Here is a 56355-nt window from a genome sequence, read left to right as displayed (position 1 = left end):
ATCCCCTTATATTCCCGGTACTAACAAAAAAAAGACCCCCGGGTTTTAAAAAACGAAGGGCTTGCGCTAAGCCTTTTTGAGGGTTCGGAAGGTGCTCAAACACATCAAAAAGACAGACAATATCAAATCGACCATGCCAAGGCGTGGGGTCATCACCCAAAAAATGGCCAATGATTTTTATTTGGTTGGATCGTGCCGTCAAGCAAGACTCTCTTGAAGCTTCAATTCCGTGCCTTTTCCAGGAAACAGGTAACCCTGCCAGGAAAAGTCCCTCATTGCATCCAATGTCGAGCACAAAAGGTTGATCATTTTCACCCCAGATTCGGACGAGGTACTCACGTGTTCTTCGCCAGGCTTCATTCGTCTGGAAAATATAGTTCATCTGGCCTGAAGGCATCCTTTTATAGATTGCCTCAAGTTGGCCCTCCGTAAAACAAGGGATACGCAACCCTACTCCACATTGTTGACACCTCCATAGAGAACCTGGGTTTATCCCGGCTTTGATTTCTTTGGGAAAAAACTCGACTACAGAAGAAGGAATAGGAGGACAACATCCCAATAATTGGAGTTTTTTACTTGAACAAACCCTGCATTTTCTACATGCGTCCATGAATTGAACCATAGGACCTTAACACATCAAGATTATCACCAATTCAACTTGCCATCTCAGCGATTTAACACCGAAAGTAAGTGGCCACGAAAACTTTCAGCAAAGCTCTGTTTTGTATATTTGTTTTCAACAAAAGAAACAATTGCTTCAGCCTCTTCTTGCAATGTTTTCGGGTCAACGTCTGCGGCTTGTTGTATAATTCGGCGAATTCCGTCAAGGCTACATTCTTGAATTAAAAAGCTATGCCCTCGGGTTTCCATACCTGATTCAATAGTTAATACTGGTATTAATCCTGCTTTCATCGAATTGATTACAGCACCGGGCATTCCGTCTGATGCGGAAGGAAAAACATGATAAGCACAACGCGCAGTCAGTTCCTCAAATTTTTTGCTAGTGACGTCAACCCACCCAACATGGTGAATATTGGGTGTATGATTTAATTCCTCATCATAGATGGCTACAAAATCTGACTCCCTACTCACATTCCCGCAAATCCAGAGATGATACTCCGGCAAGTCGGAAAAAACCTCCAAAAGCAAATCAAGCCCCCGATGAACAGCTCCAAAGCTTGCAAGCCAAAGAAAATGCCTTCGTGCCACCTTGTAATCTTTTCGCTCGGTCGTATTCGAAACACCAGTCACAACCGAATTTGGAAGTTTATAGATCGGAGATTGAGATATCTGCTTATATGTTTCTACCACCCAGTCGCTACCAATTACAAAAATGGCATCTGAAAACAAAGGTCCGAGGTCTCTCTCGGTTCGATAACGACGGGTAAGTTTTTTACCTTTGCGTTGGTAAAGATTTTCAATCCGTAACTCTTCTCCTGCGATTGCTTGGTCAAAAAAAGCCCCTGTTCCTAAATAAATTTTCGTACATCCCTTTGCCTTTTTTTTACAGCTACTTGTGTATGCCCGCCCAAGGCCAATCACAAGGTCGTAGTTCTTGGCATGAGGAGACCACCAGTTTCGCCAGTCCGTAACATCAACTGTAAACCCTAATGATTTAATAATTTCTGCAATTGCAAGTGTCCGCCATTGGTTGCAGTGAACGCTTCTTTGTGAGTTATCATAATTGGACAGATGAGGCTCCAACACATAACACAGAAGAGCTTTTCCTGAAGTGCCACCACCCACCCTAATTACAGGATAACTGGTATATTTTTTAAAAAAGCTCTTTATCGCGGTTCGCCCAAGAACAATCCACCGACCCCAAGCGTGCCATAGAAGGGCGCGTAAAATTCTTGCCGGAGGCTTAATCAAAATGTCCATAAATACCTCCAACACCGATTTTCGCGTTGCTTTAACCGTCATAGGAATATAACATTTGGAGCCCTCTACTTGAAGACCAAATTGAGTTTTACACCCCCGAATCCCGGTATTGCTTTTGGAAGGTTATCCCACGGTACTGCCCGAAGTATGGGATTGTGAGCACGCCGAGGATACGTAACCGTGACCTCTCCGTTGCATACTTGTACTGTTCCGCTTGTACGGACAAAATGGCGATATATCTCGGGGGCGTCGCAAGACTCAAAACCACGGAGTTTTTTGGCCAGCATACAATACAAGGTGTCGGCGATCATTGTCATGATTACATCGAATTGAACCTTGATAAGGATTGGCGAAGAGAGAGCATTCAGGTGGAAGAATTTCACTGCTTCGGCAATACCGTTTTCAACTCGCCACCTGCGTGCGTAGTTGCCCACCAAGAGTTCAACCGGAGTATCGTGGTCGTTCGAGACAAGGAAGGTAGGCTTCTCGTGGCCGTTGCCGCGGATCACCACCTGCCGGATTTTACCTTCATAACCACGAAGGATTATCAAAGAATCATGTACCAGGGGGTTGGGATATTTTCGTTTGGCATGGGGTATGGTGATCCGTTTCCATGGTGACAGTCGCTCCACTTGGTCAAGAAGCTTTTTCCCCCGACGTCGCAGGGTGATGAAATTGATCCCCAGGATGTCAAGCTCTGTGAGATGGGTATAGGTGGTGAATTTTGAGTCGAAAACAAAAGTGGGTTCCACTCCCCGGTGAATATCTCGCCAGAATGCCAGGAAATGGAGAACCTGATCATCGGTCTCGTCTTTCTTGATGTCGGCACTTGTATAGAGGATAAGCTTGGATTCAGCGTCCTGGGCAAACAGGGTCAGCGCCCCTTTCATCGTTTTATTCCGTGCCCCGGCCCAATGCTTTTCAAGCACGGACTCGTCGCCGAAATGGGGGACGGTGTGGAAGTCGAGATTAATAATGTCTCCCTTGTAAAGACCAAGGTCCGACGCCTTTTTGACAAATGCTTGTTGGAGGCGCAGGAGATGGACTCCATCCAAGGAGTATGCATACGTCGAGAGAGCCGTACACTTCGGCAACACATTGAGACCGGCGAACAACCCGAGACCCGGATCAAAGGCGTGGTCGCTCACATGAGCGTACCGCTCAGTGCCAAGAAGTTTTAGGGCCAGAAACGAGAGCAGGTAGTTCTGGGCCGGGATATACTTTGTTCCGGGAAGACCGGCACTCCGGATAATTTTATCGATATCGAATTGAGCCAGGAAGGGGGCAAAAAGAAAAACACCGGCACCGGAGGATTCCCATAGATCACCTTCAACACCGGCAGGAGATATGGTTTCGGAACGTTGCGGCACCTCAGCCTTTTTGACGGTAAGGCCTATTTTCAACCGGGTTCGCCGGGGAAGCTTTGGAAAGCCTTCTTCCGCCAACACTCGCTCAACCGTGCGGATTGAGATTTCCACGCCATCTTCATTGAGCAGTTCGGTGATGTCACCGGCGGACAAACGTTGCTTGCGCCAATCGACGATCTTTTTGCGAACCTCCTCAGAGATGCGCCGGCGCTTGGTCTTCCCTTCCGGTACAGGTTCCGAGAAATCAATCTTGCCGGTTCGGAACTGGTGACAGAGCAAACGAAAATATCCGGGTGAGTAATCAAAGCGTTCAGCCACAATTTTGGCAGGCAGACGTTCAACAAAGAAGGCCCGAAGTGCCTCATACCGTTTCTGCCAGTCAAGAGCAGGGTTTATAAAAAAGGAAGCATCACGCATGCAAACGTTATATATCGTGACGATTAAAAAGTCAACAAATAATAAGTTAAAACATGGCAAGTGGCGATAACGGTTAATATTGGTTTCGCGCCCAATCGCCTTGAAGTTGTTGACAGCAGAGGCAATAATCAAAAAACAGAGAGGGGGTGATGCGCCTACCCGAATTTGTTTTAAGGTTTGCCATTAATAATTTTAATCGCCATAAGATATAACAAAAAGAGGCGAAATGTAATTGATGTACGCAAACAAATCATGAAAATTCAACTGGTTATGCATGTGTGAGCGGATGGTGGCAGTTTGGGAATATCGTTCCGCGAAAATCGGTGATCATAAGATGTATATCATTAAATTGTGGGCGGCTATCCAGATAATTGTCTTCAAGGGCTGCATTGAATGCTCTTAACAGTTTTCATAAAATAATCATTAGACCATAAATCAAGCGCCGCCTTTTCCCTGTCGTTCAAAAAAGGGGCGATATCCATTTTAGCCTTTTCAATATCAACTTCTTGAAATTTCCGGGAGAGCATTGCCTGAAAAATATCTATTGTCAGTGGTCCGTTAAAGTGACCACTCTGCAGAAGCCTTGCTTCAAGATGCTTGAGGTTAAGCGCAGATTTCCTGCCAAGATACCAGAGGTAATCATAATAATCCCTGCCCTTTACTCTTGTTTGCCATTTCCTGGCAAGAATCGCGTGTATCTTGCCGGCAAACAGATCGGCAAGCGGCATGGTCTTTACCTGGAAGGGAATCGGCCTGAAGATATCCTTCACTTCAACCCCATGATTGCCGGGCGGATCAAGGTCAACTTCAATCTTGATTTTCAAAATCTGATTACTGTGTAATCGCGCCAGGAGTCTGTCCGGTACTTTAATCTTGATAAAATTGATTCTTGTTCCAGCCTTGATAAAGGCAGAGTCTATTTGAGAATCAACAGTCCTGTTTTTTGTTTTTATTTCCACCTCAAAGCCAAAACCTTCCAGCTCCGCCACGATGGCCGCATAATATTTCGAAAGATCAAAGTCAAGATTTGTTCTCAACAGAGAAAAATCCAGGTCTTCTGAAAATCTGGGGAGGCCGTATAAAATCCGTAGGCAACTGCCGCCATAGAACAAGGCGTGTTCATAAAACTTCACCCGCCAGAGACCAAGCAGGGCAATTTCCTGCATTATCTCTTTTAAAGCGTTTTCATAGTCAGAAGCGCTTTGACAACCATACTCATCAAGCATCTGTAATATTGCACTATCCATCCGTGACCTTTTTGATGAACTTTCGAATCACCCTTGACCGGTAAAATTCACCATACCGTATCAACAAATCAGTTCTCAGCCGGGCAAATTCATCATGATCAATTCGAATATCTTCATTCAATAGTTGAGCAAGGTGGGTATCAGAATCAATTCGTCGCACCCGCAGGGCAATATAATCAAGCAATGCTTTTTCAGGGCCGGCAAGGAGATAGTTTTCAGTCTGATTAATAACGTGAAGATTCACTCCTGTTGCATACGCCCCTTTGTAAAGATGGACATATTCAAAAGAACCAACCGGAGTTTTAAACATCTTGTTTTTTTTAAATGTCACCGAGGTGACAGTTTCAACCCGCTCAGGAATCAGGCCGTGAAAAGAAAGAGCGGATTCAAGAGAGATATAGGAAGGCCCGTAGATCAAGTTGGCCAGTATCTCTTTTGAATATCCCTCGGAATCCAGCTGTTCCCCCCAGACATAAAGGCCTTTCTTAACCCTGACGATATAGCCTTTCTTGATAAGTCGGCCTATAAATCGACGCTCGTTAGCCTGGCCGACAATAGCTGTCTTGAGATTCTGAAAGTCAAAATATTTAGCTGTTATGCTCTTTTTTAATTCTATAATATCCATTTTCGATCCAGTATGTATCACATACGGTAACATACTAAATCAATTGTTTCCAACAAAAAGTAGAATTTGGTGCTTAGCGACTTCGGGGTCCGCGCTTACCTGCAGTAATTTTTTTTGTGAGAAATCCGGACCAGACGACCAGAAGCTTTCTGGAAAAACGAAGAATCTCCTCGGGACTGAAAACCCCGCGAATGCCTTTGGGATGAAGCCTGGTAAAGGAGTGCCGGGTTTCTCCCGGCGGGTTGGGGCGTCGGCCGGGGCTGAGATTGCCTGTCAAGGACAAGGCAGGGAGGGGCAAGGCTAACTCAAAATCTGTTGCGCCTTGATCAGGATGGTTTCTTCGATCTCTGCCTTGAACGGCAGGGCGAGAAAGGGGATCGACCCTTCCAGGACCACCTGGGCCGGCTGCACCGCCAGGGTCCCCTTGACCGCAAAACCCATCATCCTGAAGGAAAAGAAGCCGGTGCTGTTGCTCCATGATTCGTTCAGGTCGCTGATCTTGTCACCGTGCTGTTCCTTCAGCTCGTCCCATAGACCCTTGATCCGGTCTTCAGCCTCATCAGGGACAAGATTATGGGGCAGGGACATCTTGAGACTGGGCATACTCTTCCTCAATAAAACAGTCAGGGTTCAAGGCCGGGGGTAAGGGATCAGACCGCCTCGTTGGTGCAGGTGGTCTTATCGTAGAAATCAGTGATCTCTTCCTGGTGATCCGACTCCATATGGGCCATGGCGGTGCGGGGATGCTGGTTCAGCACCCCGGTCACCATGTAGGGCACTGAATAGCCCCAGTCGATCTTCCTGGCCCAGGGGAAGATCTGCTTTTCGATGCACTGAATCACCGGCCGCACGTTGAACTTGGGGTTTTTCAAAAAGGAGAGCAGCAGTTCCAGGGTGCAGTTGCCAGCGCCGCGGCCGATGCCGTACAGGGTGCCGTCGAGAAAATTGATCCCGGCAATGATGCCGGCAATGGTATTGGCAAAGGCCAGTTGCTGGTTGTTGTGGCAATGGATGCCGATGGTCTTGCCGGGCAGCCGCTCAAAATACTTGGCCGCCAGGGTCTCGATATCCTCGCAGTAAAAGGCACCAAAGCTGTCCACCAGGTAGATGATCGGCACCCGGCTCCTGGACAGGTCGTCCAGGGCCTCGTTCAGGTCGCGCAGGCCCACGGTGGAAACCGCCATCAGGTTGATGGTCGCCTCATAGCCCTTGTCCAGGCAATGGTGGGCCAGGGCTATGGCCGTGTCCACCTGGTGGACGTAACAGGCCACCCGGACCATATCCAGGGAGCTTTCCGCGGCCGGCGGGATATCGCCGTAATCGATCCGGCCGATGTCGGCCATGGCCGAAAGTTTGATCTTCTTCTCGCCATCGCCGATGATTCGTTGCAGGTCCTCCTCGGCGCAGAAGCGCCAGGGGCCGTACTCCTTCCGGTCAAAGGCGCTTTCCGAGCTGAGATAACCGATCTCCATGTAGTCCACCCCGGCCGCGCACAGGGCCTGGTAGACGTCACGGACAAAGTCGTCCTTGAACTGCCATTTATTCATCAGTCCGCCGTCGCGGACCGTACAGTCAATTACCTTGATCTCCGGTCTGAACATGACTCCCTCTCTGAAAATGACTTGCCGCCGCTGGTGGGCGGCCCACCCAGGTCGCCGAAGTAAACAACCATCGTCTGAAGACGGTGGGTTAACTTAACGACTGAAAGTCGGGATACGGGTCCAAGACCCGTTTTTGACGTGCTCGTGCTCGTGCTCGTGAACGTACTCGTACACGAACATAAGTGCTTTTGGCGAACGACAAGTCCATTTATCGAGCAACTCTCCTTGATAATCCATCCTGCTTGCTCGCAACATATTTATTTTTTTCTTGTCTCGATCACGTTTACGTTCACGAGCACGTTCACGAGCACGAAGTAAAAAAACTCTTCCCTTCCAACCGGATTCCATTGGAAGTGATAAATCTACCCGCCTGAAGGCGGGGGCTTTAACCTTAACTGGGACCAGTAAACGTCCACAGCGTCGGGGTGATCCGCCGGCCTACCGGGTCGGCTCGATTCACCGGCCTCCTCCGCGCCAGGCTGATTTTTATACCGCATCTCAACCTGTTTGACAACGCCTGAGAAATTTTTTCAGGTTTGCCACCGCCAGGTCGATATCCCCGTCAACCAGGGCCTTTTTGCCGAACAGCGATGCGCCCACCCCCACGGCCCGGGCCCCGGCGGCCAGATAAGCGGGCGCCGTATCATGGGAAACCCCGCCCACCGGCAGCAGCGGAATCCGGTCAAAGGGACCGCGCAGGTCGCGGATATACCCGGCCCCGCCCATGGCGCCGCAAGGGAAGACCTTGACCATGGCCGCGCCGGCGGCCCAGGCCCCATAGACCTCGGTGGGGGTCAGGGCGCCAACAATCACCGGCACCTGTTGGGACCTGCCGTACTCGATCACCGCCGGGTCCAGGTTGGGGGTCACCAGAAACATCGCCCCGCCGGCCACCGCCTGTTCGGCCTCCGCCAGGTTGCGGATGGTGCCGATGCCCAGATATTTGCCGGCCGGGACCCCGGGCCGGCAGCCGGCGACCATCTCCAGCGCGCCCGGGGTATTCAGGGTCACCTCCATGGCATCAAGTCCGGCGGCAAAGGCCCGGGGCAGCAGCGCGGCAAAAAGATCCGCCTTCACCCCGCGCAGGATGGCGACCACCGGCTGCTGCAACTCAAGCCCGGAATGCCGGTTCATCTCGCTCATGCGCGATGGGCCTCGATAACCCCGGCCAGCTGCCGCAGGTGCTGGAGCAGATGCTGGAGCTGGGACAATCCCTCCACCTCCACCACCACCAGATAGGCGGCCAGATTGTCCGGCCGGGTCTTGACCTCAAGCTCGAGGATATTGGCATCCTCCTTGCTGATCAGGGCGCTGACCCCGGCCAACATCCCCTTGCGGTTCTCGGTCACCAGCCGGATCTGGGCCCGGTGCACGGTCTGTTCCTTGGCCGACCAGGCCACCTCCACCCGCCGGAGGGGATCAGTGGCCAGCAGGTTGACGCAGCCCTGCTTATGGATGGAGATCCCCCGGCCGGTGGTGATGAACCCCATGATCTGGTCACCGGGCACCGGCAGACAGCACTGACTGATATGCACCAGCATGTCATCCATCCCCTGAACCACGATCGCGCTCTGGCCGTCGCTCTGCTGCGCCCGCGCGGCCGGGATCTGGAGATCATCCGCCCGTTTCTCCGCCGCAACCCTTATCTCCGGTGGCTGCATCTGCTGGATCAGGGTCTTGACCGTGATCCCGCCCGAACCGACCTTGGCCAGGAGATCCTCCAGGGAGTTGCAGCGCAGCCCCTTGAGCAGCTCCTTGATATGACCGGTGCGAATGATCTTCTTCAGGGTGGTGTTGTACTTGCGCAACTCCCGCTCGCAGATCTCCCGGCCGACGTTGATCGACCTTTCCCTTTCCTCCTGCCGGAGCCAGTGACGGATCCGGGACTTGGCCCGGCTGGTCCGGACGATCGACAGCCAGCCCCGGCGCGGCTTCTGCTTGGCCGAGGTGATTATCTCCACCTTGTCGCCGTTCTGGAGCCGGTACTTGAGCGGCACGATCCGGTTGTTCACCTTGGCGCCGCTGCAGTGGTCGCCGACCTCGGTATGGATCAGGTAGGCGAAGTCGATCGGGGTGCTGCCCAGGGGCAGTTCCTTGACCTCGCCCATGGGGGTCAGACAGTAGACATCCGGCTCAAAAAGCTCGTCCCGCACCGAATCGAGAAACTCCCTGGGGTCTTTCAACTCCTGCAGCCAGTGGACCAGCTGTTTCAAGCTCTTGAACACCTTGGCGTCCCGGGCGCTGACCGCCTGCCCTTCCTTGTAGGCCCAGTGGGCGGCAATCCCCTCCTGGGCCACCCGGTCCATATCCCTGGTGCGGATCTGCACCTCCATGAACTCTTTGCGCGGCCCGAGCACGGTGGTGTGCATCGACTGGTAGTTGTTGGCCTTGGGGCTGCTGATGAAATCCTTGATCCGGCCCGGTACCGGGGCCCAGTTTTCATGGACCACCCCCAGGGCCTGGTAGCACTCCTTGACCGTGTTGACGATGATCCGGAAGGCCACCTTGTCGTAGACCTTTTCCAGGGGAATCTTCTGGGCGATGATCTTCTTGTAGATGGAGTAAAGATGCTTGGGCCGGCCGATGATCTCGCAGTCAACAACATTGTTCTCGGCCAACTTGCGGCGAAGGATACCGATCACCTCTTCCACATAGGTCTCACGGTCGGCGGTGGAACTTGCCACCCGTTGCCGCAGATCCTGGTACTCGTCGGGCTGCAGGAAGCTGAAGGCCAGGTCCTCCAGCTCCCGCTTCATCCAGTCGATACCCAGCCGGCTGGCCAGGGGCGCATAAAGCTCCATGGTTTCCTGGGCCATGGCCAGTTCCCGGCTTCGGTCGTTCAGGGCAAAGGAACGCATGTCATGGAGCCGGTCGGCCAGCTTGACCAGGAGTACCCGCAGATCAGAGGCCATGGCCAGGAGCAGCTTCCTGACGTTTTCAGCCTGGTAGGTCTGCCGGCTGTCAAACTTGACGTTGGTAATCTTGGTGGCGCCGCGGACGATATTGGCGACATCATTGCCGAACAGATCGCTCAGTTCGCGAAAGGAGAGGGAGGGGTCCTCCTTGAGCACCCCGTGCAGGAGCCCGGCCAGCAGCGTCTTGCGATCAAGCCGCATCTGGCTCAGGATGAAACAGACCTCCAGGGCATGGGTGATATAGGGCTTGCCGGACGAGAGGTGCTTTTTGCCGCTGTAGATCTTGAGCGCGTACTCGTAGCCCTTTTCCAGGACCACGAGTTCCTCTTTTTCCAGATGCCTGCCGGCCAGGTCGATGATCTGCTCAATAGTCGCCATTACTTACTGCCCGCTGCTCACGGCGTCATCCCGGCCAGTTCCTCCCGGATCATGGCTGACAGCCGCCCGGCAGCCTTGTCCAGGGGCATGGTTTCGGTACGGCCGTCGGCCCGGCGGCGGAGTTCGATGGTGCCGTCCCCGGCAAATCTCCTGCCCACCGTGAGCCGATAGGGGATGCCGATCAGGTCGGCATCCTTGAACTTGATTCCGGGCCGTTCCCCGCGGTCGTCCAGCAGCACCTCCAGGCCGTGGTCGAGCAACTGGTGATACAGGGTGTCGGCCGCGCGGCTGATCGCCTGGTCCTTGCCGCCGAGATCAAGGATCACCACCTGGCAGGGGGCAATGGGCAGGGGAAAGATGATCCCGTCCTTATCATTGTTCTGTTCAATGGCCGCGGCCACCACCCGGCTGACCCCGATCCCGTAACAGCCCATCACAAAGGGCAGTTCCTTGCCCCGGCTGTCCTGGAACACCGCCTTGAGCCTCTTGCTGTAGACATCGCCCAGCTTGAAGATATGGCCGACCTCGATGCCTTTGGTCAACTCCAGCTGTCCGCCGCAGGCCACGCAGCGATCCTCGGCCGTGGCCTGGCGCAGATCGGCCTGCCTGGCCACGGTGAGGTCGCGGCCGATATTGACATTGATCAGGTGAAAATTCTTCTCATTGGCGCCAATGGCGAAATTACGCATCTCCATGACCTCCCGGTCCGCCACCACCTCGATGTTGAGCCCGATCGGACCGAGATAGCCGGTGGCCACCCCGGTGATCTTAAAGACCTGGTCATCGTCGGCCAGTTCCACCTCCAGCGCATTAAACAGATTTTTCAGCTTGACCGGCTGCACCTCGCGGTCGCCGCGGAGCAGCACGGCCACCGGTTTGCCGTCAACCAGAAAGACCATGGTCTTGACCAGCTGCCGCGGGGTGATCCCCAGAAATCCGGTCACCGCGGCCACCTTGCGCTTGCCCGGGGTCTCCACCTTTTCCATGGGCCGCAATTCAACCGGCCCGGCCGGGGCCTCCGGCGGCCGGACCCGGGCCTTTTCCATGTTGGCGGCATAGCTGCACTCCTTGCAGATCACCAGGGTATCCTCGCCGGTTTCAGCCAGCACCATGAACTCGTGGGAGGAACTGCCGCCAATGGTGCCGGTATCCGCCTCCACCGCCCGGAAGGAGAGGCCGCAGCGGGTAAAGATCCGCTGGTAGGCGTCATACATCGCCTGGTAGCTGACCTCGGCCCCCCGGTCGTCCACGTCAAAACTGTAGGCGTCCTTCATGATGAACTCCCGGCCCCGCATCAGCCCGAAACGCGGCCTGATCTCGTCCCGGAACTTGGTCTGGATCTGATAGAGGTTCAGGGGCAGATCCCGGTAGGAATGGACCTCGCGCCGCACCAGGTCGGTGACCACCTCTTCGTGGGTGGGACCGAGACAGCTCTGGTGTTCATGCCGGTCGTGGAAACGGAGGAGTTCCGGGCCATACTTGTTCCACCGGCCTGATTCCTGCCAGAGATCGGCCGGCTGGACCATGGGCATCAACAGTTCCTGGGCCCCGGCCCGGTTCATCTCCTCACGGACGATTTGCTCCACCTTGCGGATCGTTGCCAGCCCCAGGGGCAGGTAGGTATAGATCCCGGAGGCCAGCTTGCGGATAAATCCGGCCCGGAGCAGCAGCCGGTGACTCACCACCTCGGCCTCGGCCGGGGTCTCTTTCAAGGTCGGCAACAGCAGTTTAGAATAACGCATTCGATATTCCTTCTTTTATCACGGTAGAGGGTCTTGTCTGGACCGGCCTGTTATTGGTTATTGGTTAAAAAATTATAACACGCGGTTACCATTAACAAATAACTATCTTTTCACTGTCTTCCGTCCTCTGTCATCCGTCCTCTGTCCTCTGTCCTCTGTCCTCTGTCATCCATCCTCTGTCTTCTGCTTCGCCATCCCGTCCAGTTCAGCGAGAAAGGCGGGCAGCAGTTCATCCTCGCTGACCTTTTTAAACAGCTTGCCCTTCTTGAAGATAATGCCCACCCCCCTGCCGCCGGCCAGGCCGATATCCGCCTCCCGGGCCTCGCCCGGACCGTTGACCACGCAGCCCATCACCGCCACCTTGAGCGGTTGTTCCATGGTCTGCAGGTGACGCTCCACTGCTTCGGCCAGGTTGAAGAGATTGATCTCGCAACGGCCGCAGGTGGGGCAGGAGACCAGTTCCGGGCCCCGGTGACGGATATCAAGGGCCCGGAGCAGCTCAAAACCCACCCGGATCTCCTCAACCGGGTCCCGGGTCAACGAGATCCGCAAGGTGTCGCCGATCCCCTCGTTGAGCAAGATACCCAGGGCCACGCTGGACTTGACCGTGCCGGCGATCAAGCCGCCGGCCTCGGTGACCCCGAGATGCAGGGGATAGTCACAGCGCTCGGCCATCAACCGATAGGCCGCCACTGTGGCCATGGCGTTTGACGACTTGAGCGAGATCTTGATCTGCTCAAAGCCCAGCTTTTCGAGCAAACGGATATTGCGCAGCCCGCTATCGACCAGGGCATGGGGCACCGGGTGGCCGTATTTTTTGAGGATATCCTTTTCCAGGGAACCGCTGTTGACCCCGACCCGGATGGCCGCCCCCTGCTGCCGGGCCGCATCCACCACCCGGGCCAGCCGGGCCGGGCCGCCGATATTGCCGGGGTTGATCCGGACCGCCTGGGCCCCGTGCTCCATGGAGGCCACGGCCAGGCGGGCATCAAAATGGATATCAGCGATCAGGGGGATGGCGATCCGGTCGCGGATCGCCCGGATCGCCCGGGCCGCCTCCATGTCCACCACCGCCACCCGGATAATCTCGCAGCCGGCCCGCTCCAGTTGCTGGATCTGGGCCACGGTGGCCTCCACCTCCCGGGTATCGGTATTGGTCATCGACTGGACCGCGATCAACGCGTCACCGCCGATGGGCACCGATCCCACCATGATCTGTCTGGTTTTCCGTCGGCTCCGCATGCTCACCACAACCTATTTCCCCTTTTTTCCGCCGAACAGCAGCTCCGCCTCCGGGGCCCGGACATAGACAGGCGCCGCCAGTACCGGGTCGAGAAAATCATCGGCCCGGTATTTGGCAATCGCCAGCATGCCGATGGTCGCGGCCCGGGGGAAGACCTGGCCCGGCCGCACGAAAATCGCCCGGCCAGCCAACAACTCCTTGAACAAATCGCCATGCACCGCAATCCCGTCACCGGCCAGCAGCACCGGCCCGCTGATCCGGGCGCAGAGTTCTGCCGGCGGCAGCACCAGATAATCACTGACCCGCTCACAGCCCTCCTTGCCAGAACCCCGGTACAGCGCAGCATATACCTCTTTTTTCCTGGCATCAAGTACCGGGCAGACCAACTGTTCGACCCCGGGAAACTGGGCTGCCAGCCCGTCCAGGGTGGCCACCCCGATCAGGGGTCTGTCCAGGGCCAGGGCCAGCCCCTTGGCCGTGCTCAAGCCGATCCGCAGCCCGGTAAAACTGCCCGGCCCGATGCTGACCGCAATCCCGGCCAGCGCATCCCAATCCAGGCCCGCCTGGCCAAGCAGCCACTGAATCCCGGGCAGGAGCCCTTTCGAATGGGTCCGGCCGGTCTGGAGGGTATATTCGCCGATGCAGCGATCAGCAGCGACCAGGGCCACGCTGCCGCACATGGTGGCGGTCTCCAGGGCCAGAAGCAGGGGCGGTTGACAGGTCATCCGGCCGGTACCGTGAATTGCCATGGAAATATCACCGGAAAAGGCGCGCAGCAGGAGGTTAATGGTTAACCACCATCTCCGCGGGCAGGGACAGGGTTATTGGAACAGCCGGGCCAGATCGTTATAAAAGGCGAAAATCATCAGGGTGCCGAGCAGGACCATGCCGATCTGCTGAAAAATCTCCATGGTTCTGAGACTTACCGGTCTGCGCATGATCGCCTCCACCGAGAAGAACACCAGGTGGCCGCCGTCAAGGATCGGAATCGGCAACAGGTTGAGTATGCCGAGATTGACACTGATCACTGCCATGAAGTAGAGGAAATTGGTCCAGCCCGCCTCCAGCTGCTTGCCGGCCATCTGGGCGATCAGGATCGGGCCGCCCAGTTCCGAGGCCGGCACCACCTTCTGGATGATCTTGACAATGCCCACCACCGTAAGATAGATCCAGCTCCAGGTCTGCTCCACCCCGGCCAGCAGGGCGGATCCCAGCGAGACCTTGTTGTAGACCACCTCCTCGGCCCGGGAGATCCCGACCATGTACCGTTCGCCGACCTTGGCCCCGAAGATATCCTTGATCGGACTCATCGCCGGCTCCAGACTGACCTCGATCCGCTCCTCCCCGCGGAGCAGGGTAAAGAGCATCGGTTGGCCATGGCTGTCCATGATCCGTTGCGACAGATCTTCCCAACTGGCGACCGGCTCATGGTCCAGGGCCACGATCACGTCGCCGGCCTCGAGCCCGGCCCGGGCCGCCGGGGTATCCTGGCCCACCGCGCCGATCCTGGTGGTGTCCACCGGCTCGGGGATGCCGTGTATCCCGAAGATAAGGGAAAAAAGAAAAGCGGCAAACAACAGGTTGAAGACCGGGCCGCCGGCCACGATCAGAAACCGCTGCCAGACCGGTTTCATGGAAAAGGAATAGGGGGCGTCCGCAACCGCGACCTCATCGCCGGCCGCCGGGCTTTCCCCGAACATCTTGACGTAGCCGCCCAGGGGGATCGCGCTCACCACATACTCGGTTTCGCCGTAACGGGTGCCGAACAGGGTGGGGCCGAACCCCAGGGAAAACTTGAGCACCCGGACACGAAACAGCTTTGCCATCAGAAAATGGCCGAACTCATGGACAAAGATCAGCAGTCCCAGTACAACGATAAAGGAAAACAGGGTAGTCATCTATTGGTTCCGTCCTATGTCTTCTGTTTTCTGATTTCTGTCAATTGCCTCGATCAATGCCTCGGCCCGGCTCCTGGCGGCCAGGTCGGCGGCCAGCACCACCCGCACCTCGGTGATCCGCTCACCGGGCAAAGCAGCGACCGTGTCCCGGACCACCCGGGCGATCTCCGGAAAACGGATCCGGCGGTCTAAAAAGGCGGACACCGCCACCTCGTTGGCCGCGTTCATCACCGCCGGCAGGGTGCCGCCCTGGCGGCAGACCTCGTAGGCCAGGGCCAGGGCCGGGAACCGCTCAAGATCAGGGGCCTGAAAACCGAGTTTCCCGCAGCTAAGCAGGTCCAGCCGGGGCAGCCCCGGGTCCAGCCTTTCCGGATAGGACAGGGCATAGCCGATGGGACCCCGCATGTCCGGCATCCCCATCTGGGCCACCATTGAACCGTCAACAAACTCGACCAGGGAATGGACGATACTCTGGGGATGCACCACCACCTTGATCCGGTCCAGTTCCACGTCAAAGAGCCAGCGGGCCTCGATAACCTCCAGCCCCTTGTTCATCAGGGTGGCGGAATCGATCGATATCTTCCGGCCCATCTCCCAGTTGGGATGAGCCAGGGCCTGTTCCGGGGAAACATCCCACAGTTCGGAAGTGGAGAAATTGCGGAACGGGCCGCCGGAGGCGGTAAGAATAATCCGGGCCAGGTCCTGCCGGCGGCCGGCGGCCAGGGCCTGGGACACTGCGCTGTGTTCGCTGTCCACCGGCCGCAGGTTCACTCCCTGGCGGCGGACCTCCTCCATTACCAGGGAGCCGGCCATCACCAGGGTTTCCTTATTGGCCAGGGCAACATCCTTGCCGGCCCGGATGGCGGCCAGGGTCGGCAGCAGTCCGGCAGCCCCGACAATGGCCGAGACCACCATTTCCACCGTATCAATGACCGCCACCTGTTGGTTGCCCTCCGGGCCGCAGACCACCCGGTCACCCCAGCCGGCGGGCAGCGAGGCGATCAGGTCTGCCGCGGTCTCCGGCGCGGCCACTGAAACCAGACGGGGCGAAAACCGGGCGATCTGCTCACGGAGCAGGCTGATATTGCTGCCCGCGGCCAGCCCCTCGACCTGGAACCGCCCGGGAAACCGGGCCACCAGATCCAGGACATTGGTGCCGATGGACCCGGTTGAGCCCAGGATGGAAATTTTTTTTATCATAATCAAAAAGCGGCCATCCGGCCGAAACAGAGCAGATAGAAAAGGAACGGACCCGCCAGAAGCAGGCTGTCAATCCGGTCCAGGAGCCCGCCGTGGCCGGCAAGTATGGTGCCGGAATCCTTGACCCCAACGGAACGTTTGAGCATTGATTCAAGCAGATCGCCCATTACCCCGACACAGACCAGGACCAGGGCCGCGGCAACAACAACCAGCCGGTCCAGTTCCGGAAACAGAAAAACAACCAGGCCGGCCCCGGCCAGGGTGCCGGCCGCCAGGCCGCCCAGAGCCCCGGCCACGGTCTTGCCCGGACTGATCGCCGGGCAGAGTTTACGCCTGCCGAACCAGTGGCCGGCATAATAGGCCCCGGTATCCGAGGCAATGGTCAGCGCGGTGAGCGCCAGCAACCAGGATACCCCCTGGGGCTGGGCCCGAAGCAGGACCAGGTGGGCGATACAAAAACCGGGATAGAGAAAACCAAACCCCGTCCGGGCCAGGAAATCAAGCCCCGAACCGAGCTGCCGGTAGCGCAGCAGGCCCAGGGCGATCAGCAGGAACCAGCCAAGAAAGAGCCCGGCGGCAGTGACGGCCAGACTCCCGGAATAAGAGCCGATCAAGGGTCCGAGGCCAAGGGCCACCAGCCAGCCCGCATATCCGGGCTCAGTGTCGGACAATACCATCCGGGCATACTCATACAGGACAATCGCTCCGGCCGCGACCATCACCAGCCAGAAGATCACAAACGACCCCTTGAGCAGCAACCAGAACCAGGCCCCGCCCAGGACCACCCCTGTAAGAATTCGCTTCATCGGTTGTCCGGCCGTACCTGGCCCCCGGTTTTACCGAACCGCCGTTCCCGGTTCTGGAAATCAAGGATCGCGGCAATCAGGCTGTCCCTCCGAAAATCCGGCCACTTGGTCTCGGTGATGTAAAACTCGGCATAGGAACCCTGCCAGAGCAGAAAATTACTTAGCCGCGACTCGCCGCCGGTGCGGATGATCAGGTCGGGGTCCGGCTGTCCCCTGGTATACAGATGGGCGCTGATCATCTCTTCGCTGATCTGGTCCGGGACCAACTCACCGCGCCGGCACTTGCCGGCCAGCTGTCTTACCGCCTCGACGATCTCGGCCCGGGCCCCGTAATTCAGGGCCAGGTTCAGGGTCAATGCCGGGTCAATGCCGGCCGCCTCGGCGGTTTCATCGATCGTACGGTACAGAATCTTGCGCACATCAGGGGGCAGCCCGTCGATCCGGCCCAGGGCCCGGAGGCTGATCCGGTTCTCCTTCAGGTTGGCCAGCCCGTCCAGGAGATAACTCTTCAGCAACCCCATCAGGGCCTTAACCTCAAGGGCCGGCCGCTGCCAGTTCTCGGTGGAAAAGGCATACAGGGTGAGGAAAGAGATCCCCATCTCCTTGGCCGCCCGGATGATCTCCTTGACCGATTCCGAGCCGACCTTGTGGCCCATTACCCGGGGCAGACCACGCTGCCTGGCCCACCGGCCGTTGCCATCCATGATAATGGCCACATGACGGGGAACTATGTTGGGATCGATTGCAGAGGTATCTGGCATAGTGTCGGGGCGCTCGAACAGACAGCAGCGGCAGAAAGGAAGAAGGCGAGAGGGAAAACCATGAAACGGGCCAGGGAAACCCGGGGAGGACTCACCAGTGTCCCTTCAAGAAGAAGTGACGCAATACCTAGACCTCCATGACCTCTTTTTCCTTGTCCGCGGCGATCCGGTCAATGCTCTTGATGAACTGATCGGTTGTTTTCTGGGCCAACTCCTGCCCCTTGAACATATCGTCCTCGGATATCTCCTTGTCCTTCTTCATCTTCTTGAAGGTATCATTGGCCTCCCGGCGCAGGTTGCGGACCGCCACCCGGTACTCCTCGGCAATCTTCTTCACCTGTTTAACCAGATCCTTGCGCCGCTCTTCGGTGGGCTGCGGGATATTGATCCGGATCACCTTGCCGTCATTGGCCGGGGTCAGGTCCAGGTTGGATTTCAGTATCGCCTTGCCCACCGCGCCGAGCATCTGCGGGTCCCATGGCTGAATCACGATCATCCGGGTCTCCGGGATGGTCATGGTCGCCACCTGGTTGAGCGGCATCAACGAACCGTAGGCCTCCACCTTGATCCCGTCCAACAGGGACAGGGAGGCCCGGCCGGTGCGGATCCTGCCAAGCTCGGCGCGAAAGGCGTCCAGGGATTTCTCCATCTTTGCCGACAGGTTCTTCAGCTGACTATCCATCATCTCCCCCTTGCACCAAGGTCCCGTTGCCACCGCCGCGGATAGCATCGAGAATGTTTCCAGGCTTGTTCATATCAAGCACGATTATCGGGATCCGGTTATCCCTGGCCAGAGAGATGCCGGCGGCATCCATCACCTTGAGGCCCCGGTTGAGTACCTCGCTGTAGGAAAGGGTGTCGAACTTGATCGCCCCGGGCTCCTTGAGCGGGTCCCGGTCATAGACCCCGTCCACCCGGGTCGCCTTACAGATCAGGTCGGCCTCGATCTCCAGGGCCCGGATCACCGCCGCGGTGTCGGTGGTAAAATAGGGCGTGCCGATCCCGGCGGCAAAGATCACCACCCGCCCCTTTTCCATGTGGCGGATGGCCTTGCGGCGGATATAGGGCTCGCAGACACTGGGCATGGGAAAGGCGGACATCACCCGGGTGACCACCCCCCGCCGTTCCATGGCATCCTGCATGGCCAGGCTGTTGATCACCGTGGCCAGCATCCCCATGTTGTCGGCGGCGCTGCGATCCATTCCCTTTGAGGCCCCGGCCACCCCGCGAAAGATATTGCCGGCCCCGACCACCAGGCCCAGCTGCACCCCCTGTTCGGTCACGCTTTTGACCTCGTCGGCCACATAGTCCAGAACCTCGGTGCTGATCCCGAAGGAGGTGGCGCCCATCAGGGCTTCACCGCTGAGCTTCAGCACCACCCGGGAAAACTTGGTTTGTTCCATGCCGCCGCCTTTTACTGGTTGCCAGGGTTGGGGTATTGTAACCGTTCAGCAGCACCACATCTTCGTCCGTTTTGGCCTTCTCACATAGAGGAACTATAGCTCAAAAGCCTAAACGAACAAATCTGCAGCACTGCTGAACGGTTACCGGCCTGAGATTGTGGGCCTCTTTCGCATGGCCGGTGAACGGTTACGGGGTATTGATCAGGCAGAGTCAGTGTCCCTGTAATTTATATAAAAGCCGTGCCGGACCAAGCCCGCTGTCCGGGGAGATTTTCATTGTTGCTTATGGCCGCGGCCCAGAAATCATGGTCCAGCCATGCTGGTTAGTTATGATAACAACTATGCCCCGACCTGGAAACGGGCAAACCGCTTGATGCCGATATTCTCACCCATCTTGGCGATCAACTCGTTCAACAGGTCCTGTACCGACAGGTCCGGGTTCTTGACAAATTTCTGCTCCAGCAGACAGACCTCGGAAAAATACCTGTCCATCTTGCCGGAGACGATCTTTTCAACGATATTCTCCGGCTTGCCGGAATCAAGGGCCTGCTGCTTGTAGATCTCCTGTTCCCGGGCCGCTTCCTCGGCCGGCACCTCTTCGCGGCTAATCGCCAGCGGATTGGCGGCAGCAATGTGCATGGCCATGTCACGGGCGAATTTACGGAACTCATCGGTCTTGGCGACAAAATCGGTCTCGCAACCCACCTCGACCATTACCCCCAGCTTGGCGCCGGCATGGATATAGGTCTCGATCACCCCCTCGCTGGTTGAGCGGCCGGCCCGCTTCCGGGCCACGGCCAGTCCCTTCTGGCGGAGCAGATCCACTGCCTTTTCCATGTCGCCCCCGGTTTCGGTCAGCGCCTTCTTGCAGTCCATCATCCCGGAACTGGTCTTGTCCCGGAGTTCCTTTACCATTGTACTTGTAATCTTCACCGCTGCTTCTCCTTGCACCCGATATGTCTAATTCATATCATTTTCATTCAGTTCAACCCAACAAACCCGGACCGGTTTCAGGCCGCGGCCGGCGCATCGCTGCCAGCCCCGTTTTCACCGGCCGCCGCCTCGCCCTCGGCCGCCTCCTGAGACGCCATTGCGGCCTCCATTTCCGAACCAGCGCCACCGTCCTCGGCAACCCGGGCCTGGCCGGCCAGCACCGCGTCGGCCATCTTGGAAACAATCAGCTTGATGGCCCGGATGGCGTCGTCATTGCCGGGAATCAAATAGGCGATGCCGTCCGGGTCACAGTTGGTATCCACCAGGCCGACAACCGGGATTCCCAGCTTGACCGCCTCGTTGACCGCGATCTGCTCCCGGCGGGGATCGACCACGAACACCGCCGCGGGCAAGCCCTTCATCAGCTTGATCCCGCCGATGTTGCGGTTGAGCTTGATCTGTTCCTTGCCCATCAACAGGATCTCCTTCTTGGGAAACCGGTTGATCGAACCGTCCTCCTGCATTGCCTCGATACTCTTCAGCCGGTCAATGCTCTTCTTGATGGTCTGAAAATTGGTCAGGGTGCCGCCCAGCCAGCGATGGTTGATGAAGTACATCCCGCAACGCTCGGCCTCCTCCTTGATAATCTCCTGGGCCTGACGCTTGGTGCCGACAAAGAGAATGGAGCCGCCCCGGGCGACCTCGGACACGATATATTCATAGGCCGTGTTGAACAGCCGCATGGTTTTATCAAGGTTGATGATATAGATGCCATTGCGCGGTCCGTAGATATAGGGCCGCATCTTGGGGTTCCATCTCCTGGTCAGATGACCGAAATGGAGCCCGGCCTCAAGCATCTGTTTCATTGTTACATAAGCCATTGCTGTTCCTCCTGTTTTGGTTGTTTCCTCCATCCCGGGGCCCGACCTCGTTACCAAGGCACCAGCGGGCGATAAAATAGGGATGTGTGTTTTTGTAAAACCGTTTTTTTCCGTTCCCGGACCTGGCCCGGGCCCCGGGCCGACCCGTTAAAAAATCTTTTCCTTATACCACCCGGCCGGATCGATTGCAAGCAGGCACCGCACAATACTCCCATGCCTATCTGGGCTGCAAGGTCCCCATCCGGCCCAGGACATGGCGCAGCCAGTCGAATCCGAACTTGAGCAGGGCCTCGTCGTCGCCGCTGTTAATCAACCGGCGGCGGCCCTTGTCCAGACGAAACCGGCGCAGCAGGTTATTCTCCTCGACAACCTGCCGGAACCCGTCGATATTGTAACAGACCATGAAGGCCATCTGCTGCCTGCTGCCGTGGGCCCCTTCTCCCTGCCAGGGATTGGCGGCGAACAGGGTATCGACCTCGGCCCACAGGTCGTTCATGGTATTGTGATGGAGCAGATGCTGGTCCCGGAGCCACTCCCGGACCGTCCAGCTGGTCTTCTCCCCATGGCCGCGGCAGTAGGGATGACGGACAATAAAGTAGTACTCCCGCGGCCGCCCCTGTTCCGGGGTCCGGTCCACGGCCCGCTCCAGGGGATAGGTCCGACAGGATGTGGGCCGATCCTCGTACACCGTACAGCCGGCATCGCCCAGAAAGGGACAGGTCTGCTCCGGGTTGTCGGCCATCCGCATCATCACTGCCGGAAAAAAGGGATGCGTGCCCCGGCCCAGTCGGGTGTACTGCCGCAGGAACTGCTCAGAGCCGAGCCTGAGCCGTTTTTTCAGCCGGATGATGTCATAGGGATAAAGAACCATCTCCAGCTTGCGGCAACAGGCATTAAAACAGGCCACCCCGGGATGGCAGCCGAAACTAAACCGGGAATCGCCCAGGGGCTCCATGCCAACGGGAAATTTTTTCTCTGTCTGGTCCATAACCGAGTCCGTGCCGGAACCTGGTGCATTATTCCTGGCCTGGATCCATGGGCGTTGCCGCGGCAAACAAAAAAGCCGGTATGAAGAAAGGGCTCATACCGGCTTGTTGCAATATGACAGGACGCCGTCGCCTGCTGGCGATGCCCGTCCGGAACAGGCTCCTAGTTGGTGCCCGTCCAGAAATGGCCCTTTCGCCCAATCTCGGCGTCATGCTCAAAAAATAATGCTCGGAATATCACATATATGCCTGCGCTTATTTTTTTCGCGGTCCTTGATCTTGAACGAAATTGCTCATTTCTGGACAGACACTAGTTGTCTACCTCGACGTCATCTTCTTTATAGTTGACCAGTTCAATGATCGCCATGGAGGCGGCATCGCCTGGCCGGGTGCCGGTCCGGATGATCCGGGTATAGCCGCCCTTGCGGTCCATATACTCATCCTTCAGTTCGTCAAACAGCTTGGCAACCACCGCCTTGTCGCGGATCACCGCCAGGGCCTGCCGCCGGGCGTGGAGATCGCCCCGTTTGGCCAGGGTGATCATCCGGTCGGCCAGTTTCCGCAACTCCTTGGCCTTGGGCGTGGTGGTCACGATCCGCTCATGCTCCAACAGGGAGGTGACCATATTTCTCATCATCGCCTTGCGATGGGAAGAGGTGCGTCCCAGTCTGTTTCCTGCCTTACGGTGCCTCATCGATAATCCCTCGTTTAGCTGTTTTCCTCTTCGGCCGGGCCGTCCTCGGCCGGAGTCGGGGCTTCCCAGCCCTCGATCTTCATGCTCAGGCCCAGTTCCATCTCAGCCAGAAGATGTTTTATCTCGTTCAATGACTTACGCCCGAAGTTCTTGGTCTTGAGCATCTCTGCCTCGCTCCGCTGTACCAGTTGGCCGATGTAGTGGATATCGGCATTCTTCAGGCAGTTGGCGGACCGCACTGAAAGTTCGAGATCCTCAACCGTACGGTACAGGTTCTCATTCAGGGGCGGCGCTTCATCTTCTTCGGTTTTCTCCACCACCGGCTCGGCGCTATCCTCATCAAAGTTGATAAAGATGGTCATGTGCTCTTTTAAGATCTTGGCTGCATAGGCCAGCGCATTCTCGGGCTTGACGCTGCCATCGGTATGGATCTCCAGGGTCAGCTTGTCATAATCGGTCTGCTGGCCGACCCGGGCCTGGGTAACGATGTACTGGACCTTCTTGATCGGGGTAAAAATGGCGTCAATGGGAATCACGCCAATGGCATGCTCCTCTTTCTTGTTCATCTCGGCCGGAGAATAGCCCTTGCCCCAACCGACCTCCAACTCGGCCGAAAAAACCGTGTCCTTGCCGGTAATGGTACAGATATGCGTGTCCGGGTTCATCACCTCAACCCGGCCGTCGTCAATGATATCACCGGCAATCACCGGACCGGCCCCGGACTTCTCGATCCGGACCGTCCGGTTGTCCGGGCCGTTGAGCTTCAGCCGCACGCCCTTCAGGTTGAGGATGATCTCGGTAACGTCCTCCAGGATCCCGGTAATGGTGGTGAACTCATGGAGTGCTCCCTCGATCTTCACCGAGGTGATGGCGGCGCCCTGAATCGAGGACATCAGGATCCGGCGCAGGGAGTTGCCGATGGTGACGGCAAAACCGCGCTCCAGGGGCTGGCAGACAAACTTGCCGTAACTGTCGCTGTGGGTTTTCTTGTCCACATCCAACCGCTCGGGCTGAATCAAGTCGCGCCAGTTCATATAAAAGGGAGCTTCTTCTTGCAGTTCTTGTGTCATGGCTCTTTGTTTTCCCTTTAATGAGGTTATCAGCTTCCCGCTCAAAACCTGGGGCCGATGTCGGAAGCGGCCTTGCCGCGGCCGGCGATCAACTTTTTCTTTTCAATACAACAGGGGTTGTTACTTCGAATAAAGCTCGACAATCAACTGTTCCTGGATCGGCATGGTGATCTCTTCGCGGTCGGGCATGGCCTTTACCGATCCCTGGAAGTTATCCTTGTCAAGCTCGAGCCAAGCGGGCACGCCGCGCCGGGTCACCGCCTCCAGGTTATCGATGATCGCCTGGTTCTTGCGGCTCTTCTCCCTCAGGGAAATCACATCGCCCGCTGAAATCAGAAAAGAGGGGATATTGACCTTTTTACCGTTCACCAGGATATGGTTGTGGCGGACTATCTGCCGGGCCTGGGACCGGGAACCGGCAAACCCCAGCCGGAAAACGGTATTGTCAAGCCGCCGCTCCAGGCCGACCAGCAGGTTGACCCCGGTGACGCCCTTCATCTGGTCCGCGGCATGAAAACATCGGCGGAACTGCCCTTCCAGCATTCCGTAGATCCGCCGCACCTTCTGTTTCTCCCGCAACTGAATGGCGTAGTCGGAAACCTTGCGGAACCGCATCTGACCGTGCTGCCCCGGTGCATAAGCGCGTCTTTCATAGGAGCACCGGTCTGAATAACATCTGTCTCCCTTCAGGAACAGCTTAAGATTTTCGCGTCTGCATTGCCTGCAGGAAGCACCTTTATTCTTGGCCAATTTAAACCTCCATCGGAAAAACCGTTTATCTTAAGGGTTCGCCCTGTTTCACTTTGCCTGGAAACATATAAGCCCGCCTCGGGCCGTGACCCCGGCAAGCTTATATTCTCGGCGTATTTCTGAATTGTACCGCCCGGGTTAATAAAAAGACCGAAACAGCTTGTGGTTACGGGGATGGCGTTTCGCGCACCCCGACAACCGGGGCCCGGACATTCCGGCTATACCCGTCTTCTCTTGGGCGGCTTGCAACCGTTATGGGGCAAGGGGGTCACATCGGTGATCCTGCTCACATCAAAACCAGCGACCTGCAGGGCGCGCAGCGCGGCTTCCCGGCCCGGACCCGGACCTTTTACCCGGACCTCCACCTTGCGCATTCCATGGGCCTGGGCCTTGCTGGCCGCCTCGGCCACCGCGTTCTGGGCGGCGAACGGGGTGGACTTGCGCGACCCCTTGAACCCGAGACAACCGGAACTGCACCAGGAGATGATGTTCCCCTGCCGGTCGGCTATGGAAATGATGGTATTGTTAAAGGTAGACTGGATATAGACCACGCCTTCCGGCACGTTCTTCTTTTCCTTGCGCTTCTTCCCGCCCGCGCCTTTCTTCGGACTAGCCATTATCTCTCCTGCGGTATCGTTTCCCCCTAAGCCGGGGCTGCTGTGCAATATCTGGTAAAAAACCACCCCGGGGGCGGGACCGGATTACTTCCGTCCGGACGGTCCCCGCCGCGGCCCCTTCCGGGTCCGGGCATTGGTCTTGGTCCGCTGCCCCCGGCAGGGCAGGCCCTTGCGATGACGCAGGCCGCGGTAGCAGCCGACGTCCATCAACCGCTTGATATCCATTGACACCTCGCGCCGCCGATCACCCTCCACCAGGTACATGGTCTCGATGATCTTCCGAATCCGGGTCACATCGACTTCGCTGATATCATCGCTGTTGATGGTGTGGGGCAGGTTCACCTCATCCAATATCTTTTTTGCCGAACTACGCCCGATGCCGTGGATATAGGTCAGGGCGATTTCCATATGTTTGTTCTTCGGCAAGTCTACGCCTGCTATTCTAGCCAAGATCCGCTTCCTCCACTGATTCTCACGAGTCGTCCAGGGTAATGCCTGGTTATCCCTGACGTTGTTTGTGCTTTTTAACCTTGCAGGTGACCCGCACGATTCCGTTTCTCTTGAAGACCTTGCAACTGCTGCATATCTTCTTTACCGAAGTTCTTACTTTCATTCCATCACCCGTATCTGCGAATTGTTCCGCTCGCCTTCTTTCAAGTATCCAAGCCCACCGGTTTTGCTATTTCCGGGCCCGGAAGGTAATCCGGCCGCGGCTGAGATCATAGGGCGACAACTCGACCGTCACCTGATCACCGGGGAGTATCTTAATAAAATGCATCCGCATCTTGCCGGAGATATGGGCAAGCACCTTATGGCCGTTTTCGAGTTCAACCCGAAACATGGCGTTGGGCAGCGGTTCGACTATTGTGCCTTCGACCTGAATGGCTTCTTCTTTAGGCATACCGTCCCTACCCTGTAGTGGGTTTCCTGAAAATAATCCGGCCAACCGATCAGCCGGCACGCAGCCCTTGACCGCGCATCTCGTGAAACGAGACTTTATAACCTACTTTGCAAGAAAAAAACAGTTTTTTTCATCGCCGTCCGTCCCGGACAGCCCTGCTCAGGATCACCGGGCCGGCATCGGTCACCGCAACCGAGTGTTCGAAATGGGCCGACGGCAACCGGTCGGCGGCAATTACCGTCCAGCCGTCCTTGAGCACCCGCACCTCATGGCCGCCCATGTTGACCATCGGTTCGATGGCCAGCACCATCCCGGCCAGCAATCGCTGGCTGCCGGTGTTGGCAACGAAATTGGGAATCTCCGGGGCCTCATGCAGGGCCGTGCCGATTCCATGGCCGACAAACTGCCTGACCACTGAAAAACCGCGGGACTCGACATGGCCCTGGACCGCGCGGGAGATATCGCTCACCCGGTTTCCCACCCGCACCGCCTCAATCCCCTTGTACAGGGACTCACGGGTAACCTTGAGAAGATCGCTCTTCCGGGAATCAATCGCGCCCGCCGGCAGGGTTACCGCGGCATCGCCGTAATAGCCCTTATACAGGACCCCAAAATCAATGCTGACGATATCGCCCTCCCGGACCAACACCTTTTTCGAGGGAATCCCGTGCACCACCTGCTCGTTAATCGAAACGCAGAGACTGCCGGGAAAACCGTGGTACCCCTTAAAGGCGGGCCTGGCACCCCGCTCCCGGGCAAAGGACTCGGCCAGCCGATCCAGGTGCCAGGTGGACTGTCCGGGCCGTATCGCCTCCGCCAGCATGTTCAGGGTCTCGGCCACAATGGTGTTGGCCTCGCCCATGATCGCCAGCTCGGCCGGACTCTTCAGGGTTATGCTCTTGGCTGTGGAGGCCGCCTTACTCCTGCTCATCAATGCCCCGCAACGCCTCACATTCCCTTTTAATCTTTTCGGCCCGCCCGCTGGCAACCTTCTATCTTAAATCCGTTACCGCCTGCCCTTGACCCTGCCCTTCTTGACAAAACCTTCATAGTTCCGCATCACCAGATGCGACTCAACCTGGGCAATGGTGTCAATGGCCACCCCGACCACGATCAGCAGGGCGGTGCCGCCAAAATAAAAGGGCACGTTAAAATCCTTGATCAACACCGTGGGCAGCACGCAGACCGCGCTGACGTAGATCGCCCCGATCACCGTCAGCCTGGTCAGGGCCTTGTCGATAAAATCAGCGGTTTTCTTGCCCGGCCGGATCCCCGGAATAAACCCGCCGTTTTTCTTCAGGTTCTCCGAGACATCAACCGGGTTGAAGGTGACCGCGGTATAGAAAAAACAGAAAAAGACAATCAGGGCCACATAGGGCACGTAATAATAAATGGTCCCGGGCGAGAGCATGGCCGCTATCCGCTGCACCCAGTCAACCTGGATCAGGCCGCCCACCGTGGCCGGGAAGACCATCAGCGAGGAGGCAAAAATCGGCGGGATCACCCCGGCGACATTGATCTTCAACGGCAGGTGCGAACTCTGGCCGCCGTAGACCCGCCGGCCGACCACCCGCTTGGCGTACTGGATCGGAATCTTCCGCTGCGCGGTTTCAAAAAAGATGATCAGCCCGACCACCGCCAACATCATCACCAGCAGAATCGGGATAAAAACCAGGGCCCGCTCGCCCATGCTGACCTGTTGAAAGGTATTGACGATCGCGGCCGGCATCCGGGCCACGATCCCGGCAAAGATGATCAGCGAAATCCCGTTGCCGATCCCCCGCTCGGTCATCTGCTCGCCCAGCCACATGATAAAGGCGGTGCCCGAGGTCAGGGTGATGATGGTCATCAGCTTGAACGGCCAGCCCGGGTAAAGCACAATGGCCTCGCCGCCCGGGCCGGTCATCCCCTCCAGGCCGACACTGATGAAAAGGCCCTGGACCAGGCTCAGTCCCACCGTGCCGTAGCGGGTGTACTTGGTGATCTTGCGCCGGCCGGATTCGCCCTCCTTTTTCCAGGCCTCGAGCTGCGGGATCACCACGGTCAGGAGCTGGATAATGATCGAGGCGCTGATGTAGGGCATGATCCCCAGGGCAAAGATGGAGAAGTTCTCCAGGGCCCCGCCCGAGAACATGTTGAACATGCCGAAAATGGTGTCAGCGTTCTTGGCGAAAAATGCCGCCAGGGCCTCGCCGTTGATTCCCGGGGTGGGGATCTGCACCCCGACCCGGTACACGGCGAGCATCAGCAGGGTGAAGATCACCCGGCGCCGAAGCTCGGGGATATTCGCCGTGTTTTTGAATCCGCTGCCGATCATCTAATCGACCACCACCGTTCCGCCGGCCGCCTCGATCTTGTCCCGGGCAGCCTGACTTACCTTGTCCACGGCAACCCTGACCGATCTGGTGATCTCACCGTTGGCCAGCACCTTGACCAGGGTCGTATTCTTCTTGATCAGACCGGCCTTGACCAGCGCGTCCCGGTCCACGGTGGCGCCCGCCTCGAAACGGTCCAGATCGCTCAGGGAGACGATGGCATAGACCTTTTTGAAAATATTGGTAAAGCCACGCTTGGGAAGTCGCCGCTGCAGCGGCATCTGGCCACCCTCGAAACCCATCCGCACCCCACGGCCGGAGCGGGAGTTGGCCCCCTTATGCCCGCGGCCGGCGGTCTTGCCATGCCCGGTACCCTGGCCGCGGCCCAACCGTTTTCTCTGTTTACGCGCCGCCGGGTTCGGCGACAGATTACTCAAGGACAACATCTCTATTCCTCCTCAACGGTCACAAGGTGCTGGACCTTGCGCAGCATTCCTCTTATCTCCGGCGTATCCTTGCGGACCACTGTCTTCTGCCGCCGCGTCAACCCCAGGCCGGTCAAGGTGGCGCGCACCTTCCTGGTGCTGCCGATCATGCTCTTGCTCAAGGTAAAGCGCAAAGTGTTTCCCATTTTCTCAAACCTTATTCAACGTGTTCTTGTCTTGTCTTGCCGGGCCTGTCCGCCCGCCCTGGCAACCTGGTACCACGATCAATGGCGCGGATAACCGGCTGCTAGGCGAGAATCTCTTCCACGGTCTTGCCGCGCAGGGCAGCGACCCGTTCGGCGCTGCGCAGGTTGCGCAGCCCGTCAAGGGTCGCCTTGACCAGGTTGTGGGGATTGTGGGAGCCGATACACTTGGTCAGCACGTTCTGGACCCCGGCCGCCTCCAGCACGGCCCGGACCCCGCCGCCGGCAATCACCCCGGTACCCTCGGAGGCCGGCTTCAACAGCACCAGGCCGGCGCCGAACTTGCCCTTGATCTCGTGCGGAATACTGGTCTCGGTCAGGGCCACCGGACGCATATCCTTGCGCGCCCGCTCAACCCCCTTGCGAATCGCCTCGGGCACCTGGTTGGCCTTGCCCAGGCCGTAGCCGACCTTGCCCTTGCCGTCACCAATGACCACGATGGCGCTGAAGCTGAAACGCCGGCCACCCTTGACCACCTTGGCCACCCGGTTGATATAGACGATCTTTTCAATCAGGTCGGACGCGGTATCGCTCTTCCCTTGCTTAAAGTCTGCCAAAGCACACCCCCAAAATCCTTGAATTATGTTTATTCCACGTCCCGGCGGAACTAGAACTCCAGGCCGCCGGCCCGGGCGCCCTCGGAGAGCGCCTTGACCCGGCCATGATAGATGTATCCGCCCCGGTCAAAGACAACCGCGGTGATCCCGGCGGCCTTGGCCTTTTCAGCCAGCAACTTGCCCACCTGATGGGCCCGGCCGCATTTACCCTTGGTTTCCTCGCCCGCCACCTCTTTGTTCAAGGAGGACATGGCCACCAGGGTGTTGCCCCGGGCGTCGTCAATAATCTGGGCATAGATATGCCTGGCGCTGCGAAAAACACGCAGTCTCGGTCGCTCCGAGGTGCCGGTGATCTTTTTCCTGATCCGCCTGATACGCTTCCGCCGCGCAATAACCGTAGAGTCTGTTTTTGCCATTACCGTTTTCCTGTTGCTCTTTAAGCAAGCATCTGTTGAAAAATGCCGTTAGCGGACCATGCCCGCGCCGCGGCCCCGGCGGGCCTTATTTGGCCCCGGACTTGCCGACCTTGCGGGCGATATACTCGCCCTCGTACCTGATGCCCTTGCCCTTATAGGGCTCGGGCTTACGCACCGCCCGAATCCTGGCCGCGGTCTGGCCGATCAGTTCCTTGTCGATTCCCTTGATGGTAATCGTGTTTTTTTTGTCAACCGAGGCCGCCACCCCTTCGGGCAGTTCAAAAATGACCGGCGAAGAGTAGCCGACATTGAGCTTGAGCGTTGCCTTGTCAACCTCGGCCTTGTATCCGACCCCTTCGATCAACAACCTCTTCTGAAACCCTTGCCCGACCCCGACGACCATGTTGTTGACCAGAGAGCGGGTCAGACCCTTCATCGCCATGGTCACCCGGCCGGTATCACTGGTATTCAAAACCAGGTGGCCGTCCTCGAGAGCCAGGCTCACCTCGGGCCGGATTTCACGCTCAAGGGTGCCCTTGGGACCCTTTACCGTCACCCTGGCGCCCTGGATATCGACCGAGACACCCTTGGGTAGCGGAATCGGTTTATTGCCTATTCTGGACATCTATTCCTCCAATCTTTGCGGCAAATCCCGTTTCGCCGGCCAACGACAAAAGTCAGTCGTCTCCAGCGGCCGGGGAGCCATGCACACAGTTACTCAAGCCGGTTCCGGTTCCGTTACCAGGTCTCGCAGAGAACCTCGCCGCCCACCCGGAGACGCCGGGCCTCGCGGTCGGTGATCACCCCGTTCGAGGTGGAAAGGATCGCTATCCCGAGCCCGTTCAGCACCCTGGGGATCGCATCGGCCTGCACATAAACCCGCAGCCCGGGCTTGCTGACCCGCCGGATTCCGGTAATGACCTTCTCATCGTTCGGGCCGTACTTCAGATCGATCCGCAGAGTCCCCTGGGGACCCTCCCTGAGAACACTATAGTCACTGATGTAGCCTTCATCCTTAAGCACCTTGGCCACATTGACCTTCAGCTTCGACAGCGGCATATTCACCGTGTCGAAGCGTGCCATTCCACCATTTCTGATCCTGGTCAGCATATCTGCCAGGGGATCGCTCATCGACATCCAGACTGTACTCCTTGTCTAAATTTGGTTGTTGAATCTCACCCCGCCGGGCCCGGTTTTTCCGATCATGCCCGGCCCGGATTCGGTTCTTCTTCGCCGGGACACCCGGGAATCCGCTCATTCACTTGAATTACCAGCTGGACTTGGTCACCCCGGTAACCTCGCCCCTGGAAACCAGGCTCCGAAAACAGATCCGGCAGACACCGAACTTCCGGATAAAGGCCCGCGGCCGGCCGCAGAGGGGACACCGGTTATATGCACGAACCTGGAATTTCGGCTGCCGTTTACTTTTTGCGATCAATGATTTCTTAGCCAACTCGTCCTCCCTTGGCTGATTGGATTCTTCTTGATTTTGCCCGTCGTCACTGGTGCGCCACCTTCCTTACTTCCGAAACGGCATCCCCATCACCTTGAGGAGAAAGCGGCCCTCGGCATCGCTCCTGGCACTGGTGGCAATGGAAATGTTCAACCCCCGGATCTTGTCGATCCTGTCGTAGTCGATCTCCGGAAAGATGATATGCTCGGTGATCCCCATGGAGAAGTTGCCTCTGCCGTCGAACATGGCCGGCGACATCCCCCGGAAGTCACGCACCCGGGGCAGGGCGATATGCACCAGCTTGCTGAAAAAATCATACATCCGCTCACTGCGCAGGGTGACCCGGCAGCCGATCGGCATCCCCTGGCGGAGCTTGAACCCGGCAATGGACTTCTTGGCCCTGGTAACCACCGCCTTCTGACCGGCGATCCGGCTCAGTTCCTCCGCGGCCACGTCAACGATCTTCGGGTTCTGGACCGCCTCGCCAAGCCCCATGTTGAGGACAACCTTGGTCACCCGCGGCACCTGCATGATATTCTTGTAGCCGAACTCTTCCATCAGTTGCGGCACACACTCTTTCTGGTAAAATTCCTTTATGCCCGACATTGAAAAAAACCTCCAAATCGCCCAGGGGCTTCAATTACGCCTTGGGCTCGATAATCTCATCGCAGCTCTTGCAGATCCGCACCTTGGTGCCGTCATCCAGGGTGTTTTTCCTGATGCGAACCGTTTTTGTGCATTTCGGGCACACCAGCATCAGGTTCGAGACATGGATCGGCGCCTCTTTCTCAACAATCTGACCCTGCTGATTGGCGGCCGAGGGCTTCATGTGCCGCTTGATCATATTGCTCCGTTCGACCAGGGCTCGATCCTTATTCCTATAGACCCTGAGAATCTTGCCGACCCGGCCCCTGTCCTTACCGGCAATGACCTCAACCTGGTCGTTGATCTTCAAATAATTCATACCTTGACCCATCCTTGCTGCCTCCCGCAATAACCCCTTGACCGTTCCTCGGTCAGGCCTGTTCCGTTACACCACCTCAGGGGCGAGGGAGATAATTTTCATAAACCCCTTTACCCGCAACTCCCGGGCCACCGGGCCGAATATACGGGTGCCCACCGGCTCGCCCGAAGCGGAAAGCAATACCGCGCTGTTGCCGTCAAACCGTACCGAGGTGTCATCCATCCGCCTGATCTCCTTGGCGGTTCGCACCACCACCGCCCGCATCACGTCACCCTTCTTGACCTTGGCATGGGGGATGGCCTCTTTTACCGTAACCACAATAATATCGCCGACCCGGGCATAACGCCGCCGGGTACCGCCCAGGACCCGGATACAGAGGACCTTTTTGGCGCCGGAGTTGTCTGCCACGTCGAGTACTGTTTCGGTCTGTATCATATCACCACCAACATTCAGTAAATTAAAATGACCGCGAGGCCGGGCCCGACGGCAAATACCATTTTTTGTAAGTCCCGGATCAGCACGCCGGAGTCCGCCGGAAGGCCGCGGCCCCGACCAACAATGAAAATCTCTCCGGACAGCGGGCTTCGTCCGCCACGACGTTCATATAAAGGTATCTAAACGGCCTGCTCGATAACCGACCGGACCCGCCACCGTTTCCGTTTACTCAACGGACGGCATTCCTCGATCAGCACCCGATCGCCGATGTTGCAGGTACCCTCGGGATCATGGGCCATGTATTTGACCCGGCGCTTGATAAACTTGCCGTAAAACTTATCGCGAACCAGCCGGTCAACCTGCACCACCACGCTTTTGGCCATCTTGTTACTGACCACTGAACCGGTTCGTGTCTTCTTTATCGTCTTTTTTGCTTCCATAATCTCAGTGTTCCCACTTTGTTATTCCATGCCACGCCTGAAGCCCGCCGGAACCCGGGGCGCCCGGCGCGCGATTGGGCGACTTACCGCCCCTGCCCGGCGTTTTTTGCGGTCAGGACCCGGGCGATATCACGGCGGAGGTTCCGAAGGGTAGCGGTATTCTCCAGCCGATGGATCCCGTGCTGAAAACTCAGCTTAAAGAGATTCTCGCGCAGGTCGTGTTCCTTGGCCGCCAACTCCTCGGCACTCATTTCCCGCACCTTCCGGCGTAACTCTTTGGACTTCATAGACTGGTACTCCTCGTAATCACCTTGGTTGCAAAGGGCAGTTTGGCTGCCGCCAGGCTCAAGGCACGGATTGCCAGATCCTCTTCAACCCCGGCAAGTTCATAGAGTATCCGCCCCGGCTTGACCGGCGCCACCCATGATTCCGGACTGCCCTTGCCCTTGCCCATCCGTGTTTCCGCCGGCTTCTTGGTCAGCGGTTTGTCCGGAAAAACCCGGATCCACATCTGGCCGCCGCGCTTTACCTTTCTGTTGATGGCGATCCGGGCCGCCTCGATCTGCTGGGCGGTCATATAACCGCACTCAACGGCCTTGAGGGCATAGTCGCCAAAGCTGATGGTGGAGCCCCGATAGGCGGCGCCGCGCATCCGGCCCTTCATCTGTTTTCTATGTTTGACTTTTTTAGGACTGAGCATAAAACACCCTCATTCTTTAACCGGCTTGATGATGAACTCGCAAAAAGCCTGAATTCACCGCTTCTCATCACCGCGCGTCAACACGTTTCTCGGCATCGCTCAACACCTCGCCCTTGAAGATCCAGACCTTGACGCCGATGATCCCGTAGGTGGTCTTGGCCTCGGCCAGCCCGTAGTCGATATCGGCCCGCAGGGTATGGAGCGGCACCCGGCCCTCGCGATACCATTCGCGCCGGCCCATTTCCGCGCCGCCGAGGCGACCGGAACAGTTTATCTTAATTCCTTTGACGCCGAAGCGCAAGGCGGTGTTCACTGCTTTTTTCATCGCCCGGCGGAAGGCGATCCTGCGCTCCAGCTGCTGGGCCACGTTCTCGGCAACCAGTTGGGCATCGGCCTCGGGCCGGCGCACTTCCTGGATATCGAGAATACAGTGCCGGCCGGTCAAGCGGTCCAGCTCAACCTTCAGGGCCTCGATCTCAGCGCCCTTCTTGCCGATAACGATCCCCGGCCGGGCGGTGTGCAGCTTGACCCGCAACTTCTCCCCGGTGCGCTCGATATTGATCCGGGAAACACCGGCGTGATACAGCCGCTTCTTGAGATACTTCTTGATCTGCTGATCTTCCAAAAGGAACTTGGCATAATCCTTGCCCGCAAACCAGATGGACTCCCAGGTCCGCGTAATATTCAGCCGCATGCCGATTGGATTGACTTTCTGGCCCAAAATCTCCCTCCGTAATATAGAGTTTTCTACAGAGTATCTCTCTTAATTAAATCTGCTTACTGTTCATCAAGGACAACGGTTATATGGCTGGTCCGCTTCAGGATACGGTTGGCCCGGCCCATTGCCCGCGGCCTGATCCGTTTCAAGGTGGGACCGCCGTCGACATACACCGACTTGACATACAGGGTGTCCACGTCGATGGCAGCGTTCTGACCGGCATTGGCCAGGGCCGACTCAATGACCTTGCGCAGAATTTCCGCGCCCTTCTTGGGCATGAACCGTAAGGTGTTAATGGCCTTCTCGACCTCCTGGCCCCGGACAACGTCGGCAATCAGCCGAGCCTTCTGGGGAGAGATCCGGATATATCGGGCAACCGCCTTTGCTTGCATGGCGTCCTACTCCTTATTGTTACAGTATTTCCGCACGGAGACTACCTTGTTATTTCTTGCCTCTTTTGTCCCCGGCATGACCGTAATAGGTCCGGGTCGGGGAGAACTCGCCAAGTTTGTGGCCCACCATGTTATCGGTCACAAACACCGGGATGAATCTCCTACCGTTATGCACGGCAAAGGTCATCCCGATCATGTCGGGAGTGATATCAGACCGCCGCGACCAGGTTTTGATCACCTTGCGGGAATTGTTTTCCTTAGCCTTGACCACCTTTTTCAACAGATGCTCATCAATAAACGGCCCTTTCTTTACAGAACGCGACACTTTCCTACCCCCAGATTATGATCTTCTTCTTACGATATCCCTGTCGGAAGTCTTTTTGCCCCGCCGGGTCTTATAACCCTTGGTGGGCACCCCCCACGGCGTGCAGGGATGACGGCCGCCGGAACTCTTGCCTTCGCCGCCGCCCATGGGATGGTCAACCGGGTTCATTGCCACCCCGCGAACATGGGGCCGCTTGCCCAGCCACCGTTTCCGGCCGGCCTTGCCGAGCTTGCGGCTGTCATGCTCGGAATTGCCGATCTGGCCGATACAGGCCCGGCACTTCTTGTGGAACCGCCGCACCTCGCCCGAGGGCAGCTTGACCAGGACGTAATCGCCCTCCTTGGCCATCAGCTGAGCGGATACGCCGGCGCTGCGCACCAGTTGACCGCCCTTGCCGATCTTCATCTCCAGGTTGTGAATGATGGTGCCCAGGGGAATATCACCCATTGCCAGGCAGTTGCCGGCCTTGATATCCACGCCTTCGCCGGCCTCCACCGCATCGCCGACCTTGATCCCGGCCGGAGAGAGGATATAGCTCTTTTCACCGTCGGCATAATGGAGCAGGGCGATATTGGCCGACCGGTTCGGATCGTACTCAATGGCGGCCACCCGGGCCGGAATACCGACCTTGTTCCGCTTGAAGTCGATAATCCGGTATTTCCGTTTGTGGCCGCCGCCGATGTGGCGCGCGGTTATCCGGCCGTAGTTGTTTCTGCCGCCGCTCTTGCTGAGCGACGCAGTCAGGCTCTTTTCCGGTTTTTTCTTGGACAACTCCGGTGAAACCGTTGACACGTGGTTTCTTTTACCGGGTGATGTCGGATTATAGGTCTTAATAGCCATTTGCAACCCCGATTCTATTCAAGCGCTGATATGTTGATTCTACCTGTGGAGTCGTTGCCCCGGATGCACGACAGGGTGGTCCGGGCCGTTCCGCTTACAGGTCTTCCAGGAAATTGATTTCGCCTTCCGCCAAGGTGACAAAGGCCTTTTTCCATTCCGCGGTAACCCCGGAGTAGCGGCCGACCCGTTTCTTCTTGCCCCGGACCCTGGCGGTTCTCACCCCGGCGACCTTGACATTGAAGTTCCGCTCCACCGCCTGCTTGATCTCGATCTTGTTTGCGGAAGGGCTGACCTTGAACACCACCTGTCCCGGGCCTTCCAGGAGCTGATCGCTCTTTTCGGTAAGACACGGTCCCTTGAGAACACCGAACAAATGACTCATGACAACAACCTCTCTTCCAGTTGATCAATACTGGGCTTCAGCAGCACCAGCCGGTGATGATGGAGAATGTCATAGACATTCAAGCCAGCCACCGGAATGACCTTGAATCCGTACACGTTTCGCGACGACTTCTCCAGGTTCTCATTGCTCCCGGGAATAACAATCAGGCCGTTGGAGATGTTCAGGGTCTCCATCACCTTGACAAACCCCTTGGTCTTGATCCCGTCCAGTTGAAAATCATCCAGCACCAGCAGATTCTCCTCGGAGAATCTGGCGCTCAAGGCCATCCTGAGACCGAGCCGCCGCACCTTCTTGGGAGGCCGGTAGCTGTAATCACGGGGCTTGGGCCCGAACACGGCGCCGCCGCCGCGCCACAACGGGGAGTTGCGGGTGCCGGCCCGGGCCCGGCCGGTGCCTTTCTGGCGCCAGGGCTTGGCCCCGCCGCCCCGGACCTCGGCCCTGGTCTTGGTGCTGGCCGTCCCGGCCCTCCGGTTGGCCCGCTGCATCCGCACCACCTCGTGCAGGATGTGGTTCTTTACCGGTACCATGAACAGGGAATCGTTCAATTCAATTTCACCGACCTTGTCGTTGTCGATGTTATAAACCGATGTAACTGCCATTTTTCAAGATCTCCTCAGGTTGCACCCTTACGACACTTAAGCCCGGATCTACTTGGAGTAGATCCGCAGTACGCCTTGCTTTGCCCCGGGCACAGCCCCCTTGAGCAGCAGAACATTATCTTCCGGCCGGATATCAATAATGGTCAAATTCTTCTTGGTCACCAGATTGACGCCCATGTGGCCGGGCATCTTCTTGCCCTTGACAACCCGGCTCGGCCAGGCACTGCAGCCGATGGACCCGGGCCGGCGATGAAACATGGAACCATGGGTGGCCCCGCCGCCCTTGAATCCATGACGCTTGATCACCCCCTGGAATCCACGCCCCTTGGCCACCGCGCTGACATCCACCAGCTCACCGACCTTGAAAACATCGGCCAGCATGATCTCCTGGCCGACCTCGTAGTTCTCGGGATCAACAACCTTGAATTCCTTGATATGATAAAAACCGCCCTTGCCGGCGGCCTTGCAATGGCCGGCCGCGGGCCTGGTCAGCCGCGCATCCTTCTTGGACTGAAAGCCAAGCTGGATGGCATTATACCCATCCTTGTCCTGGGTCTTTTTCTGGAGAACGACACAGGGACCGGCCTCGACCACCGTCACCGGGATCGAGCGACCCTCCTCGGAGTACACCCGGGTCATCCCCAGTTTCTTCCCCAATATTCCTTTTGTGTTCGGCATATGTGCCACCCGTTGTTTTTTTTAATCCACTCTTGCCGCGTTAAACATGGTCCGCGGTCAACGCGCCGGTCCGGCGCCGCGGCCGCGCCACCCTACGGCAATTTGATTTCCACGTCCACCCCGGCGGACAATTCAAGCTTCATCAGCGAGTCAATGGTCTGCTGGGTCGGCTCAAGGATATCGAGCAGCCGCCGGTGGGTCCGCATCTCGAACTGCTCGCGCGACTTTTTATCAACATGGGGCGACCGGAGGACGCAGTATTTATTGATAACGGTCGGCAAGGGAATCGGACCGGCAACCGTGGCGCCGGTACGTTTCGCCGTCTCTACGATCTCCTTGGTGGACAGATCCAGCAATTTATGATCATAGGCCTTCATCTTGATGCGAATCTTGTCAGTGGTAACCATGATATCTATCTACCTATTCAATAATTTCACTGATTACGCCGGCGCCGACCGTCCGGCCGCCCTCGCGGATCGCAAAACGCAATTCCTTTTCCATTGCAATCGGGGTGATCAGCGTCCCCTCAATGGACACGTTGTCACCCGGCATTACCATCTCCACTCCCTCGGGAAGGGTCACTATTCCGGTCACGTCCGTGGTCCGGAAATAAAACTGGGGACGGTAGCCGTTGAAAAACGGGGTGTGACGGCCGCCCTCTTCCTTGTTCAGGATGTAGCACTCGGCCTTGAACTTGGTATGCGGGGTGATACTCCCCGGCTTGGCCAATACCTGGCCGCGCTCGATCTCCTCCCGCTTGATCCCGCGCAGAAGCGCGCCGATGTTGTCTCCGGCCCGGCCCTCGTCCAGAAGCTTGCGGAACATCTCCACACCGGTCACCGTGGTCTTGCGGGTCTCCCGGATACCGACGATCTCAACCTCCTCGCCCACCTTGATCACCCCCCGCTCAACCCGCCCGGTGGCCACCGTGCCGCGGCCGGAAATCGAAAACACGTCCTCCACCGGCATCAGAAACGGCTTGTCTATGTCCCGCTTGGGCTCCGGAATAAAGGTGTCAACCGCATCCATCAATTCCCAGATGCACTTGGTGGCGGACTCGTCCTCTGGATTCTCCAGGGCCTTTAATGCGCTGCCCGGGATGATCGGGGTGTCGTCGCCAGGAAACTCGTACTTGTCGAGCAGCTCGCGCAGCTCCATGTCCACCAGCTCGATCAGCTCCGGATCATCCACCATGTCGGTCTTGTTCAGAAATACCACGATCGCCGGCACCCCCACCTGGCGGGCAAGCAGGATATGCTCCCGGGTCTGCGGCATCGGACCGTCGTCCGCCCCCACAACCAGGATCGCCCCATCCATCTGCGCCGCGCCGGTGATCATGTTCTTGATATAGTCGGCATGACCAGGGCAGTCCACATGGGCGTAATGACGCTTATCAGTCTCATACTCCACATGGGCCGTGGCAATGGTGATTCCCCGCTCCTTCTCTTCCGGCGCCTTGTCGATCTCGCTGAAATCAACAAAGCTTGCCTGACCCTTGGTCGCCAGCACCCGGGTGATCGCCGCGGTCAACGTGGTCTTGCCATGGTCGATGTGGCCGATCGTGCCTACGTTTACATGCGGTTTCGTCCGCTCGAATTTTTCCTTTGCCATCTTTCATCCTCACTATGTTCTTATGATCAGGGTTGGTTATACTTCAATCAATACCCTCTGATTCGATGTATGATTGCCCCGGCCTTGGCCGCGGGGACTATATCGTAGACAACAAACTGCATGGTAAAGGTCGCCCGGCCCTGGGTCGCCGACCGGAGATCAGTCGAATACCCGAACATTTCCGACAGCGGGGCATGGGCCGTTATCACCTGGTAGGCCTGCCGGCTGTCCACTCCCAGCACCTTGGCCCGCTTGCCGTGCAGGTCGTTCATCACCTCGCCCATGTACTCCTCCGGGACAAGGATCTCCAGGTCCATTATCGGCTCGAGCAGGACCGGAGCGGCCCCGGCAGCCGCCTGGCGCAGGGCCATGGTGGCGGCCACCCCAAAGGCCATCTCAGTGGATTCGTCGTCGTGACAGGAACCGCCCACCAGGCTCACCTTGATATCGACCAGGGGGAAACCGATCAGGGCGCCGGAATCCAGCCCCCCCTCAACGCCATTTTTAACGGCATTGATAAATCGGCCGGGAACCATCTCCTCGGCCACCCGGTTTTCAAACACAAACCCCCGGCCCCGCTCAAGCGGCTCAACCTCCAGCACCACCCGGCCGTACTGATTCCTGCCGGCGACATGGTGGTCAAAGAGACCCTCGCCCCGGGCCGTGGCGGTGATCGTTTCCTTGTAGGCCACCTGGGGCTTGCCGATATTGGCGGACACCTTGAACTCCCGCACCAGCCGGTCGACAATGATCTCCAGGTGGAGTTCGCCCATCCCCGAGATGATCGTCTGGCCGGTATCCTCGTCCACCCTTACCAGGAACGAGGGATCTTCCCTGGCAATCTTGTCCAGGCTCTCCCGGAGCCGCTCCTCGTCGGCCTTGCTCTTCGGCTCGATGGCAATACCAATCACCGGATCGGGAAACTCGATGGTCTCGAGGTGCAGCGTATCACCCGGTTCGGTCAGGGTATCGCCGGTGGTGGTAAACTTGAGTCCGACCAGTGCGGCGATGTCGCCGGCCCGGACCTCGGCCGCCTCTTCCCGTTTGTTGGCGTGCAGCTTGACGATCCGGCCGATCTTTTCCTGCTTCTCCTTGGCGGTGTTGTAAACCTTGCCGCCAACCTTGAGTACCCCGGAATAAATCCGGACAAAGGCCAGGTTGCCGACAAACGGGTCGGTCATCAACTTAAAGGCCAGGGCGCATAACTTCTCGGTGTCACTGGTCCGGCGCGTCTCCACCCCGCCCCTGGCGTTGATCCCCTCGACCGGGGGGACATCAAGCGGCGACGGCAGATAGGCGATCACCGCGTCCAGGAGCGGCTGTACGCCCTTATTCTTAAAAGCGCTGCCGCAAAGTACCGGAACCACATGTAGCCCGAGGGTCGCATTCCGCACCGCCTCGACCAACTCGGCGGGAGCGACTGGTTGTTCTTCCAGATATTTTTCCATGACCCCCTCATCGAAGTCGGCCAACTTCTCGAGGAGCGTCATACGGGCGGCCGCAGATTCTTCCTTGAACTCGTCCGGAATCTCGTGTTCCGTCACCTTCAAACCCTGGGTGGACTCATCAAAGAGCAGCAACTTCTCGTTGATGAGATCGATAACACCCTGGAAATCGCTTTCCCTGCCCACCGGTATCTGTACGGGCAAGGGGTTGGCGCCGAGCCGGTCCCGCATCATCTCGATACAGCGCTGGTAATCAGCGCCGATGCGGTCCATTTTATTGACAAAGGCCAGCCGCGGGATGCGATAATGATCAGCCTGTCGCCAGACGGTCTCGGACTGGGGCTCAACCCCGCCAACCGCACAAAAGACGGCAACCGCGCCGTCCAGAACCCGGAGACAGCGTTCCACCTCAACGGTGAAATCAACATGCCCCGGGGTGTCGATTATATTAATCTTATGGTCGCGCCAGAAGCAGGTGGTGGCGGCGGAGGTGATGGTGATCCCCCGCTCCTGCTCCTGCTCCATCCAGTCCATGACCGCCGTGCCGTCATGGACCTCGCCCAACTTATGGGAACGGCCGGTATAGAACAGTATCCTCTCGGTGGTGGTCGTCTTGCCGGCATCGATATGGGCCATTATGCCTATATTGCGTACCTTGGCAAGTGGAGCATTGGCGGCCACGGATCTGTTCCTTAAGCAAATGTATTCGGTTTGTCTGAATCCGCTCCAGCATCCTGTGATCTTCGCCCGCTCCGGGACCACCCCTTGGAAAAGAAGGGCACTGTTTACCCTGCCCGGATCGGTTTGTCAACCAAAGAAAAACGAACCCGGCACCTTTGAAAAAGTATTACCAGCGGTAATGGGCAAAGGCCTTGTTGGCCTCGGCCATCCGGTGCGTATCCTCACGTTTCTTTACCGAGCCGCCCCGGTTATTATAGGCGTCCAGCAGTTCCGCGGCCAGCTTGGCCGACATCGACCGGCCGGAGCGATTCTTGGCAAAACCGATGATCCAGCGAATCGCCAGGGCATTGCGCCGTTCCGGCCGGACCTCGATGGGCACCTGGTAGGTGGCGCCGCCGACCCGGCGGGACTTGACCTCCACCTTGGGCCGGACCCGCTCCATGGCCTTGTCGAAAACAGCCATCGGCTCCTGGTCGGTCACCCGCTCGGCCAGAATATCCATGGCGCCGTAGAAAATATTCTGGGCCACGCTCTTCTTGCCCCGCTCCATGATCCCGTTGGTGAACTTGGTCACCAGCACGCTGTTATAACGGGGATCAGGAACACTCGGCCGTTTTTCAACTACTTTCCGCCTTGGCATCTATCTCAAACCTCCTCACTGAACCAGCATGGCTGGACCACATGGCCGGCCTCGCAACAAGATCCGAGACCAACGTGTATCACATTGTAAGTTGTTGACTTCCTTCCGTGGCTGTTTCCGGTTGTTATAACTTCATCGGGCCGGGCCGACGGCAACGGAACAAACCCGCATGAATGCCTACTTGGGCCGCTTGGCGCCGTACTTGGAACGACCCTGCCGCCGCTCCGAGACCCCCAGGGCGTCCAGGGTGCCGCGGATGATATGATAGCGGACCCCGGGCAGATCCTTGACCCGGCCGCCCCTGATCAACACCACCGAGTGCTCCTGCAGGTTATGTCCGATACCCGGGATATAGGAGGTCACCTCCATCCCGTTGGTAAGCCGCACCCTGGCCACCTTGCGCAGCGCCGAGTTGGGCTTCTTGGGGGTGGTGGTGTAGACCCTGACGCACACCCCGCGTTTCTGGGGCGATCCCTTCAAGGCCGGGGTGTTGGTCCGTTTGACCACCTTCTTGCGTCCCTGCCGGATCAACTGGTTGATAGTAGGCATTAATAAAAACTCCTGTCGGTTAACTTCAGTATGGGTCAATTCCTGTTGCCGGCACTGCTGCCACAAAGAGAGAATTAATTAGTCGAAACACCTGTCCTTGTCAAGAATATTCTTGGCGGCAATTCCATTTCTAGACATCGATCCGGTAGCGCGGCAGCCCGGTGCCGGACGGAATCAGCCGGCCCATGATCACGTTTTCCTTGAGCCCGTGCAGATGATCGATCCGGCTGGCCATGGCGGCGTTGGTCAACACCTTGGTGGTCTCCTGGAACGAGGCCGCCGAGATGAAACTGTCGGTGCTCAGGGAGGCCTTGGTCACCCCGAGCAACAGCGGCTCGGCCACGGCCGGCTGCTTGCCGGCAGCGAACATCTTCTCGTTCTCCTCTTCAAAACGCCACCACTCCACCTGTTCGCCGAGCATGAAACTCGAATCACCCACCCCGGTAATCCGGACCCGCCGCAGCATCTGACGGACAATGACCTCGATATGCTTGTCATTGATCTTGACCCCCTGGAGCCGGTAGACCTCCTGGATCTCGTTGACCAGGAACCGGGCCAGTTCCTTGACCCCGAGGACCCGGAGAATATCGTTGGGAATGGGGGATCCGTCCATCAGCGGTTCGCCGGCCTTGACATAGTCGCCCTCGTGCACGCTGACATGCTTGGCCTTGGGCACCAGGTACTCCTTGGCATCGCCCACTTCCGGGGTGATCACCACCCGCTTCTTGCCCTTGAGGTCCTTGCCGAACGAGACCCGGCCGTCGATCTCGGAGATCACCGCATGCTCCTTGGGCTTGCGCACCTCGAACAGCTCGGCGACCCGGGGCAGACCACCGGTAATATCCTTGGTCTTGGTGGTCTCCCGCGGAATCTTGCCGACGATCGAGCCCGGCTCCACGGCCGCGCCCTCAATCACCGAGATAATCGAACCAACCGGCAGGGAATACCGGGCCGGGGTGGTGCCGTTGGGCAGTTTCAGGGTCCGGCCGCGCTTGTCCTTGATCGTAATCCGCGGATTCATGTCAGCGCTGGTCCGGGACTGGATGATCACCTTGCTGGCCTTGCCGGTAACCGGGTCGACCCGCTCCTGCATGGTCACCCCCTCGATGATATCGCCGTACTTGATGGTCCCGCCCACCTCACAGATGATCGGAATGGTGTAGGGGTCCCAGTCGGCAAGGATGGTGCCCGGCTCCACGGTATCGCCATCCTTGACCAGCAACTGAGCCCCGTAGTTAACCGGGTACCGCTCCCGCTCCCTGCCCTCGGCGCCGAGGATGGTGATCTCGCCGTTGCGGTTCATCACCACCATCCGGCCGCTGGAGTTGGTCACGTGATGGATCCGCTGCAGCTTGACCACCCCGCCGTGCTGGGTGCGAATCTCGGCCTGTTCGACCCGCCGGCTGGCAGTACCGCCGATATGGAATGTCCGCATGGTGAGCTGGGTGCCCGGCTCACCGATGGACTGGGCCGCGATGATCCCCACCGCCTCGCCGGTATTGACCATATGGCCGCGGCCGAGATCGCGGCCGTAGCACATGGCGCAGACCCCGCGCTTGGCCCGGCAGGTGAGTACCGAGCGGATCAGCACCCGGTCGATGCCAGCGGCCTCGATGGCATCGACCCGGTCTTCGGTGATCTGTTGATTGGCCTCCACCAGGACCTCGCCGGTAAAGGGATCGATCACGTCCTCCAGGGCCACCCGGCCGAGGATCCGGTCGCCGACCCGCTGGATAACCTCGCCGCCCTCCATCAACGGCTCGGCCATGATCCCGTCCAGGGTGTCACAGTCCCGGGCCACGATGGTGGAGTCCTGGGCCACATCCACCAGCCGCCGGGTCAGGTAGCCGGAGTTGGCGGTCTTCAGCGCGGTATCGGCCAGACCCTTGCGGGCACCGTGGGTGGAGATGAAATACTCGAGCACCCCCAGCCCTTCACGGAAGTTGGCCTTGATCGGCGACTCGATGATCGCCCCGGACGGCTTGGCCATCAGGCCACGCATTCCGGCCAGCTGCCGGATCTGGTCCTTGCTGCCCCGGGCCCCGGAATCGGCCATGATAAAGATCGGGTTGAAACTGGGGACCTCGACCCTCTTATTGTCCCGGTCCCGCTGAAACTCGACGCTCATCTCGGCCATCATCTCCTTGGCCACTTCCTCGGTCGCCTTGGACCAGACGTCAACCACCTTGTTGTACTTCTCGCCCACGGTGATCAGCCCGTCGGTGTACTGCCGCTCAACATCCAGGACCTCGTTTTCAGCCTCAGCGAGAATCTCCTCTTTTTTGACCGGGATAATCATATCGTTGACACAGACCGAAATCCCGGCCCGGGTGGCGTATTCAAAACCCATATCCTTCAACCGGTCGGCCAGGATAACGGTCTCCTTGGTGCCGGCGTTCCGATAGGTATAGTCGATCAGCCAGGCCAGTTCGCGCTTGTTCATCACCTTGTTGATCACGCTGAACGGCACCTTGGCGGGCAGCAGATCGTTGAGCAGGGTCCGGCCGATGGTGGTATCGACCAGTTTGCCGTTGAAACGAACCTTGACCTTGGCGTGCAGTTCACACACCCCGTGGTCGTAGGCAATCCGGGCCTCATCAGGAGAAGAAAAGATCTTGCCCTCGCCCTTGGCCAGCATCCGGTCCCGGGTCATGTAGTAGATGCCCAGGACCACGTCCTGGGTGGGAATGATCACCGGGCTCCCGTTGGCCGGGGAAAGGATGTTGTTGGTGGACATCATCAACACCCGGGCCTCGGTCTGCGCCTCCACGGACAGGGGGACATGGACCGCCATCTGATCGCCGTCAAAGTCGGCGTTAAAGGCCATGCAGACCAGGGGGTGAAGCTGGATGGCCTTGCCCTCGATAAGCACCGCTTCAAAGGCCTGCATGCCGAGACGGTGCAGGGTGGGAGCACGGTTCAGGATCACCGGATATTCGGTCACCACCTCCTCGAGCACGTCCCAGACCTCCTTGGTCGCCTTTTCCACCATCTTGCGGGCGCTCTTGATGGTGGTCACATATCCCAGACCCTCCAGCTTGCTGTAGATAAAGGGCTTGAACAGCTCCAGGGCCATCTTCTTGGGAATCCCGCACTGGTGCAGGCGCAGATGCGGGCCGGCAACGATGACCGAACGGCCGGAGTAGTCCACCCGCTTACCGAGCAGGTTCTGGCGGAAACGTCCCTGTTTGCCCTTGAGCATATCGCTGAAGGACTTGAGCGGCCGTTTATTGGGCCCGGTGATCAACCGGCCCCGGCGGCCGTTATCAAACAGGACGTCCACCGCCTCCTGCAGCATCCGTTTTTCGTTGCGGATGATGATGTCCGGGGCGTCAAGTTCCAGGAGCCTTTTCAAACGGTTGTTGCGGTTGATCACCCGCCGGTAGAGATCGTTCAGGTCCGAGGTGGCGAAACGGCCGCCCTCCAGGGGCACCAGCGGCCGCAGGTCCGGCGGCAGCACCGGGATCACCTCCAGGATCATCCATTCCGGGCGGTTGCCGGAGTCGCGGAAGGCCTCCACCACGATCAGCCGCTTGCCCAGCCGGCTCCGTTTGGTCTCCGAGGTGGTGGTCCGCATCTCCTCCCGGATCGAGGCGGACAGGGCATGGAGATCAAGGCCCTTGAGCAGTTCGCGAATCGCCTCGGCCCCGATCCCGGCGACAAACTTGCCCGGGAATTCTTCCACCGCCTGGCGGTAGCCGTCCTCGTTCAACAGGGTTGCCGGCGGCAGGGAGGGCTCCTCGGAGGAGACCACCACATAGGATTCAAAGTACAGGACCCGCTCCAACTCCTTCAAGGTCATGTCGAGCAGGCTGCCGATTTTACTGGGCAGACTCTTCAGGAACCAGATGTGGGCCACCGGCGCGGCCAGCTTGATATGACCGAGACGTTCCCGCCTGACCTTGGACTGGATGACCTCGACCCCGCATTTCTCGCAGACCACGCCGCGGTGTTTCATCCGCTTGTACTTGCCGCAGTTGCACTCATAGTCCTTGACCGGACCGAATATCTTGGCACAGAAGAGTCCGTCCCGTTCCGGCTTGAAGGTCCGGTAATTGATGGTCTCCGGCTTCTTGACCTCCCCGTGCGACCAGTCCCGGATTTTGCCGGGCGAGGCCAGGGATATTTTTACGGATTTAAAATTAACAGGCGCCTTGGCTTTGGCAAAAAAGCTGAAAAGATCTTCCACGGCTACACCTTTTTATAAATTTTTTGGGCGCTGAAGACCGCCCCCCTGAAGAGGGCGGAAGGACCGGGTTCCGGGTTCCCTGTTACTCATCCAGCAGTTCGACATCCAGACACAGTCCCTGCAGTTCCTTGATCAGAACGTGGAACGACTCGGGCAATCCGGTCTCCAGGAAATTCTTGCCCTTGACAATATTCTCATACATGGTGGTCCGTCCCTCCACGTCATCGGACTTGACGGTCAGGAACTCCTTCAGGGTATAGGCGGCCCCGTAGGCCTCCATGGCCCAGACCTCCATCTCGCCCAGCCGCTGCCCGCCGAACTGGGCCTTACCGCCCAGGGGCTGCTGGGTCACCAGCGAGTAGGGACCGGTGGACCGGGCATGGATCTTGTTGTCCACCAGGTGGTGAAGCTTGAGGATATACATCACCCCCACGGTCACCGGCCGGTCGAATGGGTCGCCGGTCAGGCCGTCGTAGAGGGTGGCCTGGCCGGACTCACTCATCCCGCTCTCAACCAGCAGGCTCCTGATCTCCTGCTCCGAGGCCCCGTCGAAAACCGGGGTCGCCATATGAAGGCCGTTACCCATCTTGCGGGCCTGGGCAAGGAGTTCAGCGTCGGAGAGTCCGGCGGTGAGCGCCTTGTATTCCCCGGCGGAATAGACCTTCTTGAGCTTTTTCTTGACCGCGGCCAGCTCATGTTTTTCGGCAAATTGCTGGATCTGTTCGCCCAGCTTCCTGGCCGCCAGGCCGAGGTGGGCCTCCAGCACCTGGCCGACGTTCATCCGGGAGGGAACGCCCAGGGGATTAAGCACAATATCCACCGGGGTGCCGTCGGCGAAAAAGGGCAGATCCTCTTCCGGCAGGATCCGGGAGACGACCCCCTTGTTGCCGTGCCGGCCGGCCATCTTGTCACCCACCGCCAGTTTGCGCTTGACCGCGATATAGACCTTGACCATCCGGATCACCCCGGGAGGCAGATCGTCACCCTTGCGATGCCGGGCAATGATCCCTTCATACCGGGCCCGCACCTGTTTGGCCTGCTCGCGGTAGCGGGAAAAGAGCAGCTCCATCTCCTCCTGGTGGCTCTTCCAGGTCGAAAAATCGATCCCCCGCAGGGCGGAGAAATCAGCGTTTTCAATGGCCGCGGCAGTGAACTTCCGGCCCTTGGCCAAGACAACCGTGCCATCCGGGCCGAGCAGCGGCGCCTTGCAAACCTTGTTGACCAGCAGTTCGGTCAACCGGTCGCGCAGGGCCTTTTTCATGCAGTTGAGTTCATCGTTCATGTCCCGGGTCAGCCGCTCGACCTCATAATCCTCGATCAGGAGCGACCGTTCGTCCTTGTCCACCCCGCGGCGGGAAAAGACCTTGGCATCGATCACCACTCCCTCGACCCCGGGCGGCACCCTGAGGGAAGAATCCTTGACATCGCTGGCCTTGTCGCCGAAGATCGCCCGCAGCAACTTCTCCTCGGGCGACAACATGGTCTCGCCCTTGGGAGTCACCTTGCCGACCAGGGTGTCACCGGGCTTGACCTCGGCGCCGACCCGGACGATCCCGCTCTCGTCAAGATTCTTGAGCGCCTCTTCGCCGACATTGGGAATATCCCTGGTGATCTCCTCACGGCCGAGTTTGGTATCCCGGGCCATGGTCTCAAAAACCTCCACATGGACCGAGGTATAGGCATCTTCCTTGATCAACCGCTCGCTGACCAGGATCGAATCCTCGAAATTATAGCCCCGCCACGGCATGAAGGCGATGGTCACGTTCCGGCCCAGGGCCAGTTCGCCCAGTTCGCAGGAAGGGCCGTCAGCCAGGACATCGCCCTTGTTCACCCGCTGCCCGGGCAGGACCAGGGGTTTCTGGGTAAAGCAGGTGTTCTGGTTCGACTTCTTGAATTTGCTCAGCCGGTATACCGCGATCCCGGTATTGCAGCCATCGGTGTCCGGTTCGTCATAGTGGACCACGATCCGGTTGGCATCCACCCCCTCGATGACCCCGGGGCCGGCGGCAAGGAGACAGGCCGCTGAATCCCGGGCAACCACCCGCTCCAGTCCGGTACCGACCAGCGGCGAGGTGGTCCGCAGCAGGGGCACGGCCTGCCGCTGCATGTTCGAGCCCATCAGGGCGCGGTTGGCGTCATCGTTCTCAAGAAAGGGGATCAGGGCCGTGGCCACGCTGACCAGCTGGTTGGGCGCCACATCCATCATGGTGACCTGGTCGCCGGTGGCAATGATCACCTCGCCTTCCTGCCGGACAATGAGGTTGTCCTCGGCGATCTGTTTCTTATCATCCAGTTCGGTCTTGGCCGGGGCAATGATATGGTCCCGTTCCTCAAGGGCGGTGATATACTCGATCTCATCGGTAACCTTGCGGTCCTTGACCAGCCGGTAGGGGGTCTCGATGAACCCGAACCGGTTCACCCGGGCATAGGCTGCCAACGAGACGATCAGGCCGATATTAGGCCCCTCCGGGGTCTCCACCGGGCAGATCCGGCCGTAATGGGTGGGGTGTACGTCCCGGACCTCGAAACCGGCGCGCTCCCTGGAGAGTCCCCCGGGCCCGAGGGCGCTCAACCGCCGTTTATGGGTAACCTCGGAGAGCGGGTTGGTCTGATCCATGAACTGGGAGAGCTGACTGGTCCCGAAAAATTCCTTGATCGCCGAGGTGATCGGCTTGGGATTGATCAGGTCATGGGGCATCAGGGTTTCCACTTCCTGGAGGGTCATCCGTTCCCGGATGGCCCGCTCCATCCGCACCAGGCCGATCCGGTACTGGTTCTCCACCAGTTCGCCCACCGTGCGGACCCGCCGGTTGCCGAGATGATCGATGTCATCCACCTTGCCCTGCTCATCCTTGAGCCGGACCAGGTAGCGTACCGCCTCCATGATATCATCCTTGGTCAGGGTGCGGACCGCGATGTCGGTGTCAACCTTCAACTTGGCGTTGATCTTGAAACGGCCCACCTCGGAGAGATCATAGGTGCCGGGATTGAAGAACAGGTTGTTGAAAAAGGAGGTGGCCACCTCCTTGGTCGGCGGGCTGCTGGGCCGGAGCCGCCGGTAAATCTCCAGCAGCGCCTCCTCGGTGGTGGTGACCTTGTCCAGGGTCAGGGTCTTGCGAAAGGCGTCGGTAACATTGGCGCCGTCAATGAACAGGACCTCGAACTGCTTGACCTTGGCGTCCAGCATCGAGGTGAGCACTGTTTCGGTCAGTTCGCCGTTACAGGGCAGGATCATCTCGCCGGTCCCGGGGGCGACGACATCGTGGGCCACGAATTTACCCACCAGTTCGTCCAATTCGACATCAAGCAGATCAATCCCGGCCCCGGCCAGTTTCCTGCCGGCGGCCTTGCTGATCTTCCGCCCCTTTTTGACCAGCACATCGCCGGTTTCCGGATGGATAAGGTCCTGGGTGGCGCGTTGCCCGAGGAGCAGCTCCAGGTCAAAGACCTTCTTGAACTTCTTGCGCTTGACCACCAGCTTTTCGACCTTATAGAAATAGCGAAGCAGTTCCTCGGGTGAATATCCCAGGGCCCTGAGCAGGGTGGTTACCGGAAACTTGCGCCGCCGGTCGATGCGCACGTAGAGAATATCCTTGATATCAAACTCAAGGTCGATCCACGACCCCCGCACCGGGATAATCCGGGCCGAATAGAGGAGCTTGCCGCTGGCATGGGTGCGGCCGTTGTCATGGGAATAAAAGAGACCGGGCGAACGCTGGAGCTGGCTGACGATCACCCGCTCGGTGCCGTTGACCACAAAGACCCCGTCCCGGGTCATCAGGGGCACGCTGCCCAGGTAAACCTCCTGCTCCTTGATGTCGCGAATGTTCTGCACCCCGGTCTCGGGATCAGTGTCATAGGTGACCAGCCGGACCGTGATCTTGATCGGCACATCATAGGTCATCCCCCGCTCAACGCACTCCTCCACCGTATACTTGGGCTCGCCAAAGGTATAGCGGACAAACTCAAGGAAACAGACGCCGTTGAAATCGGAAATGGGGAAAATGCTCTTGAAGATGGCCTGCAGCCCGGTGTCTTCCCGCTGGTCAGGGGCCAGCCCCTTCTGGAGAAATTTCTCATAGGAGAAGCGCTGCATCGAGATGAGATGCGGCGTATCCATGATCGGTCCGGTCTTGGCGAAATCCTTTCTGACTCTGTTCATCGTCTTCATTGAGCAATGCCCTCGTCTATATGTGCCCGGTCAGGCCCGGAGACAGTGTAAATGGGGAATACAATCCTCTCAGCAGGGCTCAAGGGGGGAGGCTGGGCGGTCCCACCTGTTGCTGAGAAATCTTTTTAAATTTCAGTGTAATACCTGGTGAAGGGAACAGGCCAGGCAGACAGAACCGGCAGCCGGGAAAAACAGTCCCATCAAAACGCAACAACGCTACGGAGCGGGAACGCCCCGTAGCGCCAAATCACCTTACCGACAATTGCTGGGCTGAATTCGAGTTACGCTCACTTATGATACGGATCGATTCGCTCCTCGTGCTTGAAGGCAGGTGAAAACCGGGGCCGCCTACTTGATCTCGACAGTGCCGCCGACAGCCTCGATTTTGGTCTTGATCTCCTCGGCCTCTTCCTTGGACACGCCTTCCTTGACCGGCTGGGGAACAGACTCGACCAGTTCCTTGGCCTCCTTGAGACCGAGGGAGGTGACCCCCCGGACTTCCTTGATGACCTTGATCTTCTGATCGCCGATTGCGGTGAGGACCGCGTCGAACTCGGTCTTCTCCTCAGCAGCGGCGGCATCGGCAGGGGCGCCGCCCGCCGCGGCAACGGCCACCGGGGCGGCCGCGGACACCCCGAACTTCTCTTCCAGTTCCTTGATCAGTTCGGACAGCTCAAGTACGGTCATATTAGAGATAAACTCAATTACATCATCTTTGCTTACTGCCATTTTTCCATCCTCCTAGCGACGTTATAAAAAGTTAAAACCTTGTTGTTCAGTTGGTTGGGCCTTCTTTCTGGTCCTTGACTGCCTGCAATGCGTACATGAATGTTCTCGGTACGCCGCTTAATACCTGGACCAGGCCGGTGGGAACAGCGTTCATCACCGAAAGCAGCTGACCCAGGAGCGCCTCCCGGCCGGGCAGCCTGGACAATGCGGTGATCTCCTCCGGACCGAGCAGCTTGCCGTCCAGCACTGCGGAGCGGAGCGAGAACTCAGGATGATCCTTGGCAAACTCGGCCAGGATCTTGGCCGGCTGCACCGGGTCACCGGAGGACACCGCCACGGCGGTGGTTCCCTTGAAGTGTTCCTGCAGCCCCTGGTAGTCGGTTCCTTCCACCGCGCGGCGCAAAAAGGTATTCTTGGCTACCCGGAACTCGGCGTCACCGTTGCGCAGGGCGCGTCGCAACTCTTCCAGTACCGGGACGGTCAGGCCTTGATAGTCGACAACAAAGGCAATTCCGGCCCGGCCGAACTTATCCTTAAGTTCCGCAACCACCTCTGCCTTCTTCTCGCGATTCAAGATTATCCTCCTTATTCATCATGGCCCCGCGGGTTGAAGAGCACCCCCGGTTCCAGTCGCCAGCAGTTCCGGATTTTTCCTTGCCGTTGCCGAGAAAAATTCGTTGTTAAGGATTGCCGGACACCCGGACAATCCAAACGACCCCCCCCCTGAAGGGAACAATGTCGTTTCCTAAATAACCGTCTCGGCAGGTCAGTTCACACTGATTAAACCCGAAGTACCCGCTGTCTTCGACACACTGTTTAATTATTGAAAAGCCCGCCGGAGGTTCCTCTTCGGCCGCTGGCGGGCAACCAGTTGCTGTTTATAATAAAAACCGCCAAGAAAAACGCCCGGGAGTCCCCAATGCTCCGGAGTGCGGGGCCGAGACGGAAAAAGCCTACTTTACCAGGGCCCGTGCATCCAGGGGATCGATCTTGATCCCAGGGCCCATGGTTGTTGACAGGCTGACCGAGCGCATGTAAATCCCTTTGCTGGTGGATGGTTTGAGTTGAACGATCTTATCGATAAAGGCCAGGATGTTTTCCTGCAATTTCTCCCGGCCAAAGGAGACCTTGCCCAGCATCGCATGCACCACCCCGGCCTTGTCCACCTTGAAATCAACCTTACCGGCCTTGATCTCACCGACCACCCGGGCGACGTCAAAGGTCACGGTGCCCAGCTTGGCGTTGGGCATCAGGTTGCGCGGTCCGAGGATCCGGCCGATCTTACCCACGGTGGCCATCATATCCGGGGTGGCCACCGTGCGATCGAACTCCAGCCATCCCCCCTGGATTTTGGCAACCAGATCATCGCCGCCAGCATAATCAGCCCCGGCCTCCAGTGCCTCTTTTTCCTTGTCTCCCTTGGCAAAGACCAGCACCCGGATCTCCCGGCCGGTGCCGTTGGGAAGCACCACGCTGCTCCGCACCATCTGATCGGCATGCCGGGGATCAACCCCCAACCTGATTGCGATATCAACGGATTCGTCAAACTTGGCATAGCTGGAATGCAGAGCCTGGTCAATCCCCTCCTCAACGGTATAGAGCCTGGAGGTATCAATATCAGCAGTAACCTTCTTGTAGTTTTTTCCTCGCCTTGCCATGGTTATCTCCACACCCGGTACGCTTTCTTGTTCACCAAGAAATATTTCTCATTAAAAACAACAAGTTGTTTCTGTTCGTGATTCTTTTAACAAAGTCCGGTCCCACTAGCCATCGACAACGGTCAGGCCGCAACTCCGGGCCGTCCCCTCGATGATCCGCATCGCCCCCTCGACATCATAGGCATTGAGATCCGGCATCTTCAGTTCAGCGATCTCCCGGATCTTGGCCCTGCCGACCTTGCCGACCCGCTCAACCTTGGGGTTGCTCGACCCGCTCTTCAGGCCGGCGGCCTTCAAGAGCAGCACCGAGGCGGGCGGCGTCTTGGTAATAAACGAAAAGGAGCGATCAGCATACACGGTAATCACCGCCGGAATAATCATATCGCCCTGGCCCTGGGTCTTGGCATTAAAGGCCTTGCAGAACTCCATGATGTTAACGCCTTGCTGGCCCAGAGCCGGGCCAACCGGCGGAGAAGGATTCGCCTTTCCGGCCGGGATCTGCAGTTTAATATATCCGGTAATTTTCTTAGCCATCTATCATCTCCTGATCGTAGTCGCTATCAACTCGTACGCAAAAAAACCGCGTTTTTTCCTCTGACCGCTTTCTTTAACATGAAAGTCGTGCCGGACGAAGCTCGCTGTCCGGGGAGATTTTCATTGTTGGTTGTGGCTGCGGCCCAAAAATTATGGTCCAGCCATGCTGGTTAGTCGTTGGATACCTGGACAAACTCCAATTCCACCGGAGTTGACCGGCCAAAAATACTGACCATCACCCGAACCCGACCCTTATCAGGGAAGACCTCATCGACCACTCCCTGGAAATTGGCAAACGGCCCGTCAATGACCCGCACCTGATCCCCGACCTCGTACACCACCTTTGGTTTTGGTTTTTTGGCGCCATCCTTGATCCGGCCGATGATCTTCATCGCATCGTCGTCGGACAACGAAGGAGGGTTGAGATCATTGCCCACAAACCCGGTGACCTTGGGGGTGGAACGGACCGTGTGCCAGGTTTCGTTGTTAAGATCCATGTTGACCAGGATATAACCCGGAAAAAACTTCCTTTCCGTGGTCTTCTTGGTCCCTTTGATCATCTCCAGCACCTGCTCGGTGGGTACCAGGATCTCACCGAAGTGAACCTCCTGGCCAGCGGCCCTGATCCTCTCCAGGAGGGTGGTCTTCACCTTCTCTTCAAACCCGGAGTAGGTATGTACTATGTACCATTTTCTCGCCATAAGCTTTGCCGGATATCCTTTAAGACCGGTTTGTAATCACGCCGCGCCGACCGCCAGTTACTTCAAGATAGAGGTGACGATATTGCCGACGAACAGGTCCACCGCGCCGAGGTACAATGAAATAAGCATGACCAGGACGATAACCACCCCGGTCGACCCCATGACCACCTTTTTGTCCGGCCAGGCGATCTTGTGGAACTCCCCCTGCACTTCGCCGATGAAGCCCTTGATCCCGGCAATGGAATAGGGGGAGGGCGTGGTCGTCTTCACTTCGGGGACGGCTTTTTTCTTCTGGGGCCTGTCGCTTTTCTTGGACTTAGCGCCCTTTTTCACTGCCATAATAATGGGGCCACCGATCAATAACAGCGGAGCCGGGGCACGCCCCCATCCGCCTGTAGATTGCCGTAATTTTTACCTGATCACTGTTTGCCGCCATCAATCCGCCGCAACCGCACAATGCCGTGCGCCTGCTGCCTTGTACCTGAAAAGCAGGTTGAGGTGGCAGGCCAGGAGGGACTCGAACCCCCAACACCCGGATTTGGAGTCCGGTGCTCTACCATTAGAGCTACTGGCCTACCTGAAAATATCCTGAATCCGTGCCGGCAGATAACTGCAACCGGGGTATCAGCCTGAGGTAACGATGGGACAACCCGTTGACCAGGGTGAAATCCACCTCACCTTGCCGCCCGGCAGGGCGTCCGCCGGAAAAAAGAACTTCCAGCCGGACACTACTTGGTCTCTTTATGCATGGTATGACTTCGACAGAACCGGCAATACTTTTTAAACTCAAGCTTTTGCGGCGTATTTTTTTTATTCTTGGTGGTGCTGTAATTCCGGTTCTTACAGACCGTACACCCCAGGGTGATGATGTTCCTCATACCTGCTCCTTTCTATAACATCCCCGCCACGCCAAACGGTGCGGGCCGGTATCCATGTAATTGATCACCGGGCATAAGCAACGCCGCGGCGTCATTACCCCAACCCCGGCAAGCGAACAGGCCGCTGACAAATCAACGCAGACTTCCGAAGCAGGCTCCGGACCCGGTGGTCGCTTAAGTGCCTTGTGTCCCTATATGCAAAATGTAACCGTTCACCGGGGGTACGGATTTACGGTAAACTCATGCCCGTAAGCGTTTACCAGTGGCTTAGATTCGTTCATTCGGGACTGCGAAGCATACTGGTGCTATTCGAGCAGGCCAGAATGGGCG

64 protein-coding genes and 1 tRNA gene (1 of these 65 only partly in view) are annotated in these 56355 nt (G+C 57.9%); all 65 read right to left on the bottom strand.

What is annotated here, in order from left to right; all coding sequences use genetic code 11:
* Positions 1 to 382: the 5' portion of a class I SAM-dependent methyltransferase gene (locus L3J03_02035; protein ID MCF6289774.1), read on the bottom strand. Its footprint begins 338 nt before the window's first position; the window shows 382 of its 720 coding nt (coding positions 1-382); it begins with the start codon at positions 380 to 382; its stop codon lies beyond the left edge, outside the window.
* Positions 383 to 666: 284 nt separating this feature from the next.
* The gene (locus tag L3J03_02030) at positions 667 to 1881 is read right to left on the bottom strand and encodes a glycosyltransferase (protein MCF6289773.1); all 1215 of its coding nucleotides are present in this window, start codon (positions 1879 to 1881) and stop codon (positions 667 to 669) included.
* Positions 1882 to 1946: 65 nt separating this feature from the next.
* A complete protein-coding gene (locus L3J03_02025) occupies positions 1947 to 3797 on the bottom strand; it encodes a transposase (GenBank protein ID MCF6289772.1) in 1851 nt (616 codons plus the stop codon).
* Between the two features lie 245 nt (positions 3798 to 4042).
* Complete coding sequence (locus tag L3J03_02020) at positions 4043 to 4912, bottom strand: nucleotidyl transferase AbiEii/AbiGii toxin family protein (GenBank protein MCF6289771.1); 870 nt, start codon at positions 4910 to 4912, stop codon at positions 4043 to 4045.
* Complete coding sequence (locus L3J03_02015; GenBank protein ID MCF6289770.1) at positions 4905 to 5537, bottom strand: hypothetical protein; 633 nt, start codon at positions 5535 to 5537, stop codon at positions 4905 to 4907. Before L3J03_02015 ends, L3J03_02020 begins: the two co-directional genes overlap by 8 nt.
* A gap of 300 nt (positions 5538 to 5837) precedes the next feature.
* Positions 5838 to 6140, bottom strand: coding sequence for a polyhydroxyalkanoic acid system family protein (locus tag L3J03_02010; protein ID MCF6289769.1), 303 nt, complete (start codon positions 6138 to 6140; stop codon positions 5838 to 5840).
* A 47-nt stretch (positions 6141 to 6187) separates the two neighbouring features.
* Positions 6188 to 7138, bottom strand: a complete 951-nt coding sequence (locus L3J03_02005) for an aldolase catalytic domain-containing protein (GenBank protein ID MCF6289768.1) — start codon at positions 7136 to 7138, stop codon at positions 6188 to 6190.
* 498 nt (positions 7139 to 7636) lie between these two features.
* Positions 7637 to 8272, bottom strand: coding sequence for a hypothetical protein (locus tag L3J03_02000; GenBank protein ID MCF6289767.1), 636 nt, complete (start codon positions 8270 to 8272; stop codon positions 7637 to 7639).
* A gap of 5 nt (positions 8273 to 8277) precedes the next feature.
* Complete coding sequence (locus L3J03_01995; protein ID MCF6289766.1) at positions 8278 to 10431, bottom strand: bifunctional (p)ppGpp synthetase/guanosine-3',5'-bis(diphosphate) 3'-pyrophosphohydrolase; 2154 nt, start codon at positions 10429 to 10431, stop codon at positions 8278 to 8280.
* Positions 10432 to 10448: 17 nt separating this feature from the next.
* Entirely contained in the window at positions 10449 to 12173 is a 1725-nt protein-coding gene (locus tag L3J03_01990) for a proline--tRNA ligase (protein ID MCF6289765.1), read from the bottom strand.
* Between the two features lie 165 nt (positions 12174 to 12338).
* Positions 12339 to 13415, bottom strand: a complete 1077-nt coding sequence (ispG, locus tag L3J03_01985; protein ID MCF6289764.1) for a flavodoxin-dependent (E)-4-hydroxy-3-methylbut-2-enyl-diphosphate synthase — start codon at positions 13413 to 13415, stop codon at positions 12339 to 12341.
* A gap of 12 nt (positions 13416 to 13427) precedes the next feature.
* Complete coding sequence (tsaB, locus tag L3J03_01980; protein ID MCF6289763.1) at positions 13428 to 14165, bottom strand: tRNA (adenosine(37)-N6)-threonylcarbamoyltransferase complex dimerization subunit type 1 TsaB; 738 nt, start codon at positions 14163 to 14165, stop codon at positions 13428 to 13430.
* A 72-nt stretch (positions 14166 to 14237) separates the two neighbouring features.
* A complete protein-coding gene (rseP, locus tag L3J03_01975) occupies positions 14238 to 15314 on the bottom strand; it encodes an RIP metalloprotease RseP (protein MCF6289762.1) in 1077 nt (358 codons plus the stop codon).
* Positions 15315 to 16511: a 1-deoxy-D-xylulose-5-phosphate reductoisomerase gene (locus tag L3J03_01970; protein ID MCF6289761.1), complete on the bottom strand. Its 1197-nt coding sequence runs from the start codon at positions 16509 to 16511 to the stop codon at positions 15315 to 15317.
* Positions 16512 to 16516: 5 nt separating this feature from the next.
* Positions 16517 to 17320 carry a phosphatidate cytidylyltransferase gene (locus L3J03_01965; GenBank protein ID MCF6289760.1) on the bottom strand — a complete coding sequence of 268 codons (804 nt, stop codon included), beginning with the start codon at positions 17318 to 17320 and terminating at the stop codon, positions 16517 to 16519.
* The gene (locus L3J03_01960; protein MCF6289759.1) at positions 17317 to 18081 is read right to left on the bottom strand and encodes an isoprenyl transferase; all 765 of its coding nucleotides are present in this window, start codon (positions 18079 to 18081) and stop codon (positions 17317 to 17319) included. The genes L3J03_01965 and L3J03_01960 overlap by 4 nt, the downstream gene beginning before the upstream one ends.
* A 127-nt stretch (positions 18082 to 18208) precedes the next feature.
* A complete protein-coding gene (gene frr / locus L3J03_01955; protein ID MCF6289758.1) occupies positions 18209 to 18766 on the bottom strand; it encodes a ribosome recycling factor in 558 nt (185 codons plus the stop codon).
* On the bottom strand, positions 18756 to 19484 hold the full coding sequence (gene pyrH / locus L3J03_01950; GenBank protein ID MCF6289757.1) for a UMP kinase: 729 nt from the start codon (positions 19482 to 19484) through the stop codon (positions 18756 to 18758). The genes frr and pyrH overlap by 11 nt, the downstream gene beginning before the upstream one ends.
* 339 nt (positions 19485 to 19823) lie before the next feature.
* Positions 19824 to 20417, bottom strand: a complete 594-nt coding sequence (tsf, locus tag L3J03_01945) for a translation elongation factor Ts (protein MCF6289756.1) — start codon at positions 20415 to 20417, stop codon at positions 19824 to 19826.
* Positions 20418 to 20494: 77 nt separating this feature from the next.
* The gene (gene rpsB, locus L3J03_01940) at positions 20495 to 21298 is read right to left on the bottom strand and encodes a 30S ribosomal protein S2 (protein MCF6289755.1); all 804 of its coding nucleotides are present in this window, start codon (positions 21296 to 21298) and stop codon (positions 20495 to 20497) included.
* Positions 21299 to 21515: 217 nt separating this feature from the next.
* Positions 21516 to 22286 carry a YkgJ family cysteine cluster protein gene (locus tag L3J03_01935; GenBank protein ID MCF6289754.1) on the bottom strand — a complete coding sequence of 257 codons (771 nt, stop codon included), beginning with the start codon at positions 22284 to 22286 and terminating at the stop codon, positions 21516 to 21518.
* Positions 22287 to 22594: 308 nt separating this feature from the next.
* A complete protein-coding gene (rplQ, locus tag L3J03_01930) occupies positions 22595 to 22978 on the bottom strand; it encodes a 50S ribosomal protein L17 (GenBank protein ID MCF6289753.1) in 384 nt (127 codons plus the stop codon).
* A gap of 14 nt (positions 22979 to 22992) precedes the next feature.
* Positions 22993 to 24048, bottom strand: a complete 1056-nt coding sequence (locus tag L3J03_01925) for a DNA-directed RNA polymerase subunit alpha (GenBank protein MCF6289752.1) — start codon at positions 24046 to 24048, stop codon at positions 22993 to 22995.
* A gap of 120 nt (positions 24049 to 24168) precedes the next feature.
* The gene (gene rpsD, locus L3J03_01920; GenBank protein ID MCF6289751.1) at positions 24169 to 24798 is read right to left on the bottom strand and encodes a 30S ribosomal protein S4; all 630 of its coding nucleotides are present in this window, start codon (positions 24796 to 24798) and stop codon (positions 24169 to 24171) included.
* Positions 24799 to 25016: 218 nt separating this feature from the next.
* Positions 25017 to 25415: a 30S ribosomal protein S11 gene (gene rpsK, locus L3J03_01915; GenBank protein MCF6289750.1), complete on the bottom strand. Its 399-nt coding sequence runs from the start codon at positions 25413 to 25415 to the stop codon at positions 25017 to 25019.
* Between the two features lie 84 nt (positions 25416 to 25499).
* Complete coding sequence (gene rpsM, locus L3J03_01910) at positions 25500 to 25865, bottom strand: 30S ribosomal protein S13 (GenBank protein MCF6289749.1); 366 nt, start codon at positions 25863 to 25865, stop codon at positions 25500 to 25502.
* Positions 25866 to 25914: 49 nt separating this feature from the next.
* Positions 25915 to 26028 (bottom strand): 50S ribosomal protein L36, encoded by a 114-nt coding sequence (gene rpmJ / locus L3J03_01905; GenBank protein ID MCF6289748.1) that lies wholly within the window; start codon positions 26026 to 26028, stop codon positions 25915 to 25917.
* A 66-nt stretch (positions 26029 to 26094) separates the two neighbouring features.
* Positions 26095 to 26316 (bottom strand): translation initiation factor IF-1, encoded by a 222-nt coding sequence (infA, locus tag L3J03_01900; protein ID MCF6289747.1) that lies wholly within the window; start codon positions 26314 to 26316, stop codon positions 26095 to 26097.
* Positions 26317 to 26446: 130 nt separating this feature from the next.
* Complete coding sequence (gene map, locus L3J03_01895) at positions 26447 to 27247, bottom strand: type I methionyl aminopeptidase (GenBank protein MCF6289746.1); 801 nt, start codon at positions 27245 to 27247, stop codon at positions 26447 to 26449.
* Positions 27248 to 27322: 75 nt separating this feature from the next.
* Positions 27323 to 28633, bottom strand: coding sequence for a preprotein translocase subunit SecY (gene secY, locus L3J03_01890; protein ID MCF6289745.1), 1311 nt, complete (start codon positions 28631 to 28633; stop codon positions 27323 to 27325).
* The gene (gene rplO / locus L3J03_01885) at positions 28634 to 29077 is read right to left on the bottom strand and encodes a 50S ribosomal protein L15 (GenBank protein ID MCF6289744.1); all 444 of its coding nucleotides are present in this window, start codon (positions 29075 to 29077) and stop codon (positions 28634 to 28636) included.
* A gap of 2 nt (positions 29078 to 29079) precedes the next feature.
* Positions 29080 to 29262 carry a 50S ribosomal protein L30 gene (rpmD, locus tag L3J03_01880; protein ID MCF6289743.1) on the bottom strand — a complete coding sequence of 61 codons (183 nt, stop codon included), beginning with the start codon at positions 29260 to 29262 and terminating at the stop codon, positions 29080 to 29082.
* Between the two features lie 101 nt (positions 29263 to 29363).
* A complete protein-coding gene (rpsE, locus tag L3J03_01875; GenBank protein ID MCF6289742.1) occupies positions 29364 to 29876 on the bottom strand; it encodes a 30S ribosomal protein S5 in 513 nt (170 codons plus the stop codon).
* A 50-nt stretch (positions 29877 to 29926) separates the two neighbouring features.
* The gene (gene rplR / locus L3J03_01870) at positions 29927 to 30292 is read right to left on the bottom strand and encodes a 50S ribosomal protein L18 (GenBank protein MCF6289741.1); all 366 of its coding nucleotides are present in this window, start codon (positions 30290 to 30292) and stop codon (positions 29927 to 29929) included.
* An 85-nt stretch (positions 30293 to 30377) separates the two neighbouring features.
* Positions 30378 to 30917, bottom strand: a complete 540-nt coding sequence (gene rplF, locus L3J03_01865; protein MCF6289740.1) for a 50S ribosomal protein L6 — start codon at positions 30915 to 30917, stop codon at positions 30378 to 30380.
* A gap of 113 nt (positions 30918 to 31030) precedes the next feature.
* Complete coding sequence (gene rpsH / locus L3J03_01860) at positions 31031 to 31429, bottom strand: 30S ribosomal protein S8 (protein ID MCF6289739.1); 399 nt, start codon at positions 31427 to 31429, stop codon at positions 31031 to 31033.
* A 130-nt stretch (positions 31430 to 31559) separates the two neighbouring features.
* Positions 31560 to 31745 (bottom strand): type Z 30S ribosomal protein S14, encoded by a 186-nt coding sequence (locus L3J03_01855; GenBank protein MCF6289738.1) that lies wholly within the window; start codon positions 31743 to 31745, stop codon positions 31560 to 31562.
* A 66-nt stretch (positions 31746 to 31811) separates the two neighbouring features.
* Entirely contained in the window at positions 31812 to 32351 is a 540-nt protein-coding gene (rplE, locus tag L3J03_01850) for a 50S ribosomal protein L5 (protein MCF6289737.1), read from the bottom strand.
* A 34-nt stretch (positions 32352 to 32385) separates the two neighbouring features.
* The gene (gene rplX, locus L3J03_01845; GenBank protein MCF6289736.1) at positions 32386 to 32721 is read right to left on the bottom strand and encodes a 50S ribosomal protein L24; all 336 of its coding nucleotides are present in this window, start codon (positions 32719 to 32721) and stop codon (positions 32386 to 32388) included.
* Between the two features lie 54 nt (positions 32722 to 32775).
* On the bottom strand, positions 32776 to 33144 hold the full coding sequence (gene rplN, locus L3J03_01840; protein ID MCF6289735.1) for a 50S ribosomal protein L14: 369 nt from the start codon (positions 33142 to 33144) through the stop codon (positions 32776 to 32778).
* Between the two features lie 179 nt (positions 33145 to 33323).
* The gene (rpsQ, locus tag L3J03_01835; protein MCF6289734.1) at positions 33324 to 33584 is read right to left on the bottom strand and encodes a 30S ribosomal protein S17; all 261 of its coding nucleotides are present in this window, start codon (positions 33582 to 33584) and stop codon (positions 33324 to 33326) included.
* A gap of 83 nt (positions 33585 to 33667) precedes the next feature.
* A complete protein-coding gene (rpmC, locus tag L3J03_01830; protein MCF6289733.1) occupies positions 33668 to 33871 on the bottom strand; it encodes a 50S ribosomal protein L29 in 204 nt (67 codons plus the stop codon).
* Positions 33868 to 34284 (bottom strand): 50S ribosomal protein L16, encoded by a 417-nt coding sequence (rplP, locus tag L3J03_01825; GenBank protein ID MCF6289732.1) that lies wholly within the window; start codon positions 34282 to 34284, stop codon positions 33868 to 33870. Before rplP ends, rpmC begins: the two co-directional genes overlap by 4 nt.
* Positions 34285 to 34351: 67 nt before the next feature.
* Entirely contained in the window at positions 34352 to 35005 is a 654-nt protein-coding gene (gene rpsC / locus L3J03_01820) for a 30S ribosomal protein S3 (protein MCF6289731.1), read from the bottom strand.
* Between the two features lie 56 nt (positions 35006 to 35061).
* A complete protein-coding gene (rplV, locus tag L3J03_01815; GenBank protein ID MCF6289730.1) occupies positions 35062 to 35394 on the bottom strand; it encodes a 50S ribosomal protein L22 in 333 nt (110 codons plus the stop codon).
* A gap of 49 nt (positions 35395 to 35443) precedes the next feature.
* Positions 35444 to 35719 carry a 30S ribosomal protein S19 gene (rpsS, locus tag L3J03_01810; protein ID MCF6289729.1) on the bottom strand — a complete coding sequence of 92 codons (276 nt, stop codon included), beginning with the start codon at positions 35717 to 35719 and terminating at the stop codon, positions 35444 to 35446.
* Between the two features lie 15 nt (positions 35720 to 35734).
* Positions 35735 to 36559 (bottom strand): 50S ribosomal protein L2, encoded by an 825-nt coding sequence (rplB, locus tag L3J03_01805; GenBank protein ID MCF6289728.1) that lies wholly within the window; start codon positions 36557 to 36559, stop codon positions 35735 to 35737.
* 94 nt (positions 36560 to 36653) lie between these two features.
* Positions 36654 to 36941 carry a 50S ribosomal protein L23 gene (gene rplW, locus L3J03_01800; GenBank protein MCF6289727.1) on the bottom strand — a complete coding sequence of 96 codons (288 nt, stop codon included), beginning with the start codon at positions 36939 to 36941 and terminating at the stop codon, positions 36654 to 36656.
* A complete protein-coding gene (rplD, locus tag L3J03_01795; GenBank protein MCF6289726.1) occupies positions 36938 to 37561 on the bottom strand; it encodes a 50S ribosomal protein L4 in 624 nt (207 codons plus the stop codon). Before rplD ends, rplW begins: the two co-directional genes overlap by 4 nt.
* A 48-nt stretch (positions 37562 to 37609) precedes the next feature.
* Positions 37610 to 38239 carry a 50S ribosomal protein L3 gene (rplC, locus tag L3J03_01790; protein MCF6289725.1) on the bottom strand — a complete coding sequence of 210 codons (630 nt, stop codon included), beginning with the start codon at positions 38237 to 38239 and terminating at the stop codon, positions 37610 to 37612.
* A gap of 92 nt (positions 38240 to 38331) precedes the next feature.
* Entirely contained in the window at positions 38332 to 38646 is a 315-nt protein-coding gene (gene rpsJ, locus L3J03_01785) for a 30S ribosomal protein S10 (protein ID MCF6289724.1), read from the bottom strand.
* A gap of 13 nt (positions 38647 to 38659) precedes the next feature.
* Positions 38660 to 39850, bottom strand: a complete 1191-nt coding sequence (gene tuf, locus L3J03_01780) for an elongation factor Tu (GenBank protein ID MCF6289723.1) — start codon at positions 39848 to 39850, stop codon at positions 38660 to 38662.
* 47 nt (positions 39851 to 39897) lie between these two features.
* Positions 39898 to 41931, bottom strand: a complete 2034-nt coding sequence (fusA, locus tag L3J03_01775; protein ID MCF6289722.1) for an elongation factor G — start codon at positions 41929 to 41931, stop codon at positions 39898 to 39900.
* Positions 41932 to 42142: 211 nt separating this feature from the next.
* A complete protein-coding gene (gene rpsG, locus L3J03_01770; GenBank protein MCF6289721.1) occupies positions 42143 to 42616 on the bottom strand; it encodes a 30S ribosomal protein S7 in 474 nt (157 codons plus the stop codon).
* A gap of 177 nt (positions 42617 to 42793) precedes the next feature.
* Entirely contained in the window at positions 42794 to 43165 is a 372-nt protein-coding gene (gene rpsL, locus L3J03_01765; GenBank protein MCF6289720.1) for a 30S ribosomal protein S12, read from the bottom strand.
* Positions 43166 to 43295: 130 nt separating this feature from the next.
* Positions 43296 to 47354 carry a DNA-directed RNA polymerase subunit beta' gene (rpoC, locus tag L3J03_01760; protein ID MCF6289719.1) on the bottom strand — a complete coding sequence of 1353 codons (4059 nt, stop codon included), beginning with the start codon at positions 47352 to 47354 and terminating at the stop codon, positions 43296 to 43298.
* A gap of 82 nt (positions 47355 to 47436) precedes the next feature.
* Entirely contained in the window at positions 47437 to 51516 is a 4080-nt protein-coding gene (gene rpoB / locus L3J03_01755; GenBank protein ID MCF6289718.1) for a DNA-directed RNA polymerase subunit beta, read from the bottom strand.
* Positions 51517 to 51873: 357 nt separating this feature from the next.
* Positions 51874 to 52254 (bottom strand): 50S ribosomal protein L7/L12, encoded by a 381-nt coding sequence (rplL, locus tag L3J03_01750; GenBank protein MCF6289717.1) that lies wholly within the window; start codon positions 52252 to 52254, stop codon positions 51874 to 51876.
* Between the two features lie 46 nt (positions 52255 to 52300).
* Positions 52301 to 52828 (bottom strand): 50S ribosomal protein L10, encoded by a 528-nt coding sequence (gene rplJ / locus L3J03_01745; protein ID MCF6289716.1) that lies wholly within the window; start codon positions 52826 to 52828, stop codon positions 52301 to 52303.
* Between the two features lie 379 nt (positions 52829 to 53207).
* Positions 53208 to 53912, bottom strand: coding sequence for a 50S ribosomal protein L1 (rplA, locus tag L3J03_01740; protein MCF6289715.1), 705 nt, complete (start codon positions 53910 to 53912; stop codon positions 53208 to 53210).
* Positions 53913 to 54017: 105 nt separating this feature from the next.
* A complete protein-coding gene (gene rplK, locus L3J03_01735) occupies positions 54018 to 54446 on the bottom strand; it encodes a 50S ribosomal protein L11 (GenBank protein MCF6289714.1) in 429 nt (142 codons plus the stop codon).
* 170 nt (positions 54447 to 54616) lie between these two features.
* Positions 54617 to 55147, bottom strand: coding sequence for a transcription termination/antitermination protein NusG (gene nusG / locus L3J03_01730; GenBank protein ID MCF6289713.1), 531 nt, complete (start codon positions 55145 to 55147; stop codon positions 54617 to 54619).
* Between the two features lie 57 nt (positions 55148 to 55204).
* The gene (gene secE, locus L3J03_01725) at positions 55205 to 55486 is read right to left on the bottom strand and encodes a preprotein translocase subunit SecE (protein MCF6289712.1); all 282 of its coding nucleotides are present in this window, start codon (positions 55484 to 55486) and stop codon (positions 55205 to 55207) included.
* A 160-nt stretch (positions 55487 to 55646) separates the two neighbouring features.
* A tRNA-Trp gene (locus tag L3J03_01720) sits at positions 55647 to 55722 on the bottom strand.
* 153 nt (positions 55723 to 55875) lie between these two features.
* The gene (gene rpmG / locus L3J03_01715; GenBank protein MCF6289711.1) at positions 55876 to 56025 is read right to left on the bottom strand and encodes a 50S ribosomal protein L33; all 150 of its coding nucleotides are present in this window, start codon (positions 56023 to 56025) and stop codon (positions 55876 to 55878) included.
* Between the last annotated feature and the right edge of the window lie 330 nt (positions 56026 to 56355).

Source organism: Desulfobacterales bacterium (assembly GCA_021647905.1).
In the GTDB taxonomy this organism is placed as follows: Bacteria; Desulfobacterota; Desulfobulbia; order Desulfobulbales; family BM004; genus JAKITW01.
Note: the sequence above shows the minus strand (reverse complement) of the source record. Positions and strands in the feature narration are given on the sequence as shown.

Coding starts and splice junctions, on each gene's coding strand:
- L3J03_02030 (MCF6289773.1), bottom strand. CDS start 1,881: ATGGACATTTTGATTAAGCCTCCGGCAAGAATTTTACGCGCCCTTCTA.
- L3J03_02020 (MCF6289771.1), bottom strand. CDS start 4,912: ATGGATAGTGCAATATTACAGATGCTTGATGAGTATGGTTGTCAAAGC.
- L3J03_02015 (MCF6289770.1), bottom strand. CDS start 5,537: ATGGATATTATAGAATTAAAAAAGAGCATAACAGCTAAATATTTTGAC.
- L3J03_02010 (MCF6289769.1), bottom strand. CDS start 6,140: ATGCCCAGTCTCAAGATGTCCCTGCCCCATAATCTTGTCCCTGATGAG.
- L3J03_02005 (MCF6289768.1), bottom strand. CDS start 7,138: ATGTTCAGACCGGAGATCAAGGTAATTGACTGTACGGTCCGCGACGGC.
- L3J03_02000 (MCF6289767.1), bottom strand. CDS start 8,272: ATGAACCGGCATTCCGGGCTTGAGTTGCAGCAGCCGGTGGTCGCCATC.
- L3J03_01995 (MCF6289766.1), bottom strand. CDS start 10,431: ATGGCGACTATTGAGCAGATCATCGACCTGGCCGGCAGGCATCTGGAA.
- L3J03_01990 (MCF6289765.1), bottom strand. CDS start 12,173: ATGCGTTATTCTAAACTGCTGTTGCCGACCTTGAAAGAGACCCCGGCC.
- ispG (MCF6289764.1), bottom strand. CDS start 13,415: ATGCGGAGCCGACGGAAAACCAGACAGATCATGGTGGGATCGGTGCCC.
- tsaB (MCF6289763.1), bottom strand. CDS start 14,165: ATGGCAATTCACGGTACCGGCCGGATGACCTGTCAACCGCCCCTGCTT.
- rseP (MCF6289762.1), bottom strand. CDS start 15,314: ATGACTACCCTGTTTTCCTTTATCGTTGTACTGGGACTGCTGATCTTT.
- L3J03_01965 (MCF6289760.1), bottom strand. CDS start 17,320: ATGAAGCGAATTCTTACAGGGGTGGTCCTGGGCGGGGCCTGGTTCTGG.
- L3J03_01960 (MCF6289759.1), bottom strand. CDS start 18,081: ATGCCAGATACCTCTGCAATCGATCCCAACATAGTTCCCCGTCATGTG.
- frr (MCF6289758.1), bottom strand. CDS start 18,766: ATGATGGATAGTCAGCTGAAGAACCTGTCGGCAAAGATGGAGAAATCC.
- pyrH (MCF6289757.1), bottom strand. CDS start 19,484: ATGGAACAAACCAAGTTTTCCCGGGTGGTGCTGAAGCTCAGCGGTGAA.
- rpsB (MCF6289755.1), bottom strand. CDS start 21,298: ATGGCTTATGTAACAATGAAACAGATGCTTGAGGCCGGGCTCCATTTC.
- L3J03_01935 (MCF6289754.1), bottom strand. CDS start 22,286: ATGGACCAGACAGAGAAAAAATTTCCCGTTGGCATGGAGCCCCTGGGC.
- rplQ (MCF6289753.1), bottom strand. CDS start 22,978: ATGAGGCACCGTAAGGCAGGAAACAGACTGGGACGCACCTCTTCCCAT.
- L3J03_01925 (MCF6289752.1), bottom strand. CDS start 24,048: ATGACACAAGAACTGCAAGAAGAAGCTCCCTTTTATATGAACTGGCGC.
- rpsK (MCF6289750.1), bottom strand. CDS start 25,415: ATGGCTAGTCCGAAGAAAGGCGCGGGCGGGAAGAAGCGCAAGGAAAAG.
- rpmJ (MCF6289748.1), bottom strand. CDS start 26,028: ATGAAAGTAAGAACTTCGGTAAAGAAGATATGCAGCAGTTGCAAGGTC.
- infA (MCF6289747.1), bottom strand. CDS start 26,316: ATGCCTAAAGAAGAAGCCATTCAGGTCGAAGGCACAATAGTCGAACCG.
- map (MCF6289746.1), bottom strand. CDS start 27,247: ATGAGCAGGAGTAAGGCGGCCTCCACAGCCAAGAGCATAACCCTGAAG.
- secY (MCF6289745.1), bottom strand. CDS start 28,633: ATGATCGGCAGCGGATTCAAAAACACGGCGAATATCCCCGAGCTTCGG.
- rplO (MCF6289744.1), bottom strand. CDS start 29,077: ATGTTGTCCTTGAGTAATCTGTCGCCGAACCCGGCGGCGCGTAAACAG.
- rpmD (MCF6289743.1), bottom strand. CDS start 29,262: ATGGGAAACACTTTGCGCTTTACCTTGAGCAAGAGCATGATCGGCAGC.
- rplR (MCF6289741.1), bottom strand. CDS start 30,292: ATGGCAAAAACAGACTCTACGGTTATTGCGCGGCGGAAGCGTATCAGG.
- rplF (MCF6289740.1), bottom strand. CDS start 30,917: ATGTCCAGAATAGGCAATAAACCGATTCCGCTACCCAAGGGTGTCTCG.
- rpsH (MCF6289739.1), bottom strand. CDS start 31,429: ATGTCGATGAGCGATCCCCTGGCAGATATGCTGACCAGGATCAGAAAT.
- rplE (MCF6289737.1), bottom strand. CDS start 32,351: ATGTCGGGCATAAAGGAATTTTACCAGAAAGAGTGTGTGCCGCAACTG.
- rplX (MCF6289736.1), bottom strand. CDS start 32,721: ATGGGTCAAGGTATGAATTATTTGAAGATCAACGACCAGGTTGAGGTC.
- rplN (MCF6289735.1), bottom strand. CDS start 33,144: ATGATACAGACCGAAACAGTACTCGACGTGGCAGACAACTCCGGCGCC.
- rpsQ (MCF6289734.1), bottom strand. CDS start 33,584: ATGGAAGCAAAAAAGACGATAAAGAAGACACGAACCGGTTCAGTGGTC.
- rpmC (MCF6289733.1), bottom strand. CDS start 33,871: ATGAAGTCCAAAGAGTTACGCCGGAAGGTGCGGGAAATGAGTGCCGAG.
- rplP (MCF6289732.1), bottom strand. CDS start 34,284: ATGCTCAGTCCTAAAAAAGTCAAACATAGAAAACAGATGAAGGGCCGG.
- rplV (MCF6289730.1), bottom strand. CDS start 35,394: ATGCAAGCAAAGGCGGTTGCCCGATATATCCGGATCTCTCCCCAGAAG.
- rplB (MCF6289728.1), bottom strand. CDS start 36,559: ATGGCTATTAAGACCTATAATCCGACATCACCCGGTAAAAGAAACCAC.
- rplW (MCF6289727.1), bottom strand. CDS start 36,941: ATGAGTCATTTGTTCGGTGTTCTCAAGGGACCGTGTCTTACCGAAAAG.
- rplD (MCF6289726.1), bottom strand. CDS start 37,561: ATGGCAGTTACATCGGTTTATAACATCGACAACGACAAGGTCGGTGAA.
- rplC (MCF6289725.1), bottom strand. CDS start 38,239: ATGCCGAACACAAAAGGAATATTGGGGAAGAAACTGGGGATGACCCGG.
- rpsJ (MCF6289724.1), bottom strand. CDS start 38,646: ATGGTTACCACTGACAAGATTCGCATCAAGATGAAGGCCTATGATCAT.
- tuf (MCF6289723.1), bottom strand. CDS start 39,850: ATGGCAAAGGAAAAATTCGAGCGGACGAAACCGCATGTAAACGTAGGC.
- fusA (MCF6289722.1), bottom strand. CDS start 41,931: ATGGCCCATATCGATGCCGGCAAGACGACCACCACCGAGAGGATACTG.
- rpsG (MCF6289721.1), bottom strand. CDS start 42,616: ATGCCAAGGCGGAAAGTAGTTGAAAAACGGCCGAGTGTTCCTGATCCC.
- rpsL (MCF6289720.1), bottom strand. CDS start 43,165: ATGCCTACTATCAACCAGTTGATCCGGCAGGGACGCAAGAAGGTGGTC.
- rpoB (MCF6289718.1), bottom strand. CDS start 51,516: ATGAACAGAGTCAGAAAGGATTTCGCCAAGACCGGACCGATCATGGAT.
- rplL (MCF6289717.1), bottom strand. CDS start 52,254: ATGGCAGTAAGCAAAGATGATGTAATTGAGTTTATCTCTAATATGACC.
- rplA (MCF6289715.1), bottom strand. CDS start 53,912: ATGGCAAGGCGAGGAAAAAACTACAAGAAGGTTACTGCTGATATTGAT.
- rplK (MCF6289714.1), bottom strand. CDS start 54,446: ATGGCTAAGAAAATTACCGGATATATTAAACTGCAGATCCCGGCCGGA.
- nusG (MCF6289713.1), bottom strand. CDS start 55,147: ATGGCGAGAAAATGGTACATAGTACATACCTACTCCGGGTTTGAAGAG.
- secE (MCF6289712.1), bottom strand. CDS start 55,486: ATGGCAGTGAAAAAGGGCGCTAAGTCCAAGAAAAGCGACAGGCCCCAG.
- rpmG (MCF6289711.1), bottom strand. CDS start 56,025: ATGAGGAACATCATCACCCTGGGGTGTACGGTCTGTAAGAACCGGAAT.